This window comes from Pectobacterium jejuense (genome assembly GCF_026800125.1).
Taxonomy (GTDB): domain Bacteria; phylum Pseudomonadota; class Gammaproteobacteria; order Enterobacterales; family Enterobacteriaceae; genus Pectobacterium; species Pectobacterium jejuense.
This window is the reverse complement of the sequence record NZ_JAPQKX010000005.1, coordinates 173,014-230,684: the sequence shown is the minus strand read 5'-3', so window position 1 is coordinate 230,684 and position 57,671 is coordinate 173,014. Positions and strand designations below refer to the sequence as shown.

General features: G+C 50.9%; 55 protein-coding genes, 2 tRNA genes and 1 pseudogene (2 of these 58 only partly in view). 37 read left to right on the top strand and 21 right to left on the bottom strand.

Annotated features, from left to right (window positions below):
- Positions 1-215, bottom strand: partial view of a GNAT family N-acetyltransferase gene (locus NXT09_RS11460; RefSeq protein WP_268579745.1) — the start only. Its footprint begins 262 nt before the window's first position; 215 of the gene's 477 nt are visible here — the first part of the coding sequence; the start codon lies at positions 213-215; its stop codon lies beyond the left edge, outside the window.
- A 435-nt stretch (positions 216-650) separates the two neighbouring features.
- A tRNA-Arg gene (locus NXT09_RS11455) sits at positions 651-727 on the bottom strand.
- 397 nt (positions 728-1,124) lie between these two features.
- On the opposite strand from NXT09_RS11455, the gene NXT09_RS11450 reads away from it, so the two are divergent.
- Positions 1,125-3,578, top strand: coding sequence for a DUF3772 domain-containing protein (locus tag NXT09_RS11450; protein ID WP_268579744.1), 2,454 nt, complete (start codon positions 1,125-1,127; stop codon positions 3,576-3,578).
- A gap of 79 nt (positions 3,579-3,657) precedes the next feature.
- On the opposite strand, the gene NXT09_RS11445 is transcribed toward NXT09_RS11450, so the two are convergent.
- Both NXT09_RS11445 and dgcA read right to left on the bottom strand, forming a co-directional pair.
- Positions 3,658-4,518: a D-amino-acid transaminase gene (locus tag NXT09_RS11445; protein ID WP_240583464.1), complete on the bottom strand. Its 861-nt coding sequence runs from the start codon at positions 4,516-4,518 to the stop codon at positions 3,658-3,660.
- Positions 4,519-4,560: 42 nt separating this feature from the next.
- Positions 4,561-5,541 carry an N-acetyl-D-Glu racemase DgcA gene (gene dgcA, locus NXT09_RS11440; RefSeq protein ID WP_268579743.1) on the bottom strand — a complete coding sequence of 327 codons (981 nt, stop codon included), beginning with the start codon at positions 5,539-5,541 and terminating at the stop codon, positions 4,561-4,563.
- A gap of 365 nt (positions 5,542-5,906) precedes the next feature.
- On the opposite strand from dgcA, the gene alaC reads away from it, so the two are divergent.
- Both alaC and gspS read left to right on the top strand, forming a co-directional pair.
- On the top strand, positions 5,907-7,148 hold the full coding sequence (gene alaC / locus NXT09_RS11435) for an alanine transaminase (protein WP_039497602.1): 1,242 nt from the start codon (positions 5,907-5,909) through the stop codon (positions 7,146-7,148).
- A 121-nt stretch (positions 7,149-7,269) separates the two neighbouring features.
- Entirely contained in the window at positions 7,270-7,683 is a 414-nt protein-coding gene (gspS, locus tag NXT09_RS11430; RefSeq protein ID WP_010681655.1) for a type II secretion system pilot lipoprotein GspS, read from the top strand.
- Here the strand turns inward: gspS and gspB are convergent.
- On the bottom strand, positions 7,680-8,249 hold the full coding sequence (gene gspB, locus NXT09_RS11425; protein WP_268579742.1) for a type II secretion system assembly factor GspB: 570 nt from the start codon (positions 8,247-8,249) through the stop codon (positions 7,680-7,682). The genes gspS and gspB overlap by 4 nt on opposite strands.
- 528 nt (positions 8,250-8,777) lie before the next feature.
- Here gspB and NXT09_RS11420 point away from each other — a divergent pair.
- The 15 genes from NXT09_RS11420 (at position 8,778) to NXT09_RS11350 (ending at position 24,916) form a co-directional block, all read left to right on the top strand.
- Positions 8,778-10,346, top strand: a complete 1,569-nt coding sequence (locus NXT09_RS11420) for a pectate lyase family protein (protein ID WP_268579741.1) — start codon at positions 8,778-8,780, stop codon at positions 10,344-10,346.
- 135 nt (positions 10,347-10,481) lie between these two features.
- Positions 10,482-12,461, top strand: coding sequence for a glycosyl hydrolase family 28 protein (locus NXT09_RS11415; RefSeq protein WP_268579740.1), 1,980 nt, complete (start codon positions 10,482-10,484; stop codon positions 12,459-12,461).
- 50 nt (positions 12,462-12,511) lie between these two features.
- Positions 12,512-13,375 (top strand): type II secretion system protein GspC, encoded by an 864-nt coding sequence (gspC, locus tag NXT09_RS11410; RefSeq protein WP_268579739.1) that lies wholly within the window; start codon positions 12,512-12,514, stop codon positions 13,373-13,375.
- An 88-nt stretch (positions 13,376-13,463) separates the two neighbouring features.
- Complete coding sequence (gspD, locus tag NXT09_RS11405; RefSeq protein ID WP_268579834.1) at positions 13,464-15,416, top strand: type II secretion system secretin GspD; 1,953 nt, start codon at positions 13,464-13,466, stop codon at positions 15,414-15,416.
- Positions 15,413-16,909, top strand: coding sequence for a type II secretion system ATPase GspE (gene gspE / locus NXT09_RS11400; RefSeq protein ID WP_205549992.1), 1,497 nt, complete (start codon positions 15,413-15,415; stop codon positions 16,907-16,909). Before gspD ends, gspE begins: the two co-directional genes overlap by 4 nt.
- Before the next feature lies 1 nt (position 16,910).
- Positions 16,911-18,137 carry a type II secretion system inner membrane protein GspF gene (gene gspF, locus NXT09_RS11395; RefSeq protein ID WP_268579738.1) on the top strand — a complete coding sequence of 409 codons (1,227 nt, stop codon included), beginning with the start codon at positions 16,911-16,913 and terminating at the stop codon, positions 18,135-18,137.
- 32 nt (positions 18,138-18,169) lie between these two features.
- A complete protein-coding gene (gene gspG / locus NXT09_RS11390) occupies positions 18,170-18,640 on the top strand; it encodes a type II secretion system major pseudopilin GspG (RefSeq protein ID WP_048329249.1) in 471 nt (156 codons plus the stop codon).
- 274 nt (positions 18,641-18,914) lie between these two features.
- Positions 18,915-19,481 carry a type II secretion system minor pseudopilin GspH gene (gene gspH, locus NXT09_RS11385; RefSeq protein ID WP_268579737.1) on the top strand — a complete coding sequence of 189 codons (567 nt, stop codon included), beginning with the start codon at positions 18,915-18,917 and terminating at the stop codon, positions 19,479-19,481.
- Positions 19,478-19,843, top strand: coding sequence for a type II secretion system minor pseudopilin GspI (gene gspI, locus NXT09_RS11380; protein ID WP_039284733.1), 366 nt, complete (start codon positions 19,478-19,480; stop codon positions 19,841-19,843). The genes gspH and gspI overlap by 4 nt, the downstream gene beginning before the upstream one ends.
- Complete coding sequence (gene gspJ / locus NXT09_RS11375) at positions 19,843-20,493, top strand: type II secretion system minor pseudopilin GspJ (RefSeq protein ID WP_268579736.1); 651 nt, start codon at positions 19,843-19,845, stop codon at positions 20,491-20,493. The genes gspI and gspJ overlap by 1 nt, the downstream gene beginning before the upstream one ends.
- Complete coding sequence (gspK, locus tag NXT09_RS11370; protein WP_268579735.1) at positions 20,490-21,476, top strand: type II secretion system minor pseudopilin GspK; 987 nt, start codon at positions 20,490-20,492, stop codon at positions 21,474-21,476. Before gspJ ends, gspK begins: the two co-directional genes overlap by 4 nt.
- Positions 21,473-22,750: a type II secretion system protein GspL gene (gene gspL / locus NXT09_RS11365; protein ID WP_268579734.1), complete on the top strand. Its 1,278-nt coding sequence runs from the start codon at positions 21,473-21,475 to the stop codon at positions 22,748-22,750. The genes gspK and gspL overlap by 4 nt, the downstream gene beginning before the upstream one ends.
- Positions 22,747-23,241, top strand: coding sequence for a type II secretion system protein M (locus NXT09_RS11360; RefSeq protein ID WP_268579733.1), 495 nt, complete (start codon positions 22,747-22,749; stop codon positions 23,239-23,241). Before gspL ends, NXT09_RS11360 begins: the two co-directional genes overlap by 4 nt.
- A complete protein-coding gene (locus NXT09_RS11355) occupies positions 23,231-23,977 on the top strand; it encodes a type II secretion system protein N (RefSeq protein ID WP_268579732.1) in 747 nt (248 codons plus the stop codon). Before NXT09_RS11360 ends, NXT09_RS11355 begins: the two co-directional genes overlap by 11 nt.
- Before the next feature lie 93 nt (positions 23,978-24,070).
- Positions 24,071-24,916 carry a prepilin peptidase gene (locus NXT09_RS11350; protein ID WP_268579731.1) on the top strand — a complete coding sequence of 282 codons (846 nt, stop codon included), beginning with the start codon at positions 24,071-24,073 and terminating at the stop codon, positions 24,914-24,916.
- A 161-nt stretch (positions 24,917-25,077) separates the two neighbouring features.
- On the opposite strand, the gene ypdK is transcribed toward NXT09_RS11350, so the two are convergent.
- Together ypdK and NXT09_RS11340 are read right to left on the bottom strand one after the other, a co-directional pair.
- Positions 25,078-25,152, bottom strand: coding sequence for a membrane protein YpdK (ypdK, locus tag NXT09_RS22575; protein WP_099606229.1), 75 nt, complete (start codon positions 25,150-25,152; stop codon positions 25,078-25,080).
- A 357-nt stretch (positions 25,153-25,509) separates the two neighbouring features.
- Complete coding sequence (locus tag NXT09_RS11340) at positions 25,510-26,535, bottom strand: LLM class flavin-dependent oxidoreductase (protein ID WP_268579730.1); 1,026 nt, start codon at positions 26,533-26,535, stop codon at positions 25,510-25,512.
- Positions 26,536-26,844: 309 nt separating this feature from the next.
- On the opposite strand from NXT09_RS11340, the gene NXT09_RS11335 reads away from it, so the two are divergent.
- From NXT09_RS11335 to NXT09_RS11310, 6 genes are all read left to right on the top strand, one after another.
- Positions 26,845-27,909 (top strand): ABC transporter substrate-binding protein, encoded by a 1,065-nt coding sequence (locus NXT09_RS11335; RefSeq protein WP_268579729.1) that lies wholly within the window; start codon positions 26,845-26,847, stop codon positions 27,907-27,909.
- Positions 27,906-28,925, top strand: coding sequence for a FecCD family ABC transporter permease (locus NXT09_RS11330; protein ID WP_268579728.1), 1,020 nt, complete (start codon positions 27,906-27,908; stop codon positions 28,923-28,925). The genes NXT09_RS11335 and NXT09_RS11330 overlap by 4 nt, the downstream gene beginning before the upstream one ends.
- Before the next feature lies 1 nt (position 28,926).
- The gene (locus NXT09_RS11325; protein WP_268579727.1) at positions 28,927-29,697 is read left to right on the top strand and encodes an ABC transporter ATP-binding protein; all 771 of its coding nucleotides are present in this window, start codon (positions 28,927-28,929) and stop codon (positions 29,695-29,697) included.
- Positions 29,694-30,428 (top strand): molybdate ABC transporter substrate-binding protein, encoded by a 735-nt coding sequence (locus tag NXT09_RS11320; RefSeq protein ID WP_268579726.1) that lies wholly within the window; start codon positions 29,694-29,696, stop codon positions 30,426-30,428. Before NXT09_RS11325 ends, NXT09_RS11320 begins: the two co-directional genes overlap by 4 nt.
- Positions 30,429-30,547: 119 nt before the next feature.
- Positions 30,548-31,930: an ATP-dependent RNA helicase DbpA gene (gene dbpA / locus NXT09_RS11315; RefSeq protein ID WP_268579725.1), complete on the top strand. Its 1,383-nt coding sequence runs from the start codon at positions 30,548-30,550 to the stop codon at positions 31,928-31,930.
- A gap of 59 nt (positions 31,931-31,989) precedes the next feature.
- Complete coding sequence (locus NXT09_RS11310; RefSeq protein WP_205549968.1) at positions 31,990-32,562, top strand: alpha/beta hydrolase; 573 nt, start codon at positions 31,990-31,992, stop codon at positions 32,560-32,562.
- A gap of 105 nt (positions 32,563-32,667) precedes the next feature.
- Here NXT09_RS11310 and NXT09_RS11305 read toward each other — a convergent pair whose 3' ends face one another.
- Positions 32,668-33,207 carry a hypothetical protein gene (locus tag NXT09_RS11305; protein ID WP_268579724.1) on the bottom strand — a complete coding sequence of 180 codons (540 nt, stop codon included), beginning with the start codon at positions 33,205-33,207 and terminating at the stop codon, positions 32,668-32,670.
- Positions 33,208-33,732: 525 nt separating this feature from the next.
- On the opposite strand from NXT09_RS11305, the gene NXT09_RS11300 reads away from it, so the two are divergent.
- The 3 genes from NXT09_RS11300 (at position 33,733) to NXT09_RS11290 (ending at position 35,911) form a co-directional block, all read left to right on the top strand.
- Positions 33,733-33,999, top strand: coding sequence for a hypothetical protein (locus NXT09_RS11300; RefSeq protein WP_268579723.1), 267 nt, complete (start codon positions 33,733-33,735; stop codon positions 33,997-33,999).
- 125 nt (positions 34,000-34,124) lie between these two features.
- Positions 34,125-34,886, top strand: coding sequence for a hypothetical protein (locus NXT09_RS11295; RefSeq protein WP_268579722.1), 762 nt, complete (start codon positions 34,125-34,127; stop codon positions 34,884-34,886).
- Between the two features lie 233 nt (positions 34,887-35,119).
- A complete protein-coding gene (locus NXT09_RS11290; RefSeq protein ID WP_039484274.1) occupies positions 35,120-35,911 on the top strand; it encodes an NPP1 family protein in 792 nt (263 codons plus the stop codon).
- Positions 35,912-36,159: 248 nt separating this feature from the next.
- Here NXT09_RS11290 and NXT09_RS11285 read toward each other — a convergent pair whose 3' ends face one another.
- From NXT09_RS11285 to NXT09_RS11275, 3 genes are all read right to left on the bottom strand, one after another.
- The gene (locus NXT09_RS11285; RefSeq protein ID WP_268579721.1) at positions 36,160-36,345 is read right to left on the bottom strand and encodes a hypothetical protein; all 186 of its coding nucleotides are present in this window, start codon (positions 36,343-36,345) and stop codon (positions 36,160-36,162) included.
- Positions 36,346-36,551: 206 nt separating this feature from the next.
- Complete coding sequence (locus NXT09_RS11280; protein WP_268579720.1) at positions 36,552-37,484, bottom strand: hypothetical protein; 933 nt, start codon at positions 37,482-37,484, stop codon at positions 36,552-36,554.
- A 418-nt stretch (positions 37,485-37,902) separates the two neighbouring features.
- Positions 37,903-39,090, bottom strand: a complete 1,188-nt coding sequence (locus NXT09_RS11275) for an MFS transporter (protein ID WP_268579719.1) — start codon at positions 39,088-39,090, stop codon at positions 37,903-37,905.
- 82 nt (positions 39,091-39,172) lie between these two features.
- On the opposite strand from NXT09_RS11275, the gene NXT09_RS11270 reads away from it, so the two are divergent.
- Positions 39,173-39,670 carry an Lrp/AsnC family transcriptional regulator gene (locus NXT09_RS11270; protein WP_205549955.1) on the top strand — a complete coding sequence of 166 codons (498 nt, stop codon included), beginning with the start codon at positions 39,173-39,175 and terminating at the stop codon, positions 39,668-39,670.
- A gap of 107 nt (positions 39,671-39,777) precedes the next feature.
- Here NXT09_RS11270 and NXT09_RS11265 read toward each other — a convergent pair whose 3' ends face one another.
- From NXT09_RS11265 to NXT09_RS11250, 4 genes are all read right to left on the bottom strand, one after another.
- On the bottom strand, positions 39,778-40,581 hold the full coding sequence (locus tag NXT09_RS11265; RefSeq protein ID WP_268579718.1) for a hypothetical protein: 804 nt from the start codon (positions 40,579-40,581) through the stop codon (positions 39,778-39,780).
- Positions 40,578-41,375: a lysozyme inhibitor LprI family protein gene (locus tag NXT09_RS11260; RefSeq protein WP_205549951.1), complete on the bottom strand. Its 798-nt coding sequence runs from the start codon at positions 41,373-41,375 to the stop codon at positions 40,578-40,580. The genes NXT09_RS11265 and NXT09_RS11260 overlap by 4 nt, the downstream gene beginning before the upstream one ends.
- A gap of 22 nt (positions 41,376-41,397) precedes the next feature.
- Positions 41,398-42,018 carry a hypothetical protein gene (locus tag NXT09_RS11255; RefSeq protein ID WP_268579717.1) on the bottom strand — a complete coding sequence of 207 codons (621 nt, stop codon included), beginning with the start codon at positions 42,016-42,018 and terminating at the stop codon, positions 41,398-41,400.
- Between the two features lie 106 nt (positions 42,019-42,124).
- Positions 42,125-42,577, bottom strand: a complete 453-nt coding sequence (locus NXT09_RS11250) for a GNAT family N-acetyltransferase (protein WP_268579716.1) — start codon at positions 42,575-42,577, stop codon at positions 42,125-42,127.
- Positions 42,578-42,691: 114 nt separating this feature from the next.
- Here NXT09_RS11250 and NXT09_RS11245 point away from each other — a divergent pair, with 114 nt between their 5' ends.
- Complete coding sequence (locus tag NXT09_RS11245) at positions 42,692-42,997, top strand: 7(1) septoil knot domain-containing protein (RefSeq protein WP_205549947.1); 306 nt, start codon at positions 42,692-42,694, stop codon at positions 42,995-42,997.
- 461 nt (positions 42,998-43,458) lie between these two features.
- Entirely contained in the window at positions 43,459-44,553 is a 1,095-nt protein-coding gene (locus NXT09_RS11240) for a hypothetical protein (protein ID WP_268579715.1), read from the top strand.
- A gap of 96 nt (positions 44,554-44,649) precedes the next feature.
- On the opposite strand, the pseudogene NXT09_RS22570 reads toward NXT09_RS11240, so the two are convergent.
- From NXT09_RS22570 to NXT09_RS11225, 3 genes and pseudogenes are all read right to left on the bottom strand, one after another.
- Positions 44,650-44,857: pseudogene (locus tag NXT09_RS22570) on the bottom strand (tyrosine-type recombinase/integrase); the annotation flags it as partial.
- A 238-nt stretch (positions 44,858-45,095) separates the two neighbouring features.
- Positions 45,096-45,170 (bottom strand) — tRNA-Arg (locus NXT09_RS11230).
- A gap of 76 nt (positions 45,171-45,246) precedes the next feature.
- Positions 45,247-46,185: a formate/nitrite transporter family protein gene (locus NXT09_RS11225; protein WP_268579714.1), complete on the bottom strand. Its 939-nt coding sequence runs from the start codon at positions 46,183-46,185 to the stop codon at positions 45,247-45,249.
- On the opposite strand from NXT09_RS11225, the gene NXT09_RS11220 reads away from it, so the two are divergent.
- The 3 genes from NXT09_RS11220 (at position 46,180) to mqo (ending at position 49,309) form a co-directional block, all read left to right on the top strand.
- Positions 46,180-46,419: a hypothetical protein gene (locus NXT09_RS11220; RefSeq protein ID WP_268579713.1), complete on the top strand. Its 240-nt coding sequence runs from the start codon at positions 46,180-46,182 to the stop codon at positions 46,417-46,419. The genes NXT09_RS11225 and NXT09_RS11220 overlap by 6 nt on opposite strands.
- Positions 46,420-46,601: 182 nt before the next feature.
- The gene (gene mlaA, locus NXT09_RS11215) at positions 46,602-47,363 is read left to right on the top strand and encodes a phospholipid-binding lipoprotein MlaA (RefSeq protein ID WP_010298591.1); all 762 of its coding nucleotides are present in this window, start codon (positions 46,602-46,604) and stop codon (positions 47,361-47,363) included.
- A gap of 362 nt (positions 47,364-47,725) precedes the next feature.
- Complete coding sequence (mqo, locus tag NXT09_RS11210; protein ID WP_268579712.1) at positions 47,726-49,309, top strand: malate dehydrogenase (quinone); 1,584 nt, start codon at positions 47,726-47,728, stop codon at positions 49,307-49,309.
- A gap of 72 nt (positions 49,310-49,381) precedes the next feature.
- Here mqo and NXT09_RS11205 read toward each other — a convergent pair whose 3' ends face one another.
- On the bottom strand, positions 49,382-50,278 hold the full coding sequence (locus NXT09_RS11205) for a LysR family transcriptional regulator (protein ID WP_268579711.1): 897 nt from the start codon (positions 50,276-50,278) through the stop codon (positions 49,382-49,384).
- Positions 50,279-50,420: 142 nt separating this feature from the next.
- Here NXT09_RS11205 and NXT09_RS11200 point away from each other — a divergent pair, with 142 nt between their 5' ends.
- Positions 50,421-51,173: an SDR family oxidoreductase gene (locus NXT09_RS11200; RefSeq protein ID WP_240583408.1), complete on the top strand. Its 753-nt coding sequence runs from the start codon at positions 50,421-50,423 to the stop codon at positions 51,171-51,173.
- Positions 51,174-51,350: 177 nt separating this feature from the next.
- Here NXT09_RS11200 and fadL read toward each other — a convergent pair whose 3' ends face one another.
- Positions 51,351-52,661 carry a long-chain fatty acid transporter FadL gene (fadL, locus tag NXT09_RS11195; RefSeq protein ID WP_205549935.1) on the bottom strand — a complete coding sequence of 437 codons (1,311 nt, stop codon included), beginning with the start codon at positions 52,659-52,661 and terminating at the stop codon, positions 51,351-51,353.
- Positions 52,662-53,042: 381 nt separating this feature from the next.
- Here fadL and NXT09_RS11190 point away from each other — a divergent pair, with 381 nt between their 5' ends.
- From NXT09_RS11190 to fadJ, 3 genes are all read left to right on the top strand, one after another.
- A complete protein-coding gene (locus NXT09_RS11190; protein WP_182812260.1) occupies positions 53,043-53,339 on the top strand; it encodes a YfcZ/YiiS family protein in 297 nt (98 codons plus the stop codon).
- 407 nt (positions 53,340-53,746) lie between these two features.
- On the top strand, positions 53,747-55,060 hold the full coding sequence (fadI, locus tag NXT09_RS11185; RefSeq protein ID WP_240583407.1) for an acetyl-CoA C-acyltransferase FadI: 1,314 nt from the start codon (positions 53,747-53,749) through the stop codon (positions 55,058-55,060).
- Entirely contained in the window at positions 55,057-57,273 is a 2,217-nt protein-coding gene (fadJ, locus tag NXT09_RS11180) for a fatty acid oxidation complex subunit alpha FadJ (RefSeq protein ID WP_370690940.1), read from the top strand. Before fadI ends, fadJ begins: the two co-directional genes overlap by 4 nt.
- Here fadJ and NXT09_RS11175 read toward each other — a convergent pair.
- Positions 57,266-57,671: the 3' end of a Csu type fimbrial protein gene (locus NXT09_RS11175; RefSeq protein ID WP_240583405.1), read on the bottom strand. The gene runs 605 nt beyond the window's last position; only the last 406 of its 1,011 coding nucleotides appear in the window; its start codon lies beyond the right edge, outside the window; it ends in the stop codon at positions 57,266-57,268. The genes fadJ and NXT09_RS11175 overlap by 8 nt on opposite strands.

The following is a 57,671-nucleotide window of genomic DNA, read 5'->3' as shown; positions in this document are numbered from 1 at the left end:
ATAACCGCTCCGCCTATCAGACGAGTATTTTCCCAAAATCCCAGGACGGTTTTGTTCGACATTGTTATTGCGGACTCAAATGAGAAATCCTCTTCACCATCATCATCTTCTTCTTCCATATCATCAGGGAAAAAGGTGGCATTTGATTCAAAAGATGAGGAATAAATTTCTTCGAGTTCTTTGGCGTCAGCAAGAACCGCTGCTTTGATTAGCATATTTATATTTTCCATTGTGCATATGAAAAGAGGCGGGTTTCAAAATCGGTCTGTTAAGGGCGTATTAAGCCTTACATCCATCTGGTATATGCAGTTAGATTATTAATCAGCACAGCTGACGGACATTCCTCCAGAGTCTTTTCACAGGCTCATGTTAACTGGTTAGTCACCCTCGTGTTAACAACTTTTAGCTAAATAAGCTGCCTGTTTGGTGTCCTGTTGAGCAATAGCTAACCCATCTGATATTGAGTTGTTATCTTCTGATATGTATTTAGATATTCCAGCTCCACTGAATCTCTCTAACGTGGGCCCGATTAAATCAGTGAATGACATACACACTGTGTGAAAGCCGGAACGGCTTCGGTTAATGGTTTTCTGGTTTACTGAATTTTAGGCATAAAAAAAGACGTCGGTTGACGTCTGTTTACTTCGAAATGGTACGCCCTACAGGGCTCGAACCTGTGACCTACGGCTTAGAAGGCCGTTGCTCTATCCAACTGAGCTAAGGGCGCATTTCAAAAAAGAAATGGCTGTTGCTTGTTACAACAGTGGGCTGGATTATACCCACACGTCCCAGTGAGTCAACGGGTTGGCGCTGGATTTACGCTATACGGTGAATCCCTGTACAACTTTGGTGAATGTCGCTTTCTCTGGTGTGACTTTTTTGCACAATTGCGAGCCTCGTCCACATGAACTACACATAGCAATGAAAATTTCAGTTTTATCTGCTAGATACGTTCAGTAATTCTTTTCAAGTTATGAACGGACGTATTCTGCACTCTGTGCTGTTGGTACACTATGCCCGCATTCGTGGGTTTTGGATGAGTGTGGGCTGCTTTCACGTGCCGGGTTTGTCGCTCGGTTATTTGTGGATCCGCTATTTTGTCGAACTTTGGAACCTTTTGATTTATGAACATTCTTTCATCCGCATTCTTGCGCGTTTGTCTGCTGGCGATGTTGATGCTGCCTGTTGGATATGCATCGGCGGCGAGTGCGGATTCTGATCCTGACCCACAGCCCGCGCAGACCGAGGCGCCCGTAAAAATTAATGTTGATGCCGAGTTGGTCAAGCTGCAAAAACAGTTAGATAACATCAAGCAGCAGGTTTCAGGCACCAATAACGACAGCAAATTCGGCGCGTTGAATGACACAACGCAGGAACTGGTGAATAGCGCCAACGAGCTTGCTAATGCAGTGGCACCGCAGCGCGCTCAAATTCAGGCCCAGTTGGATGTCTTAGGGCCAGCGCCAGAGTCCGGCTCCAGCATTAATGAAACCAGTGAAGTGACGCGTAAGCGAAATAGCCTGAATGCGCAAAAAGCAAAAATGGATGCGCAGATCGAGCAGATTCAGGCTTTACGCACCGGAGCGGCCAATCTGTCCGCGCAAATAGTGACTCTGCGCCGTAATGCGCTGAAAACGCAGCTGGCATTGAATTCCGGTAGCATTCTGGGCGGGCGCTTCTGGGCACCGCTTGTGGCTCCGCAAGCTGAGGATGTACGCCGCCTGAGCACCTTTCAGGATCAATTAAGTGACGCCTTTACGGTGGCCTGGGAGCCAGACTGGCGTTACGGTTCCGCACTCCTGATTTTGATCGCCATGGCCATGAGTTCGGCGGGGCGTCGGTATATGGAAAAATGCCTGGCCTGGGCGGGAATTAACTGGCTGCCGGAAGGGCGTCTGCGGCGGAGTTTTTTAGCCACAGCGTCGGTTATTTCAACCGTGGTCACGATCGGCATTGCGGTAAATCTGATCGACTTTACGTTTACGCGCCACGGTGAGGCTTCAGAACGCGTTGTGTCGTTCCTTGATGCGTTGGTGAGACAGGCAATTTTCTGTTCGATGATCGCTGGATTGGGGCGTGCGTTTCTTTCGAATCAGCGCCCTTCATGGCGTTTGCCTGCGATTGCTAACCCTGTCGCAAAAGCCATGAAGCCGTTTCCTGTGGTTGCCGCAGGCATTATTCTGATCTTCGGTTTTATTGAACAAGTGACAGCGACGGTGGGAACATCGGTCGCGGCAACCATTATGGTGAACGGTTTATCTGCCCTGTTCCTGGCCTTTACTGCGGGGACGATCGCGCTGAAAAGCGATCAGATTCGTCGGCAGATGGTGCATTCAGGGGAACAGCCGGAAGCGCGTTCGACATTATCCGGCATTATTCATCTTGCCGTATTGGCGACATCGTTGGCTATTCTGGTGTCGCTGGTCATCGGCTATATCTCACTGGCTCGTTTCCTTGCGTTCGAGCTGGTGTGGATTGGTATGGTGTTCTCCTGCCTGTATTTGTTCTCAACGTTTATTACCGATATCTGCGAAAGCCTCTTTTCTCCCAACAATGCCAGCGGCAAGCGAATGAAAAATTCGCTCAATCTGGACGATCGGCATCTGGCTCAGGCCACCTTGCTCCTGTCGGCTGGCGGTAAAGTCTTTTTAATCTTGATGGCGGCCGTCGCCTTACTGAATGGGACATTTGGCACCACTACGCCGCTGGAGTTGGTGCAAAAAGCCGTTGAAATCTGGGGCGGAAAAGGGCTGGAAACGCTGAGCATCGTGCCTGCTCATCTGGTCAATGCCGTGCTCTTTCTGGTCGTGGGGGTTTATGTTTTACGCTCCTCAAAACGCTGGCTGGAAGATGAATTCCTGCCTAAAACGACGTTAGAACGCGGTATCCGTGCGTCGCTGGTGACGCTGTTCAGCAACATCGGCTACATCCTGATTATCCTGCTGACGTTGGCGACATTGGGGATTGAATGGAACAAGCTGGCATGGATTGTCAGCGCGTTGTCGGTGGGTATCGGTTTTGGCTTACAGGAGATCGTGAAGAACTTTATCTCTGGCCTGATTTTGTTGACGGAACGCCCGGTGAAAGTTGGCGACTCGGTCAGTATCAGCGGCGTTGAAGGGGATATCCGGCGGATTAACGTGCGTGCGACGGAAATTCAACTGGGCGACCGTTCGACGGTGATCGTACCGAACTCCCAATTTATTTCGCAGAATGTGCGCAATATTACGATGGGAAATCCGTTTGGAGTTGCCACGCTGGCGCTGACGTTCCCGCTGGATATCGATCCTGAAGAAGTCCGGGCACTGTTGCTGGATGCTTACATCAACCACGAGGCGATTCTGGAATCACCTGCACCGTCAGTGAAGTTTAGCCAGTTGAACCCAACGGGTATGGTGCTGAGCGTCACGGGTTATGTCAGCAGCCCGAGAATGGTATCGGAAGCGAAGAGTGATCTGCTGTTTGAGATTATCAAGCGGTTACGGGCATCAAACATTCCGCTGGCCGTACCGCAAAAGATGGTGCTGGAAAACTCCGGGCTTGCGCTGCCTGACGGCATGTCGGGTGAGGATAAATAATTTTCTCAGCCATCCGTTATCCGGCAGTGAACGGGTAACGGATGAACATCGAGCTGTGCTTACAGGACGTGAAGCGCGGCTATTTTTCCTGCTGTTTAATCATATCGAGATAGATTTCACGCAACCGCTGAGTAATTTTTCCGGGCTTGCCATCGCCGATCGTTTTTCCATCCAGCATTACGACGGGGAGAACCAGCATGGTGGCTGAACTGACAAAAATCTCCTTGGCGTGATACGCCTCTTCCGGTGTAAAAAAGCGTTCTTCCAGCGCAATGCCATCCTTTTCCGCCAGCTTGAGTAGCGACTGACGTGTAATACCGTGCAGAATAGCGTTGCTGAGTGGACGGGTTACAACCGTGTTGTCATGCAGGACGATGTAGCAGTTGCAGGAACTGCCTTCGGTAATGAAACCGTCTTCGACAAAGAAAGCGTCATCGGCCTGATTGGCATGGGCATACTCTTTTGCCAGGCTGGCGGCGAGCAGGCTGACGGTTTTGATATCCCGACGGTGCCAGCGAATATCCTCGGTGGTGACAACGTGCAGGCCCGTTGTGGCTTTAGGGTTACCGACCAACGAACGTGCCTGAGTGAATAACACCAGCGTGGATTTGACATCAGCAGAAGGGAAATAGAAATCACGATCGCCGGCATTACCGCGGCTAAGCTGTAAATAGATCGCGCCTTCTTTCAGATCGTTTTTATTGATCAGCTCATCGTGAATCTCTTTGAGCGCCTCAGGTGTGACGGGCAACGTGAGCGACAGCTCGCGGCAGGAGCGTTGCAGGCGAGTGATATGATCGGCGAAATCAACCAGCTTGCCATCGATGACCGCTGTTACTTCATAGACGGCATCAGCAAACAGGAAACCACGGTCAAATACAGAAATTTTTGCTTCATTTTCTTCTAAATACTGTCCATCAACATAAACAAGACGTTGCATCACAACACTCCTTAATAGTTGCTCAATGCAGGTTAACGCGCGTTATCCCCACAATAATGCGTCGGGCGGTAATATTTCGCTACCGTTATAGTGCAGCCCGTTAGTGCGATCGCGCTGCAAGAGCAGTGGCCCATCCAAATCGACCACGGCGGCACCTTGTGCCACGACAAAGGCGGGTGCCATTGAGAGCGATGTACTCACCATGCAGCCGACCATAATTTGTAATCCTTGCTCCTGTGCATATTTTCGCAGGCGCAGGGCTTCAGTTAGTCCGCCGGTTTTATCCAGCTTGATGTTGATCATGTCATAGCGGCCGACCAGAGCGGCCAGCGACTGACTGTCATGACAGGATTCATCGGCACAGACGGGAATCGGGCGGGGCAAGTCTGCCAGCACACCATCTTTGCCTGCTGGAAAAGGTTGTTCGATCATCGTTACGCCAAGTGCAGCAAGTTCAGGAACCAGCGTTAGATAACGTTCGGTATCCCATCCTTCGTTGGCATCGACAATCAGGCGAGCTAATGGCGCGCCTTCGCGCACGGCAGCAACTCTGGCCAGATCGTTTGCGTCTGCCAGTTTTAATTTGAGAAGAGGGCGATTGGCATGATGTATTGCGGCGTGGCGCATATGGTCTGGTGTATCCAGCGATAGCGTATAGGCCGTCTCCAGCGCGGTAGGCGAAGGGAGATCCAAACGCTGCCAAATGCGCTGTTGGTGCTGTTTACACTCCAGATCCCAGAATGCGCAATCGAGCGCATTACGTGCCGCGCCTGCGGGCAGGATGGTTTGCAGCGTCTGCCGATCTAAACCGTTACGGATGTCGCTGTGCAGTGAGGCAATCTGTGCCATGACGCTGTCGAGGGACTCGCCGTAGCGTGAATAAGGAACGCATTCGCCGTAGCCTGTCACGTTGCCGGACTGGATTGCCACCACAACGACATCCGCCTGACGCTTGCTGCCGCGTGAAATGGTAAATGCGCCTTCTATTGGCCAACTCTCGGTGAAATATCGCATCTCAGTCATAAGCTTACTCTCGGGTTAACCATCCTGTGCCTCAGGGATAAGCGCCTTATTTACAAGGCCTGAGCGGGTCATCAAGTGTAATGCTTCTTTCGATGCGTATTCTCCATTTTTCGCGATCGTAGCCAGAAATCGATGAGGCTTAATTCCGGGCTGGAAAAATTTATGAGCACAGTATCGACAGGGCGAATTATCTGAGATAGCTTGAATAAGCTCATCACACTTCAGGTCGCCTGTACCCTTGTAGTTAACGAAAGCTGTCGTCAACGAAAACGGGTTTACTGCGATTTGAATGATGCTGAGTAGAGTGTCTTACAGGCACTGCGTCGCTCGGACGGTCCGGGCGCTCACGTTAATCTGAGGATGTTATGGCTGATTCTACTTCTCCGCGCCGTTTTACGCGCATCGATCGTCTTCCCCCGTATGTATTTAATATTACTGCTGAATTAAAAATGGCTGCGCGTCGTCGCGGCGAAGATATTATTGATTTCAGCATGGGTAATCCTGACGGCCCGACCCCTCCTCATATCGTGGAAAAACTCTGTACGGTCGCACAACGCGAAGATACTCACGGATATTCGACATCCCGAGGTATTCCGCGCTTACGCCGTGCGATCTCCCGCTGGTACGCCGATCGTTATGAAGTTGATATCGATCCGGAAAGCGAAGCTATCGTCACGATTGGCTCCAAAGAGGGGCTGGCGCACCTGATGCTGGCAACGCTGGATCATGGCGATACGGTGCTGGTGCCTAACCCCAGCTATCCGATTCACATTTATGGTGCGGTGATTGCCGGGGCGCAGGTGCGTTCTGTGCCGCTGGTGGACGGCGTCGATTTCTTCAACGAATTAGAACGCGCGATCCGCGAGAGTATTCCGAAGCCGAAAATGATGATTCTCGGTTTTCCGTCGAACCCGACAGCGCAGTGTGTCGAGCTGGATTTCTTTGAACGCGTTGTGGCGTTGGCGAAACAGTACGGCGTGTTGGTGATCCACGATCTGGCCTATGCCGATATCGTGTACGACGGCTGGAAAGCGCCGTCAATCATGCAGGTTCCCGGCGCGAAGGACATCGCGGTAGAGTTCTTCACGCTGTCAAAAAGCTACAACATGGCGGGCTGGCGCATCGGCTTTATGGTCGGTAACCCAGAGCTGGTCAGCGCGCTGGCGCGGATTAAGAGCTACCACGATTACGGCACGTTCACGCCGTTGCAGGTGGCGGCGATTGCGGCGTTGGAAGGCGATCAGCAATGTGTGCGGGATATTGCCGAGCAGTATCGCCAGCGCCGTAACGTGTTGGTACGTGGTCTGCACGAGGCTGGCTGGATGGTTGATGAGCCGAAAGCGTCAATGTACGTCTGGGCGAAAATTCCTGAAGCCTATGCGCATCTGGGGTCGCTGGAGTTTGCCAAACGACTGCTGTCGGAAGCGAAGGTTTGTGTCTCCCCCGGCATTGGCTTTGGCGATTATGGCGATACCCATGTTCGGTTCGCCTTAATTGAGAATCAGGATCGAATTCGGCAGGCGGTGCGTGGTATTAAGGCTATGTTCCGTGCTGACGGTCTCCTGCCAACCACCAAATCCTTACCCGGTAAGGGCACGGCTGCTTGATAGTGATTTCCTGATAACTGCGGCTCCCGGTCGGCTGACTGGGAGCATATAAACATGCCGTGACAGCGGCTTATCATTTGCTAGAATGCATACCGTTAATCTCAATCAGGATGAGTTTGTCATGTCATTATCTCTGTCTAAAATTTCTGCGTTAACGCTGCTTTGCGTCACGCTGGCCGGGTGCCAACAAACAGGAACGTCTGCCCAAAAAGGAACGGTGGCAGGCCAGTCTTCTGCGGTAACGGTTTCTCCTAACGATCAACTGAATCAACTGGCGTCGCTGGTTGCGGCCACCCGCTATCTTAAATCGAAGTGTAACCGCAGCGATCTACCTGATGATGCGACGATTGCCAATGTCGCGTTGGCTGTAGCGAAACAACGAGGCTGGAATGTCGCGAGCTATCAGGCTTTACCGCAGCGCAGTGAAAGCCTGTATCAAGGGTTATTGAAAGACAGTACGCCAAAAGAGGCGCAGTGTTCGGAATTTAACCGTACGTTGACGCCGTTTATTGATGCCATTCGCAGTCAAAGCTAAGGCGCAGCGCTTCCACTTTCATTGTCGGCGGAACGTTCATTTTCGTTGAATTTTCCGCCCGGCCAATCTTCCAGTGCCTCCAGAATAAACACCTCACCCTCTACGCTGAAAATGGTCATATCCTGCTGGATTTGCTCGATGGTCAGCCCTTCTATTGGCGAATCCCCTTCACGGAATTGCAGGCCGTTGAGCGTGATGCTGCGCTTGGTTTCATCCGAGGTGTAAACGTGTGCGCTGTAGGCCAGCGGCGGAATCTCACCGTTGCTGATGGCGGGTAGCGGCAGCGTGGTCCTTTTCTCTGAGGAGGCTAGCGTATCGGTATGGGCCTCATCCTGATGAGGTGCAGCGGCGAGTGCTGCTGGCGTTTGCTCCTCTGCCGCAGGCAAGATGGCTGCTTGAGCCGCTAACGTGGTCGTCGGAGAAGCAGGGCTCCCCCAGCGCTGGTGGCTGAACCAGCCGAGTGTGGTAAAAAGCACAGCATAAATCACCATCAGATAACCGGGCATCGGGTATCTGGCAAGCAGCGCTGGCTGTGAGTGTGTTGGTGCTTCCGGTGCGTTATCCACGCGCTCATCCTTAAGTGTTGAGGGGGCATTAGGTCGTGTAGCATCACATCATAAACTAAAGTCGGGTGAGTAGGATGGTGCCGTCTGCCTTATTTTGCAAAAAATAGAAAGAGCCAGAAAACTGAATCTCTCGGTTATGTGACAGTTCCTCCATTTTGATTAAAAACTATTACAGTCATAATAATCACAGATGGAATCTTGATGCGGGTCGCAAAAAAAACGTGTGAATTTGCTTTAATGAAACCATGTTTTACCATTGTAGGTATAACGTTTCTTTTTGGTGTTCGATAATCAATCAGCGTGGGGTGGTGCCATCATCATTTAATTAACAGTCCCGAGTGCTAAATGGGCAGTATTATTATGTGGTTTTTTACTACAGATAGTGCGCTGCTTTTTTATCAATAAGGGACGTGTCAATCTGCCACGACATTAAGAATAAAAGTACTTTTAAAGTATGCGATTAATATCGCAGGGTTTTGTGCGGATTTATTTTCCTATTTTAATAATTAAAAAATACTGAGGGATAACATGTTTAGAACGGTTATTGGGACTGGTCGTTTACGCACCTGTGCGGTAGCTATTGCCCTTTCCGGGCTCGTACTTTCCGGGTGTGATAATAGTCAGCAGCCAGTGGCAGAAGCGGCTCCGCCAGATTTGCAGGTGAAAACGGCACCGTTTGGTTGGGCTGCGCAATATCATAATACGGATGGTAAGTTTTATGCGACGACGGGGGGCGAGGGCGCACATGAAAATAGCATTTATGTCGTCACCAGCCGTCAGGAATTAAAAGACGCATTAAATAATATCCGCAGCCCCCGTTATATCGCCGGTGATGCCGATGCGGAATTGAAGGCGAAGTTAGAACCCAAAATTATCTACTGGCAAGGGACTATCCGTGGTGATGACTTAGGTAATGGGCGCTACGCTAATGCCGAGGATTATAAAACCAAACCGAATAAAACAACGTTTGATTTTGACTTATACGTCAAAGCGTTCGACCAGGATTATATGGCGCAGTTGAAAGCGACGGCGGATGCGGGGGGAAGTGACGCGGCGGCGGCCAGCACACAGCTTAACTTGTTGAAAAAGCAGAATGGTCAACGTTCTCAGTATGCCAACAACCAGAAGGCGCAGATTCAATTTCAGGTACCGCCAAATACCACGATTTTAGGCGTGGGTAGCGAAGCAAAACTGGTGGAAGGCTATTTATCCCTCAATACCCTGAGCCACACGTTCGGCAAAACGGATAATAGCAATATCATTATCCGTAATATTACGTTTCAGGCCCCGCGTGACTTTGCTCCGGCCTGGGATGCGGGCGACGGCGATAAAGGCAACTGGAATGCGCGTTATGATTCCGTGTCGATTAATGCCAGCAAAAATGTCTGGATCGATCACTGCACGTTTACGGACGGTGAATATCCAGACCATTTAGAACCGGTGCTATTTGGTAAGCATATTCAGCGCCACGACGGCTTGCTGGATATAGAAGACGGTGCCGACTACCTGACGATCTCCTACAACATTTTTGCCCAACATGACAAAACGGTATTAATTGGCTCTGGCGATGGTGATAAAGGGGAATACCGAATCACGTTTGAAGGAAATTTATGGGACAACAGCGTGCAGCGTTCACCGCGTGTGCGCTTTGGTCAGGTGCATTTGCTGAATAACTACCATCGTGGGGCAACGGATACGAACTACCCCATTCTGTATGCCATTGGGATGGGCTTCGATTCATCCATTCTTTCCGAAAGTAACGTGTTTAATTTCCAGGGCGGCGGGGCGGATGAAAAGCTGATTATCGGTGCCTACAAGGGAAGCAAATTTAAAGACAATGGCTCCTGGTTCAATGGCAATCCGGCAAGCAATTTGAATCAAATCGCATTAGACAAATGCAGCACATTGCAAGAGGCCGAGAAGGCCGCCGCTACAAATTCTGGCAAAGCTGTACCAGCATGGGCGCTGGAAACCTGTACCAATGAATTGGAATGGAGCCCGCCTTATGCCTATAGCGCAGGGAAATCCATTGCCGCCGTTGAGAAATACGTTCTGGACAATGCCGGTGCGGGGAAACTGGATATTTCTCTGCCGTAGATCGTCTGATTCAGCCCATTACTTATTCGATTTTTATCTGTAAACCCTCTGCCGATAGGTTTCGCTCTATGGCAACTAACCTGCCGTAGGGCGAAATACATCGGGCAAAATAATAGTAAAAATACAGGAAATGCTATGACTGACTTTTTACCTCGTACCCGTCTTACGCTCTGTGCAACATTGGTCCTGAGCGGCCTGATTGCCGGATGCAGCGATAGTGACTCAACGCCGGATGTCGGTGTTGATCGTTCCGCCGCGCCACAAAATCTTAAAGTGCCGACGTTGGCTTATGATGACCGCAGCGTGGTACTTGCCTGGGAAAAACCGACCAAACCTGCCGCTGGTATTAAGGATTACCGTGTCTACATGAATGGAACCTTGCTGGGCGGAATCATTGATAACCAGAACACCCATTCGCCAGCCAAGCCTTATATCGATAACTTCTACAATTCGATTGATACCGATAACTGGCATGTCCGCGTCAGCTTCCATAATTTCAAGGTGGCTAATCTGTCACCGGAAACGGAATACCGCTTCACGGTGCGTGCGCTTTATGACGACGGCAAAGAATCCGTTGATAGTGAAACCGTCGTGCAGAAAACGACGGCGACGCCAGCTTCACTGAATGTGACCAACTATGGTGCGAAAGGGGATGGCTTAACCAACGATACGGTGGCGATTCAGAAGGCGATTGATGACTGTACGCCAGCCGCGTATCCGAAAGGATGTAAGGTCGTCGTCGAAGGGGGAACGTTTAAAACCGGCGCGCTGTTCCTGCACAGCGATATGACGTTTGAAGTCGCGAAAGGCGCCACATTGCTGGGATCGGCAAACGGTGACGATTACCCGCTCGCCCGCGGCTACTATCTCTACCCTTACAGTTCACCTAAATTGCCGAAGCGTCCGCCTTCTCTGATTAACGTACTGGAAGCGGACGATCAGGGCAGCAGTCATGCTGGCACCTTTAAAAATATTCGTATCGTCGGGCAGGGCACCATTGATGGCAACGGCTGGACGCGTGGCATTAAAGCCAGCGATACAAACATTACTGAAATTGATGAATTAAATAATGAATTGCCGCTCTACCGTGCGAGCAAAGCCGCTAATGTTGGCAGTGACGGTATTCTGGCAAAAGACCAAACGGCAAAAGCCGTTGCTGAAGGAATGTTACTGGATGAGGCGTACAAAAACCGACGCTCCAGCCTGATGACGTTGCGTGGCGTGAGCAACATGTACCTGGAAGGGCTGACGATTCTGAACCCGGCTTTCCACGGTGTGATGGTGCTGGAATCCGAAAATGTGGCGATGAATGCGCTGGTACACACGACGTATGACGCGAATAATGCGGATGGTATCGAATTCGGCAACAGCCAGAACGTCATGGTATTCAATAACTTTTTTGACACGGGGGATGACAGCGTAAACTTTGCCGCGGGATACGGTGCCGAAGTGGCAACGTTGGGGCAAAAAGCGCAGAGCGGTGCCTGGATCTTCAATAACTACTTCCGCCGTGGGCATGGTGCGGTGGTTACGGGTAGCCATACCGGTGCCTGGATTGAAAAAATTGTTGCTGAAGATAACGTAATGAATAAGACGGATGTTGGCCTGCGCATGAAGAGCCGACCCTATTATGGTGGTGGCTCGCGTGACGTGGTATTCCGTAATAACGCGATGCGTGATATTGTCAACGAGCCGTTTGTGTTCACGATTAAATATAAAGCGGACGTGAACGATACCCAGCCTGCCGCTGAACCCGCGCAGTTCCGTGATGTGACCGTTTCCAACGTCACGGTTGATGGGACAGCGAAGAAAAACAGTATCATGGTCGATGGTATGACCGTGGCTGAAATGGCTGATGCGTATAAGTTCTCTTTTGGACGTGATGCCTATCACCAAGGCTTGCATTTTGAGAATGTAAAATTCAAAAATGTAAAAGCGACGGACATTACGTTCCTGAAGAACAGTGAATTTAAAAATGTCATTTTTGAGAATGTACCGGGAGCCTGGAATTTCGGTCATATTGAAAATATCAGGCTCGAAGACCGTGTAAATAATGATGCCGCGCTGACGACCAGTGGTGATGAGACCATCACCCGGGAAGCCGCAACGGAATAAGGCATTTTCCCCACGCTAATCGGCGTGGGGAGTATTATGGATGATTACCTATGGCACGATTGCAAGCTTTTAAAGATCCGTCTTTTCATTCGTTGGTTGCCACTTTTCGGTCACTGCCCGCTCCGCTGATCCGGCGTATCGCGTTGGGGCTGATTTTGCTGCTGATTTGCCAGCAGTTGGCCGTATTGACCTGGCGCTTTCTCCTCCCTGAAGACTCACGCATTGCTGGCGTGTCGGTCGCGCCTGCCCAGGCGAAAGAAAAACCCGCAACGCCGGGGGATTTTACCTTATTCGGCCAGGCCCCCGATGCAGATGCGTCTGCGGTTAACGACGCCGCATTATCCGGCGATATTCCGCTAACCTCGTTAAATATCAGCCTGACTGGGGTGTTGGCGAGTGGAGACGCCAAGCGTTCGATTGCCATTATCGCTAAAGATAGTCAGCAATACAGTCGCAACGTCGGCGATGCCATTCCGGGCTATGAAGCCAAAATTGTGACTATCTCTGCCGATCGTGTCGTGCTCCAGTATCAGGGGCGCTACGAGGCGCTGCATTTGTATCAGGAAGAAAAGGCTACTGACGCACCGTCGTCGTCTGGCGCATTTAACCAGGTGAAAGACGAGATACAAAAAGATCCCTTCTCGGCGCAGGACTACCTGACCATTTCTCCCGTCACGGAAGAAGAAGTACTGAAAGGATATCAGTTAAACCCCGGCAAAAATCCCGATCTTTTCTACCGCGCAGGCTTGCAGGATAACGATCTCGCCGTGTCATTAAACGGCATGGATTTACGCGATGCGGATCAGGCACAGCAGGCGATGGCGCAGTTGGCCGGGATGAGCAAATTTAATTTGACCGTCGAACGTGATGGTCAACAGCAGGATATATATCTGGCACTGGATGGAGACCACTAATTTGTTTAGCAAGGGACAGGGATTTTTTAAGCGTCAGGTTTTTTCGAAGAATAAAAACCAGTGGCTTGGTCATTTACGCCGCAAGGGCATGTTGTTGCTCAGCGGGAGTGTTTTGCTGATAGCATCATCATTGGCGTGGAGCGCCGAATTCTCCGCCAGTTTTAAAGGCACCGATATTCAGGAGTTTATTAATACCGTCAGTAAGAATCTGAATAAGACGGTCATTATCGATCCGTCGGTCAGCGGAACGATTACCGTACGCAGCTATGACATGATGAATGAAGAACAGTATTACCAGTTCTTCCTGAGCGTGCTGGATGTCTATGGGTTCACCGTGATTCCGATGGATAACAACGTCCTGAAAATCATTCGCTCGAAGGATGCGAAATCGACGTCTATGCCGCTGGCCACGGATGAACAGCCGGGCATTGGCGATGAAGTGGTGACGCGCGTCGTGCCCGTCAACAACGTCGCCGCGCGTGATTTGGCTCCGCTGCTGCGCCAGTTGAATGACAACGCCGGTGCCGGGAGCGTAGTGCATTACGAACCGTCGAACGTGCTGCTGATGACCGGTCGCGCGGGGGTGATCCAGCGGTTGATGACGATTGTCGAACGCGTTGATCAGACGGGCGATCGGAATGTGACCAGCATACCGCTGTCTTACGCTTCCTCAACGGAAGTGGTGAAGATGGTGAATGAGCTGAACAAGATGGATGAGAAATCCGCTTTGCCCGGCATGTTGACCGCCAACGTGGTGGCTGACGAACGAACCAACTCAGTGCTGGTGCGCGGCGAGCCGAATTCACGCCAGCGCGTGATTGATATGATCAAGCAGCTCGATCGCCAGCAGGCGGTACAGGGCAACACCAAGGTTATCTACCTCAAATACGCCAAGGCTACCGATCTGGTCGAAGTGCTCACCGGTGTCGGCGACAGCATCCAAACCGATCAGCAAAATGCGTTGCCCGCGCTGCGCAAAGACATTTCGATTAAGGCACACGAGCAAACCAACTCCCTGATTGTGAATGCCGCACCGGACATCATGCGCGATCTGGAACAGGTGATTGCACAGCTGGATATCCGCCGTCCGCAGGTCTTGGTTGAAGCGATTATCGCGGAAGTGCAGGATGCTGATGGAATGAATTTGGGCGTGCAGTGGGCGAATAAAAATGCCGGCGTAACGCAATTCACGAATACGGGATTACCGATCACGACAATGATGGCTGGGGCGGACCAGTTTCGACGTGATGGAACGCTTGGCACTGCAGCGACAACGGCACTGGGCGGTTTTAACGGGATTGCCGCCGGTTTCTATCAGGGCAACTGGAGCATGTTGCTGACGGCGCTGTCCAAAAACAGCAAGAACGATATTCTGGCGACGCCCAGTATCGTGACGCTGGACAATATGGAAGCGACGTTTAACGTCGGTCAGGAAGTGCCGGTATTAGCCGGTTCGCAGACGACATCCGGCGACAACGTTTTCCAAACGGTGGAACGTAAAACGGTTGGTATCAAACTGAAAGTGAAGCCCCAAATTAACGAAGGTGACTCCGTTCTGCTGGAAATCGAACAGGAAGTTTCCAGCGTGGCAGATGCGGCCTCCAGCAGCAGCACCGACCTGGGGGCAACATTCAATACGCGTACCGTTAATAACGCGGTACTGGTCAGCAGTGGCGAAACCGTGGTGGTGGGCGGCTTGCTGGATAAAAGCACCAATGAGTCTGCGAGTAAAGTGCCCCTGTTGGGCGATATTCCCGTGCTGGGGTATTTGTTCCGTTCCAACAGCACGGAAACGAAAAAGCGTAACCTGATGCTGTTTATCCGTCCTTCTATTATTCGCGATCGCAGCCAATACCAGAGCGCCTCTGCCAGTAAGTATCACTCGTTCAATGCGGAAGAGGAGAAGCAGCGGGACGTGAACGGCAGTGAAGGGGGGCTTTTGAGTAACGACTTGCTGCGCTTGCCGGAAGGCGGAAACGCCTACACGTTCCGTCAGGTTCAGTCCTCGATTGTGGCGTTTTATCCGGCGGGCGGGAAATGAGTGACGTTGCCTCCCAGATAATAGAATTACGCCCGATACTGCCTTTTGCCTATGCGCGATCGCAGCAAATTCTGCTGTTGCAGAGGGAAAATGATGCGAGCCTACAGACAATTTGCGTCGCGCAAACGCCGCCCTCTGCCTTGCTGGAGGCGCGTCGGATTGCGGGCTGTTCGCTTAGGATTGAACGCGTTACGGAAGACGAATTTGAACGGCAATTAGTCATTAGCTATCAGCGCGACTCGGAAGAGGCACGCCGTCTGATGGAAGACATCGGCAATGAGATGGACTTTTATACGCTGGTGGAGGAATTGCCAGACAGCGACGATTTGCTCGATGCCGACGATGACGCGCCGATTATCCGCCTCATCAACGCCATGTTGACCGAAGCGATTAAGAATAAAGCGTCAGATATTCATATCGAAACCTATGAGCGCTATTTGCTGATCCGCTTCCGTGTTGACGGCGTATTGCGTGAAATTTTGCGTCCACAGCGTAAGCTGGCTTCGCTGCTGGTGTCGCGTATCAAGGTCATGGCAAAGCTGGATATTGCGGAAAAGCGTATTCCGCAGGATGGACGTATGGCGCTGCGAGTGGGGGGACGAGCGATTGACGTTCGTGTCTCTACGCTGCCGTCGAACTACGGTGAGCGCGTTGTGCTGCGCTTGCTGGATAAAAACAGCGTTAAGCTCGATCTTGAACTGCTGGGCATGTCGGAACGCAATCGACAACTGCTGGACAGCCTGATCCATCGTCCTCATGGCATTATTCTGGTCACCGGTCCGACAGGGTCGGGGAAAAGTACCACGCTTTACGCCGCGCTCAGCCGCCTGAATGCCTCGGAACGTAACATCATGACGGTGGAAGATCCCATCGAGTATGAACTGGAAGGCATCGGGCAAACGCAGGTCAATACCAAGGTCGATATGACGTTTGCCCGCGGGCTGCGTGCCATTCTGCGTCAGGACCCGGACGTCGTGTTGGTGGGGGAAATTCGTGATGGTGAAACGGCGCAGATTGCCGTGCAGGCCTCGCTGACCGGTCACCTCGTGTTATCCACACTGCATACCAATAGTGCGCTGGGCGCACTGTCCCGTTTGCAGGATATGGGCGTCGAGCCTTTCCTGCTGTCAACCTCTCTGCTGGGCGTACTCGCGCAGCGTCTGGTCAGGACGCTGTGCTCTGACTGTAGCCAGCCACAGCCGGTCGATCCGGTTCAGGCTGAACAGATGGGGATCGCGCCCGGTACGCTGCTGCATAATCCCGTTGGCTGTCCGCAGTGTAGCTTTACCGGCTACCGGGGACGTATCGGTATTCATGAGCTGGTACTGATTAATGACGACGTCCGTGCCGCGATCCACCGCAGTGACGGTGAAATGGCGATTGCGCAGATTCTGGGGGGAAGTCGAACCACCATCCGTCAGGACGGGTTGGATAAGGTACTGGCGGGGCTCACGACCTGGGAAGAAGTGATCCGCGTAACCAAAGAGGAATGATATGGCACAGTACCACTATCAGGCGCTGGATGCGCAGGGGAAAAAATGCCGTGGCGCTCAGGAGGCCGACTCTGCCAGACAGGCGCGTCAGCTATTGCGGGAGCGCGGGCTGGTGCCGCTGTCGGTTGATGAAAACCGAGGCGACCAGCAGAAATCCGGTTCTACAGGCTTCTCCCTACGTCGAAAAATTCGGATCAGCACCTCAGATTTGGCGCTACTGACTCGCCAGTTAGCCACGCTGGTGGCAGCGTCGTTGCCGCTGGAAGAAGCGCTGGATGCAGTGGCGAAACAGAGCGAAAAGCCACAGCTGAGCCAGTTGATGGCGGCGGTGCGCAGCAAAGTCATGGAAGGTCACTCGCTGGCCGATGCGATGAAATGCTTCCCCAGCAGCTTTGAACGGCTGTATTGCGCGATGGTCGCCGCAGGCGAGACATCCGGTCACCTTGATGCCGTGTTGAACCGATTAGCGGACTACACCGAACAGCGCCAGCAGATGCGCAGCCGCATCCAGCAGGCGATGATCTACCCATGCGTGTTAACCGTGGTCGCGATTGCTGTGGTCAGTATTTTGCTGTCCGTCGTGGTGCCGAAAGTCGTCGAGCAATTTATTCATATGAAGCAGGCGCTGCCGCTTTCAACCCGCGTATTGATGGGGATGAGCGATGTCGTGCGCACGTTTGGGCCGTGGATGCTGTTGGCATTGCTGGCTGGGTTTATGGCGTTCCGCGTGATGCTGCGGCAGGAAAAGCGGCGCGTCAGTTTTCATCGGCGCCTGCTGCATTTACCGCTGATCGGCCGCATCGCGCGTGGCTTAAATACGGCACGCTACGCGCGGACGCTCAGTATTCTTAACGCCAGTGCGGTGCCGCTATTACAGGCGATGCGCATTAGCGGCGATGTCATGAGCAATGACTATGCCCGCCATCGGCTCTCTCTGGCGACGGATGCGGTACGAGAAGGCGTCAGCCTGCACAAAGCGCTGGAACAGACGGCGCTCTTTCCCCCGATGATGCGCCATATGATCGCCAGCGGTGAACGCAGCGGCGAGCTGGACAGCATGCTGGAGCGGGCGGCGGATAATCAGGATCGGGAATTCAGTTCGCAGATGACGCTGGCGTTGGGGCTATTTGAGCCTCTGCTGGTGGTCAGCATGGCGGCGGTGGTGTTGTTTATCGTACTCGCGATTTTACAACCGATTCTGCAACTGAATACGTTAATGAGTTCGTAAGAGAACCAACAATTGAATGAGGAAAAGTAAGGATGCAACAGTCTCAGCGTGGTTGTGGACAAAATAGTTATGGTCAGAGCGGTTATCGTCAGCGTGGTTTTACCCTGTTGGAGATTATGGTGGTTATCGTCATTCTCGGCGTACTGGCGAGTCTGGTGGTGCCCAATCTGATGGGGAATAAGGAAAAGGCGGATCGGCAAAAAGCCGTCAGCGATATTGTCTCTCTGGAAAGCGCACTCGATATGTACAAGCTGGATAACAACCGCTATCCGTCCACAGAGCAGGGGCTGAAGGCGCTGGTAACGAAGCCGACGGTACAGCCGGAACCGCGTAACTACCCAGCCGATGGCTATATTCGCCGCCTGCCGCAGGATCCATGGGGCACGGACTATCAACTGCTGAACCCTGGTCAGCACGGCAAGCTCGATATCTTCTCTCTGGGGCCAGATGGCATGCCGGGAACGGAAGATGACATCGGCAACTGGAATCTTGATAAGAAATAAAGACGTCGGTCTTTGTTGCAGATTGTTGACAAACCTATTTATTGAACGAGAACGGTAGTAACGGAATAGAAGAGTAAAGCGTTTGCGCCATGGATGGCGCAAGCCGAGCGTACAGGGACGTATTTACAGCGTCTTTACGATCTATCCGTTACTACCGCCATACGGACTTTGTCGGCAACCTCAAATAATTATGCCAGTGTTTATTGGTGACTGTTGCAAATGGGTTGTGGGTAGTTGCTATCGATGGCGGCGGGAAAAGGACGACAAAAGCGCAATGAAGCGGTCAACGAGGAAGCAGCAGGGATTCACCCTGCTGGAAATGATGCTGGTTGTATTACTGGCTGGCATTGCGGCTAGCATGGTCGTCATGGCGTTTCCTCCCGAGCGCCAGAATGACAGCGCCTGGCAGCTGGCTCGTTTTCAGGCGCAGTTAGAATTTGCCGCTGAAAGCAGTCAGATTAATGAATACATGCTGGGTGTCCGTATCCATCCCGATCGCTGGCAGTTTTATCAACTCCAGCGACCCACAGCATCGGAAGGGACGCCGATTCCAAGCAGCGATCGCTGGCAGGGCTACAAGTGGCAGCCGTGGCAACCGCATCGGGTGAGCGCATCGGCGTCGTTGCCCGAGGCATTACGGCTTGAGTTACTGCAAGCCGACGGGAAAAAAGTGGATAAAACGCAGAGCGGCGACGATCCCGATATCCTGATTTTGCCCGGTGGCGAAATCACGCCTTTCCGTCTGCTCGTTAAGTCTAAAGACAAAGCGCTCTCGAATTGGCTCCAGGTGGATAACACCGGACTATTTGTGACGTCGATGAGTCAGGGTAAGAAACGATGAGACGACAGAAAGGGATGACGCTGGTAGAGGTGCTGGTCGCGCTGAGCGTTTTTGCGCTGGCAGGCATTGCCGTTTTGCAAACGACAGCCAGACAGGCAAGCAGCCTGAGCCGGCTGGAAGAGAAGACGTTTGCAGGCTGGGTGGCGGAAAACCAGCAGGTTCAACTGCGGCTGGAACAGCGCTGGCCGGAAGCGTCGTGGGTGAGAGGCGAGACGCAGTTTGCGGGGCTGCGCTGGCATTGGCGCTGGCAGGGCGTAGAGACCGGTGATCCTCAGACCAAAGCGTTGGATGTGGAAGTGCGACGTAATAAAGACGCCTTTGCCGCCGATGCTTCCCTGCGCACCTATGTGGTGAAGCAATAATGTTTAGTAAAACAAGGATGTGTAGCCAAACAAGACGGGGGCGAGAGCCCTCGCGACAGAAACGCCAGCAGGGGTTTACGCTCCTAGAGATGATTCTGGCGATCGCTATTTTTGCCGCGCTGAGCCTCAGCGCGTTTCAGGTGCTGAACGGCGTGATGCGTAATGATGAAATTTCGCAGCGTAAAGCCGAGCGTCTGGCCGAAATACAGCGCGCATTTTCACAAATGGACAACGATTTCTCCCAGATGATCGCACGCGGCAGCAGAGGAAGTACCTCGATGTTTTACGCCGGTCGCGATCAGCTAAAAAGTGATGACTGGGGCGTCAGCTTTATGCGTAATGGCTGGCAGAACCCGTTTGGCATTCTGCCGCGCTCTGAACTTCAGCCTGTGGCCTATCGACTGCGGGAACACACGCTGGAACGGTTAACGCATGTGACTCCTGACCCGATTGAAGGGCTCGATCCCGGCGTAAAACCGCTTCTCACCCAGGTCGACGGCTTCCGCCTGCGCTTTTTCAGCAATAAAACCTGGCGCGATCGCTGGGACAACAGTACGCAATTGCCACAAGGGATTGAAGTGGTGCTGACCTTAAGGGATTACGGAGAAATGTCGCGTATGTTCTTGATTACCACTGGGCCGGTTAAATGAGGTCGCGTCAGCGCGGCGCGGCACTGCTAGTAGTGCTCCTGATTCTTGCATTAATGGTGACGATTGCTGCGGTGATTACGGAACGCACAGGTAAAGCATTTTTGCGTACCGAAAGTCATTTGAGCCGTCAGCAGGCGAAATGGTACGCATTAGGTGCGGAAACGCTGAGCGGGCAGATATTGCAGCGTGATGCGCGGAATATGCCAGGGCGCACGTTTGCTGGGCAGAACTGGTCGCAGCCAGGACTGCGTTTCCCCGTGGATGGTGGCGAGATCACGGGCCAGATTAGCGATGCGCGTACCTGCTTTAATGTGAATGCGATCAATCAAGGCGTGGATAATGAAAGCACGCTGGTGAAGACGCCTTATCCGGCACAGGTTTTTCGTTTGCTGTTGAAAAATCTGGGCGAGGAAACGGATCGTGCAGAAAAAATTACCGCCGCGGTGCGTGACTGGATTGATGCGGATAACTATCCATCGGCGAACGGCGCAGAAGACGAGGTCTATGCTGCGTTGCCAGTGCCTTATCGTACCGCGAATCAGAGAATGAGTGAAATCAGTGAATTACGCTCAGTGTATGGCGTTGATAGCGATCTCTATCGTCGGCTGTTGCCCTATGTCTGTGCGCTGCCAGTGGATGCGATGTCCATTAATATCAACACGCTAACCGAATTTGATGCCCCGCTGTTATCTGCCGTGTTCCTGAACGAAATGACGATGTCGCAGGCAAAAGCGCTGGTGCAGCAGCGGCCACGTATGGGGTGGGCAAGCATTGAGGTTCTGCAACAAACCGGATTATTGCCCCCGAATAGTAAAAATACCGCGCAGCGAGTGCTGGTAGTAAAAAGTGAATGGTTCTTTGTAAAACTTCAGGTGCGTGTCGGCGACAGCGATTTTCATCAACGTAGCTTGCTTCATCTGAGTGGACAAAAGGTACAGGTCGTGCAGCGGCAATATGGAGGATATAGGACGGTGAATCCATGAAAATAGCGGGAAAATGGAAGAAAAAAGCCGCAAAAGCCCCATTAAATCGAGGAACGGTCGCTCGACATCCGTGCCTCATTGTTCGTCTTCCGGTAGAAGAGCTGGGAGAGATCGAATGGCAGGTGCGTTCATCTAATGGAGAAAGTTTACTGAGTCAGGGGCGCGGTGGCGTCGAACAGGTTCGTCAGGCGCTGTCGGCCTATCCGTCTGTGGCATTTACCCGCGTTCTGGTTCCGGCCACTGATGTCACGTTTTATACCCTGACGCTGCCCCGACAGGCTCGGCGTCAGCTGACGCAGGTCGTGCCGTTTATGCTGGAAGACCAGCTAGCGACGGAAATTGAAAAGCTGCATTTTGCTGTGCTGGAAATTCATGGCGATGACGGCACGGTTGCCGTGGTGGAAAAAAACCGGATGCAGCGTTGGCTGGCACAGTGCGATGCGCTGAACCTCAGCGTCGATACATTATTGCCTGACGCCCGCGTATTGCCGAAACATCAGGATGGCTGGAGCGCGTTGCAGCATGATGACATGTGGCTGTTTCGCCAGCCGACGGGCCATGCCATGGCGGCGGAGTCCTCCTGGTGCAGCGACCTGCTGAAAGCGTCTATGCCGCTGCCGGCAATATACAGCTACAGCGCGGCATCGGTCTGCGGTGAGCTGTCGCAGTATGAATGGCAGGAAGAAGGCGAGTGGAAGGCGCAGCCGGAAACGGATCTCTTCACACTGGCGGCAACGGCGCACTTACCTGCCTCGGTCGATCTGCGACAAGGCGACTATGCGCCGGAGAAAGCCTGGCAACACACCCTGCTGCCGTGGCGCGGCGTCGGGATCGCGTTTGCCTGTTACCTTATGCTGGTCGTGGCGGATGCTGGCTGGGCGCATTACCAACTTTATCAACAGTCTGAACATTGGCGACAGGAAAGCGTGCGTGTCTATCGGCAGATTTTCCCTTCCGAGACGAATGTCGTTAACCCGCGCGCGCAGATGCAGCAGCACCTGCAACGTACGGCCGCCGGAGGCACAGGGAAAGCGCTGCTGGATCAATTGAACCCCTTACAGCAGCTCATGACACAGAATAGCGCGATCAAAATTCAGTCGCTGTCTTACGATGGTGCTGCGGGTGAATTCCGGCTGGCGTTGCAGGGCACGTCATATCAGGAACTCGAGCAGTTTCAGCAGCAGGCTGCCGCTTATTATCAGGTACAGGCGGGAGATATGCGGCAGGAAAATGATCGGGTTGAAGGCCGCTTAACGTTAAGGAGCCAGCAATGAATGAATTACGGCAACGCTGGCAGGCGATGAGCCCGCGTGAACGTCAGCTTATGGTCGTGTGCGCGGCGGTACTTCTGCTCTGTCTGGTGTATTACGCTATCCTCCTGCCGTGGCAGGAGCGGGAAGATCTGTGGGAGCGTACGATTTCCCGTGAGCAGCAGACCGTCAACTGGATGCAGAAACAGGCCTCACTGATTCCGCAGGGAAATCAGGCGGAGGGAGACAATAGTCAGCGCGACGTCAGTCTGCCGATTTTGATTTCACAAAGCACCAAGCGTTACGGACTAAGCGTCGTACGTTTGCAGCCGCAGGGCAATCAGGCATCGGTGACGCTGGGGCAGAGTGATTTTAATAGTCTGCTGCGTTGGCTTGGCGAACTGGAACAGAAAAATGGCGTAAAAGTGTTATCGCTGGATGTGAATGCCGTCGAGCAAAGCCCCGGAATGGTGGATGTCACCAGACTGATGCTGGAACGGGCGGATGAAGCTTAAATCCGTCATCGGCGCAGGTATTGCTATGGTTCTGGCCTACGGGCTGTTCCTGGCAAGCTATGCGCCTGCCCGCTTGCTCACCGCCGTGCCTTTGCCGGCTGGCATGGTGGTTGCAGAGGCTGCCGGAACGCTGTGGCAGGGGAACCTGCAACGGTTTAGTTGGCGCACGCTAACGTTAGACGATGTGCACTGGAACCTCACCTTCTCGGGTTTTATGCCCGCGCTGGAGATTGCGTTTAAAAACCCGGAAGGCATTGCAGGCCGCGGGATCATTCGCGGCTGGCAGCAGCCGCAGTTTTATCAATGGCAGCTTTCTGTGCCAGCGGGCTATTTATTCAGCCATCTGCGTTTTATCGTGCCCATCGGGGCTGAAGGCAACGTGCAGCTCCATCTGCAAGAGGCGACGGTCGACCGTTCAGGCTGCCAGTCGCTGGATGCCAACGTAACCTGGCCGGGGGCGCGGGTTAAAACGCCGCTGGGCGGACTGGTGCTTGCGACGCCTCAGGCCACGTTACGCTGCCAGCAAGGTGCGCTAGAAGCGAACCTGCGGCAGACCTCCTCACATCTGCAATTGTCTGGCAAAGGCAGCGTCACCCCGAAAGGCGAATATCGTTTTACGGGGCGGCTGAGCAGCGGAAATGACTTACCCGCGACGATGAAAAAGCTGCTGGCAACCACCGGTAAAGCCGATGAACAGGGTGCCAGGACGCTGAATTTTCAGGGGCGCTTGCTGTAATTAATAGAGGTAAGCGTTGTTATTTTTGTGCCGTCGGGCGCAGAAATAAACTGCTCATTCATACCGTTTCTTTATCAACAATCAGGGACTAACGTGGACGATTTAAGGGAATTTGCACAGCTGTTTCCGGCGTGGTGGTTTGGTGCGCTGGGCGTGTTGGGATTGATTGTTGGCAGTTTTCTGAACGTGGTGATTTACCGCTTGCCGATTATGCTGGAGCGTCGCTGGCGGCAGGACATCGAGCTTGAAACGGGCATGGCCGATTCCGATCCTGATACGCGCTACAACCTGTGGTGGCCGCCTTCGTCTTGCCCGCACTGCCAGCAGGCTATTGCGGTGAAGGATAACATCCCGCTATTCAGCTGGCTGTGGTTGCGTGGCCGCTCCCGCTGCTGTCATCAATCGGTGTCTGTGCAATATCCGTTAGTGGAAGTCATCACCATGCTGGCTTTTCTGACGGCAGGTTTACTCTGGCTACCCGGTATGGCGCTGTGGGGCGCGTTGATTCTGCTGTCCTTCCTGTTGGTGCTAACCGTGATTGATATCAAAACGCTGCTGCTGCCGGATGTACTTACGCTGTCGCTTCTGTGGATGGGGCTGTTGTTTAATCTGTCGGAGACCTTTGTGCCATTGAATGATGCCGTTGTCGGCGCGATGGCCGGTTATTTATCCCTGTGGCTACTTTATTGGATCTTCAAATACGCCACGGGCAAAGAGGCGCTGGGGTACGGTGATTTTAAGTTGCTGGCTGCGCTGGGTGCCTGGCTGGGCTGGCAGGCATTGCCGAATCTGGTTCTGGTGGCGGCGTTGAGCGGGTTGGTCGTTACTCTCGTCTGGCGCGGATTGCGTAAAGAGGATACGGCTAAACCGCTGGCTTTTGGCCCCTGGCTGGCAATGGGCGGCGTGTTCGGCGTGATAATGAATGGATTGAATCTGTAGAGAATAACAAAGGCAATGCCGAATCATCGGCTGAACAATCGTCGATTAAACATAGATCGGCAGGCATAAAAATAGGCTGAGGGTATAAATACCATCAGCCTTTTTTATCTTTATCTGTGTGTGCCCTTCAATGAATAAATCTTTGCCGGGCAAATGACAGGTTATTCTACCATCAGCATAAAGGTACTCACCCAAACGACTAAACAGAATGAGATACCCATAAAAAAATACTTCACCGATTTATTCTCCAGCAGAAACCACGCCAGCAACGATCCCGATTGTGCGTTTTATTATGGAAGGAAATAATTACGCTGCCGGTGGTGTCACCGAAGGGTAATCTTTCCCGTTGTCATCACCAGAGTCACACCAGTTATGACGGGATCGGCGCTAAATCTACGCCGAGTGAGGGGGGGAATTCAAGAGGTCCAGAAACTATATTTTCAAAATAGCATTAAAAAGCGTTGAACCGTTTCAGGGACTGGGAAAACCGGGAGGATTCGAGTGAAAATAGCTCCTCAATCTTCCCGATTTTTGATGGTGTTATCGTTGGTTTGACGCCTATTGGATAGGCTTGAATACGTTAGGCTACAGGACTACGCTCGCCACCCCATCGCGGGGGCAACATATTTCAGGATCGATTCGATCACATGCGCATTGTAATCCACGCCTAGCTGGTTCGGCACCGTGAGCAATAGCGTATCCGCTTCGGCAATCGCTTCATCCTGTTTTAACTGTTGGATGAGTGCGTCCGGCTCGGCGGCATAGCTGCGGCCGAAAATCGCGCGTGTGTTTTCATCCAGGAAGCCCACCTTGTCGCTATCGTTACTGCTTCCGCCGAAATAGGCGCGATCGCGGTGATCCATCAATGCAAAAATACTACGGCTGACCGAGACACGTGGCGTGCGCGTATGCCCAGCCTCAGCCCAGGCGGCCCGATAGGCACGAATTTGCTGGGCCTGCTGGATATGAAAAGGTTCGCCCGTTTCATCATCCTTTAACGTGGAGCTTTGCAGATTCATGCCCAGCTTCGCTGCCCATACTGCCGTGGCATTCGATCCGGCACCCCACCAGATTCGTTCGCGTAACCCATCAGAATAAGGCTCCAGACGCAAAAGGCCGGGTGGGTTCGGGAACATAGGCTGTGGATTCGGTTTTGCAAAACCCTCGCCACGCAGCACATCCAACAGCACTTCGGTATGACGCCGTGCCATGTCTGCTTCTGATTCCCCTTCTGCCGGCTGGTAGCCAAAGTAGCGCCAGCCATCGGTCACCTGTTCTGGAGAGCCACGGCTGATGCCGAGCTGCAAGCGCCCGCCAGCGATCAGATCGGCGGCGCTGGCGTTTTCAGCCATGTACAGCGGGTTTTCGTAGCGCATGTCGATGACACCAGTGCCAATCTCAATGTTTTTGGTTTTCGCCCCAATCGCGGACAGCAGTGGGAAAGGCGAACCCAGCTGGCGGGCAAAGTGGTGCACCCGGAAATAGGCGCCGTCAGCACCCAACTCTTCAGCGGCAACGGCAAGATCGATAGATTGCAGTAGTGCATCAGCGGCGGAACGTGTACCAGACTGCGGCGACGGGGCCCAGTGGCCGAATGATAAAAAGCCAATCTTCTTCATAGGGTATTTATCCTTATATTCAGACAAATATTTAGCATATTCGTCCTGCACAGCAAGGTTCTATAGATCAGTAATAGAAGCACTCTACGCGATTAATAGTGAGAATAAATATCATTTTTTTAACGTAATAATTCAGTTTATCTGACTAATACTTTGAAGAATAAATCGCCGCTGGTTATTTAGCAGAAAACCCAGTCCGGGCTGATCTACCCCAAAGTTGGTATCCAAATATTATTATGAGCGAGATCAGTATTTTCTTTGTCGCTATCGCTGTATTATTTTATATATAGCGAAAATCAGGATACCAACATGATAAAGAAATTTGGCTACACGCTGTGGGTTGCCGGGCTGTTTTTGGTGTTTTCCAACGCTTGGGCGGCGCGTCAGGTGACCGACCAACTCGGGCGCAACGTAACGATTCCCGACCACGTTAATCGCGTGGTGGTGTTGCAGCATCAAACCTTAAATCTTCTGGTGCAGTTGGATGCACAAGAGAGCGTCGTGGGTGTGCTGTCCAGTTGGAAGAAACAGATGGGCGAGCATTATGTGCGGCTGGCTCCGCGTCTGGCGGATTTACCAATGCCGGGCGATCTCACGCAGGTCAATATTGAAAGCCTGCTAAAGCTGTCGCCGCAGGTGGTCTTTGTCGCTAACTATGCGCCGCCGGAAATGATTGCGCAGATTGAGCGAACGGGTATTCCCGTTGTGGCGATCTCACTGCGTCAGGATCAGCCGGGAGAAGCCGACAAAATCAATCCTACGATGGGTGATGAAAACACGGCGTATAACGAAGGGCTTAAGGCAGGGATTCGGCTGATTGGTGACGTCGTTGAGCGTCAGAAACAGGCGGAAGCGCTGATCGACTATACGTTTACGCAGCGGCAAAACGTGAGTGCACGCCTGGAGTCGATCCCAGAAGAGAAACGAATCCGCGTGTATATGGCTAACCCAGACCTGACCACCTACGGCTCAGGGAAATATACCGGCCTGATGATGTCGCATGCAGGGGCGCTGAATGTGGCGGCGGCATCGATAAAAGGCTTCAAGCAGGTGTCGATTGAAAATGTGTTGGCCTGGAATCCAGAGGTAATTTTCGTGCAGGATCGCTACCCAGATGTGGTGAAGCAGATCGTTAACGATCCGGCCTGGCAGGCGATTGAAGCGGTGAAACAGCATCGTGTATATCTGATGCCGGAATACGCCAAAGCCTGGGGTTACCCGATGCCGGAAGCGTTAGCGATTGGTGAACTGTGGATGGCGAAAAAGCTGTACCCTGAGCGCTTTGCCGATATCGATATGCAAAAAGCCGCCGATGCGTATTACCAACGCTTCTATCGTATGGATTACCGTGCGGACGCTTCTGCGGCGCAATGAGTTATCGCACCTACCGGATCACGCTGCTCACGGTGGTGGTGTCCACGCTGTTGATTGCCGTGTGCTCACTGGGGATAGGGCGCTTTAGCTTATCCCCGTGGCGCATTGTCCAGATCCTTGTTGAGCCGCTGTCTGGCAACAACTCGCTTCTTGGGGATATCGAACGGCAAGTGGTGTGGAGCGTGCGCTTACCCCGCGTGTTATTAGCCTGGTGTGCGGGCGCGGCGCTGGCGCTGAGTGGGGCAACACTGCAAGGCGTTTTCCGTAACCCGCTGGTCGATCCGCATATCATCGGCGTGTCTGCTGGCGCGGCCTTCGGTGGCACGCTGGCGATTCTATTAAGCTGGACGCCGCTGCTTTTGTTGCTGTCTGCGTTTACGTTCGGCATGCTGGCGCTCTTGCTAATTTTCATGATGGCCGCTGCATTCGGCAGGCAGAACGTGCTAATCCTGATTCTGGCGGGCGTCATCCTCAGCGGATTTTTTGGCGCGCTGGTCAGCCTGATGCAATATCTGGCTGATACCGAAGAGAAGTTGCCGAGCATCGTTTTCTGGCTGTTAGGCAGCTTTGCCACTGCACACTGGAACTCGCTGATGACCATGGCGGTGCCGTTAGCCCTTGCAGGTGGACTGCTGCTGCGGCTGCGTTGGCACATCAACGTGTTGTCGATGGGCGAGCAGGATGCGCGTGCGCTGGGTGTCGCCGTGCAGCCCTTGCGCTGGCTGATTTTGAGCTTATGTGCCGCGATAGTCGCCGCGCAGGTGGCAGTCAGCGGGAGTATTGGTTGGATTGGGCTGGTAATTCCTCATGTTGCACGCATGCTGGTGGGTGCCGATCATCGTCGCCTGCTGCCGGTGTCGCTGTGGCTGGGAGGCGGATTTATAGTGCTGGTGGACGATCTGGCGCGTAATCTCAGTGAAGCGGAAATTCCGTTGGGCATTCTGACGGCGATACTTGGTGCGCCACTTTTTGCCGTGCTGCTGTATAAAACACAGCGGCAGAGTCGAGGACGTTAGCATGCCAGCCATCAGGTTATCGACAGAAGAACTGGTATATGGCTACCAACAGGGGCAGGGCTTTTTTTCACCGCTGAATCTGTGCTGTCAGGAAGGGGAAATTACGGCGATTCTGGGCGCGAATGGCAGAGGGAAAACGACGCTGCTGAATACGCTGATGGGGCATTTATCGCCGCTTTCTGGGACGATCCAGCGCGATGGACACATTGGCTTTGTGCCGCAGATATTCACACCGCCGTTTTCTTATAGCGTTCTGGATATGGTGCTGATGGGGCGTGCGGCACGTGTTCGGCTGTTTGCCATGCCTTCTGCGCATGACATCACCGTAGCTCAGAATGCGCTAACTATGCTGGGAATCGCCTCCCTTGCCGAGTGTGAGTTTAGCGCGTTGTCCGGCGGGCAGCGGCAACTTGTCTTAATCGCGCGTGCGTTAGCCTCGGAGTGTCAGACGCTGATTCTGGACGAGCCGACGGCGGCACTTGATGTGCAAAATCAGGTGCAGGTGCTGCGGTTATTGACGCATCTGGCTAAAACGCAGTGCCTGAGCATCCTGCTAACCACGCACGATCCCTCGCATGCGCTGGCCATTGCCGATCGGGCGCTGCTGCTGATGGGCAATCAACACTATCTTTATGGCCGCTGTGATGAGGTTGTGACGGAGGATAACCTGTCGCAGCTGTATGGTATTCCGATGCGACGGGTGTGCGTGGACATCGCGCCACAGCCGTATTATACGCTGATACCGATATTGACCATGACGGAGTCACCATGATCGATCCCCTTCGCCTGTATGCAGCGGGCAGCCTGCGCCTCGCATTTGCTCCGTTGTTGGCGACGTTCAGCGAACGCTATGCGGTAGACGTGATACCGACTTTTGGCCCGGCTGGGCTACTGAGTGAAAAAGTGGTGCACGGAGACGCGGTGGATATTTTCGCCTCGGCAAACTGTGCGCATCCTTTACGCTTGAAAGCGCTGGGGCTGGCGGAAGAAACCAGCGTGTTTACGCGCAACCACCTTTGTATTGTGATGCGCAACGTACCGGAACTCACCACGCAATCCTGGCTGATGGCGCTCCTTGATCCACGTTTTGTGCTTTCAACCTCAACGCCCGGCAGCGATCCCGGTGGGGATTATGCGTTTGAGCTCTTTGATCGCATCGAACGTCTGCATCGAGGCTGGGGAAATCAGTTGCGCGACAGAGCGAAACCGCTGGTGGGCGGCGGGCTCGATCATGCCATTCCTGCTGGCATGACGGCGGGAAGTTATCTGATTCGGACTGGACAGAGTGATATGCACATTGGCTATGCCAGCTATCTGCCGTTATTGCTCAATCAACCTGATCTGCATGTGGTCCATTTACCCGATCCCTATCGTATTGATGCCGAATACATGCTGGCTGTCATGAAGCCGGCCCGACGTGAGGCGCGGCTGCTAGCAAACTACCTTTTATCACCGGAAGGACAAGGCTTTCTGGTGAACAAAGGATTTGCCTCGCGGTTTTAGTCGCAGAACAGGAGGTAAATCGGTCAACGATGGCGAACTCTGCTATGATTGCGGCATATCTGCGCCGCTTTTAGCACGGCGTCACCTTTCGTTATCTCGTCCTTGGTAGAGTAATCACTGTGAGTACAACCTCTTTTTCTTCCCTCGCGCTGCCCGCAGAGCAGTTATCCAATCTTAATGAACTGGGCTATACCGACATGACACCCGTTCAGGCGGCGACGCTGCCAGCCGTTCTGAGCGGCGCAGACGTGCGGGCCAAGGCGAAAACCGGTAGCGGTAAAACGGCGGCATTCGGCATTGGGCTGCTGGATCGTATCGTCGTGAGCGACTTTACCACGCAGGCGCTGGTGCTGTGCCCGACGCGCGAACTGGCCGATCAGGTCAGCAAAGAGCTGCGCCGCCTGGCTCGTTTTGCACAAAACATTAAGATTCTGACACTGTGCGGTGGTCAGCCGATGGGGCAGCAGCTCGATTCGCTGGTTCACGCACCGCACATTGTTGTCGGGACGCCGGGACGTATTCAGGACCATTTACGCAAGCAGTCGCTGTCTCTGGATAGCCTGAAGGTACTGGTGCTGGATGAAGCGGATCGCATGCTGGATATGGGCTTCACTGACGCCATTGATGATGTGATTTCCTACACGCCGTCCGATCGTCAAACCCTGTTATTTTCCGCTACGTATCCAGAAGAGATCGAACAGATCAGCGCGCGCGTTCAGCGTCAGCCACAGCGTTTTGAGATCGCAGATGATGTAGAAGAGTCGGCTATTGAACAACGTTTCTATGAGACGACAAAAGATCAGCGCCTGCCGCTGTTGATTGCCATTTTGGGCCATTATCAGCCTGCGTCCTGCGTGGTGTTCTGTAACACAAAGCGTGACTGCCAGAGTGTATTTGACGCGCTGGACATGCGCGGGATTAGCGTATCCGCGCTGCATGGCGATCTGGAACAGCGCGATCGCGATCAGGTTCTGGTGCGTTTTGCTAACCGCAGCTGCCGTGTGCTGGTGGCAACCGATGTTGCCGCTCGCGGCCTCGATATCAAAGAGCTGGAGCTGGTGGTGAATTTTGAGCTGGCTTTCGACCCTGAAGTCCACGTTCACCGCATTGGCAGAACGGGCCGCGCGGGGACGAAAGGTCTGGCAGTCAGCCTGTGTACACCCCAGGAAATGAACCGCGCTAATCTGATTGAAGACTATCTCGGTATGCGAATTACATGGACATCAGCGGATGAGGTTGGTCGCAGTGGTGAGGTTGCGCTTGAACCTGAGATGATGACGCTGTGCATTGATGGTGGCAGAAAAGCCAAAATCCGTCCCGGCGATATCCTCGGGGCGTTAACCGGTGATGCAGGATTAACGGCAGAGGAAGTGGGGAAAATTGATATGTTCCCGATGCATGCTTATGTCGCTATCCGTAAAGCTAGCGCTAAGCGCGCGTTGCAGCAGCTTCAGAAAGGCAAAATCAAAGGAAAAAGCTGCAAGGCCAGATTGTTAAAGTAACCGGTGGCTGATATACCAGACAGAAGGGGCCGGGTAACTGACAGGAGTGTTAAGGGCGGATGCAGACAACAGAAATCGAGCGGCGGCTAACGGAAGTGAGCCAGCAGCTAACGATGGTGCTGGTGCCGGGATTGCGGGACAGCGATGACGAACACTGGCAAAGCCATTGGGAACGGCGTTTCCCTCACTGGCACCGTATACGCCAGCGGGAATGGTATCAGGCCGATCTGGATCGTTGGGTGTTGGCGATCCGCCGTGAGCTTAGCGTCTGTACACAGCCCGTGATTCTGATCGGCCACAGCTTTGGCGCACTGGCTTCCTGTCATGTTGTGCAGCAGGGTCAGGAAGGGATCGCCGGCGTGATGCTGGTGGCTCCTGCTGAGCCGATGCGCTTTGAGATTGACGATCGCATCCAGGCTACACCGCTGTCGGTTCCGACGCTGACATTTGCCAGTCATAACGATCCGCTGATGAGCTTCACTCGCGCCCAATATTGGGCGCATGCGTGGGACAGTGAACTGGTTGATGTCGGTGAGGCGGGGCACATTAATGCAGAAGCGGGATTTGGTCCCTGGGAATATGGTCTGACAAGATTAGCTGAGTTTTCAGAAACGCTCATTGAGACTCGTTAATCGGCCAGTTTCCATCAAGTAGTCATATTACATTATTAAGATAACGTTATATTTTTCTTTAATGCCAGGGCAATGAATATAGTTGTCTTGGCATCTATTTTTTTATTAAGCCAGCTCTTCCTGATCGCCTGAACCATGCAGCATTTCCTGAATCTGCTGATAAACTTCGGCAGCAGACAAATTGCTATATGATGTTTTGCTCTCAAAATGTAATACCTGTTCACCACCGGAACTATGAAGTGCGCCCATGAGTGCCAGATCTTCTTGTGTGATGCGCTGTCCGGTAAAGGCATCGAACATTTCAGAATTACCATCTGGGTACTTAACCACGGAAATGAGCTTGCCGTTGTATAAAGGAATACCCGTCATCGCCAGCGAGTATTCGGTAGCGGCTTTCTGCTGTGCCTTAATCTGTTCAGGTGGAGGAGCATCTTTCTCTTCAGCGGCACGCTTCTTTTGAGAAGACAGCGTGACTTTGGTGCTCTCGTTCGAGCCCGGCATATTTTGAGAGTCGGAGTTTGTTGATGTGTCGGTTTTATTCCCCGGGCTGATAGCTGCAACGACAGTCGGGTTAGCCGCCGCGCCAATCGGAGGCATGGTTGCCGGGGTAGTCGTATTCACGAGTTGAATATCTGGAATCACCACAGTATAACTCCTTCTTATATCTATTTAGTGCTGGTAATGGTTTTACCAGTGAGTTACTTCAGTGTGTTAAAACCACATACGTTAATACCGAAATGGTTGAAATTGAGGTCACCAACACAAGCAGAATAATTATCTTCCTTGGAAGACGAATCAGTCTGCTAGAGATAATTTCCTACTATTCAACACTATGACGTTAACGAAATGGGTCAGTGAGAACACGGTTAATGTAAAACAGTATTTATGCCAAACACTATTTATGCAAAATGCAATTGCATTAAAAAACACCCTATCGTAAAAGGTATCGGCTGTTTTTTCTGCTTCATTAATATCCAAAATGCATAAGATTTAACTTTTTGATTACCAATCGTGCGAGCTTATGTGACCAAACCTCTCCATTTTTAAAAAACAGAAAACTATCAGGGTATTAGCGTGATGTAGTGATAGCCCTTACCTCATATGTGCTCTACAAGCGCGGGGGAACGCGATACACTGTTTTCCCTGTCTTTTCCTCTGTTAAGAAGCGCTATGCCTAGCATTAAACTGACGGTTAACTATTTGTATCGGCAATCCGGTGAAACGCGTGAAGCCTCACAGGCAACGGCTCGCGTTTTTGTTGGTGATGAGCTCGTCGCCACCGAGGTGATTACCGGGATGACGGAAAGCCCAGTCGAGAAATATTTGCACCACTCAGGGCGAGAAGCGCAGTCCGTACGTGTCGAATGGGACTGCGAAGACACAACCGCCATGACGGTGTCTGAGGTGGAAATCTGTCCCTGCTGCCACCATGATTAGCCTGATAGGCTAAGCCGTTTTTGAACGATTCGGCTTCATGATTGACACGCTAAAAACACAATGCAAGTGGCAGACAAACCACCGTATAGGCAGCTTGAAGTATGACGGGTAGACAAGGTGAATGTATGAGAGCAGCGGTATCAACCTTAATAGCCTGTGGACTATTGACGGCTGCATGGGGAGCACAAGCCGGCTGGTATGTCGTGAGCAATTACGAAGGCCACATTGGGCCTTATCCGGTGCATTTTTCATTGCAGAAATACAGTATTGACCAGGATAAGAATCTGCTTGGGAGCTATTTTTACGATAAATACAGAGCGCCGATCCCTCTGTATGGACGGCTCTCGGAAACGTCGCTTGAAATCTGCGAAATCCATACCCCGCAGGACTATGATAAATATATCGTTCAGGGCGTTAAGTCCGGCATCGATATGACCCGCTGCCCGTTTAAATTGACCGAGGTGGGGGAAGAGCTCCGCGGCGAGTGGTCAAACGGAAAGGCGCGTTATGATGTTAGCCTACGGCGTGTGGCATCCTTTGATGATAGCGAGCAGCCCGCCAAAGTCGAAGGGCAGGTCGATATTCCATTCTGGGGGCAAACGGCGACTCACAGTTTTGTCGGCGTGTATCAAAACAGTGATACAGGGATGGTTGTTGAGGGAATCAAGGCGATTAACAAGAAAAGCGGCAATGTCGACCAGCTTCTCCAGCCTGATTTTCAACAATGCCAGTTTGGCTTTTTCATGACTCCGGTTTATATGAATATTGAAAATGGCGGAGATAATCGCAGCATCCTGCTGAACTGCTATTCCCACGGCGGAGGCGATATTCTGCTGGAATACCGTTTTGATGCCGCAAGCCAGCGTTATGGTGTGGTCGGTGAGTAAAAATGCTAACGGATCAGGAGCGTTAGCGATTTTTTTTATATAAATTTTCTGCATTATTTTGCAGGCTAAATATATTGGTGTTCATTGTTGGAAATAAATGATTTTTATTTCCACTCCTTTCTTGTTAAAAATAATCCCGCCTTCATTTTTTTTATCAATATTACGTTTTATCTTCATTGTAACTGCAAGGGTACAAGTCCATAAAAGGGCTATTTTCTGCTAAAGGAGTGAAAATGCTTTCAGGAAAGAAAACGATCATGGCGATATCCATATTATGTGTCGCTTTTTCTGCGCATGCGGATAATTTCTCTAAGTTGGATCAAGCGCTACCGTCAGGTATTAATGCGCTTGCGATTGCGCCGGTATTTGATTTCGACAGTGATGGTTGTTTGCCCAGTGCCGGGTTTAGCCGAGGCGGGGTACAAAACGGGGGCTTGAAACCAACAGGAAGTCTGACGGGTGGGTGCCGATGGGGTAATTTTCTCGAATCGTCAAATACATTGCACCGATATGCCTGTGTTGATTCCGGTGGTGCTCGCTATTGTGGTAGCTTCTATGCGCTCTATTTCTTAAAAGATCAGGTGTTGGGCGGTTTGAACACGGGTCATCGACATGACTGGGAGCATGTTGCCATCTGGACTAAAAACGGCGCGGTAACACACGGCAGCTTCAGCGCGCACGGCAAATTGACGACGGAGGCTGCAGCGAATATTGATAAGCAAGGCGGTCGCCTGAAATTCGTCTACCACAAAGACGGTGTGTTAACGCACGCTTTCCGATTTGCCAAAGCGAATGAACAAGCAGAAAACCCTTACGGCAACTTTGTGACGCCGGATATTGTCAGCTGGTATGCGATGTCGGGTGACGGTATCAGTAACGAAGAGCTGCGTAACCGATTAAATGCGTTTGACTACGGTTCCGCTTCGATTCCGCTTAAAGACAGTAACTTCCTGACTAACCTGAATAATGGTCGACCGGCCGGTTATCCAGAATTTACGGCTGCCAGTCTAACCGCGTCGAAATAATTATCATAAGAGAGGTATAGTTAGATATACCTCTCTCTACTTTCGTATTTCCTGTCGAACGCTTTCCGATATATGAAGATTTTTATATTGATTTTGATAATAATCAGGGGCGAACTGTCCTTGGAATGATGTCCACCTAATCACACTACCCGTTATATTACGGCATTCAGCGTGCATCGTCCGTTCAGGAAAATATAAGTTTCACCTTTTTATTCCGGTGATATGGGCATTTTTATACTGTGATGCGCTTAGCTTTTTGTTCGCTTCTCGTCGAACTTTTCACGGCAATATTCATCATTGATGTCGTCCACGATCACAAGTGCCGTTAGTGCAACATTGCGGAGGGTTTCAAGTTCGGTTGAATCATCGCAACTGGTCATTAGATCAATAATTCCACGGAGCATGGTCAGTTTTACTTCGATCCCTTTCTTCACTTACCTGCCTCCTGTTCCAGCGATTTGCAGGCTTGCGCATGGATATCGCTGACGACACCGATAGGCGCAGTGAGTTGAGAGGAAAGAACTATAGAGGGGTGAGTCATTTACTATCTCCTGTAGGGGGTTGCGGTCTACAGGAGAATTGTGTCAATGCTAAGTCGCTGGTGGGGTAATCTTACAAAGAGAAAATGCAATATTACGATTTATTCTATTTCGGACAGCCAGTTTTCGATGGTGACTCCGCTAGGGCAGTAAAGGCTTTTTGCCTCCAGATCGATTCTAATTTGTGCCATCTTTCCATCGATATGCTTTCTTGGATTTTCAGCGACATCCGCGCCATACATCACCGTGAGGAGATTTTTAATAAACTTGGCTTGAGCATTTTCAGTTTTCTTTGACTGTTTTGGTGTTTTTGTCACTGGAGTCGCATTGAGCACTTCAACTAACTTATCCAGGTTGGCCGTTCGGGCAACAAAATAGATATCATCTGGCACGGATGGCGCGGGGATATATCTCATGTGGGCATCTGCATCCCACATGCTAATCGTGCTGAGGTTTTTGAATATGTCGATAATGCTATTGAAGGCTGGATGATTGGCATCCCCGGCGGCTTCCGCGGCTCGGTAAAGCTCCTCAATCTCATCGTCAATATCGATAAAATGCTGGAGCTGGTAAAGACCCGATGGGCCAGCAGAGATGGTTACACCTCGAATGAGGTCTTGCTTTCTTGATGGCTTGGGAAGTCCAAGGCTCTTACAGTATTGTTCTTCAGCAAATAAGCGCTCAATACCTAATAGCGGCGTGTCTTGGACCCCACTCAGGCTTGTTATCTCATTGCTTGTTGCGATAGCAAAGTCTATTTCACGGTCTGGGGAGAATGATTCACCGATATACACCCCCCAGTTTTCACGCACATAGACTTCCACATTCGTCGCGGTTTCAGCCATTTTTACTCTTTTTACTTCAACCTTTTTGGCGATCTTCGGTGACTGTAGATTTACTGATAAAATCAGATGCCCATCCAGAGCAAATCGTAAAATATCTGTTATAGCCACTTGCTCATTAATTTTTCTTTCGAGGTATTTCGCTGACTCGTCGAGACTGAGCCATTTCCGTAAATTGTTCAACTTTGACAAAGGTGTTCCCCGTTACCTTCCCCCCTATTTTTCAACTGGCGCCAACCGACGAGGTATCGGCTTTTGGAACGACCCTAGATGCCAGTTTAGCTATTCTATCATGCAGTTACTGCTTGGCATTACTTGATGTTTGTTTCCCCAAATAAACTAGGAGTGTATTTTCGCCGTTCTTTTGGGCGCTTATCGAGTTGGCATACTATTAAGATATTTCCCAGTATCCATGCGGATATTAGGCGTGGTTGCTGGTGCAGCGAATAGAGCGTTTATCAAGGTGGGCAAGCTGGGTGTCAATCTATGCGATATAGGCATCGCGGAAGTCGTGCCGGGAGTAGCAATGACCTTATCTGGCGGCACACACTCAGTGTGCCGCTACAAAAAATATCCTGCTGGATAAGAGATGGGGATGTGTTAATGCCATTCAGCGTTTGCTGGTTGTTCGAATTTGTACTGTGAACAGGATGGAAATCACCACGAAACCGACTGCCGCGTATAACACGGTGGTATAACCCCAATGTAGGTAGAGTGCACCAAAAAGCGTATTCCCGATAAAGACGGCTAAATAGGTAACCGCACTGTTAAGCCCCATGATTGCACCGCGTTTCGACGTATCGGTTGTGTTTAATCCGGTGATCAGTAAATTGACGCACAGGTGGTTAGCGGTGCCAAGAAAAAGCATCAGAACGCAGATAACGGGCAGGTTATTTCCTGACAGGGCGAAAGCGAGGTACACTGCGGCTACCGTAAGGAATGAGGCTGGCATAGCCACTTTGGGATTCACTTTGCTTATCGTCAAATCCAGAAAAGCCGCTGAGCCAAAACCGATACCGTAGCAAAGCGCAATCAGGCCGTTGGCACTGAGCGGCTGATGCAGTTCATGATAGATATAGTCCCCCAGGTAGCCGTAAACCCCATAAAAGGCGGTCATGAACCCGCCACATGCGGCCAATAGCGGTTTCACGCCGGGCACACTCAGTGCTGCAAGCGGCGATGATGAGATTCGCGTGACGTTTTCATCTTGGTTACTCAGACGAGAAAGGATGACGATAGCCAAAACGGCAAGTACACCGATCCCCAGATAAACGACACGCCAGTGAAACTGTTCTGCCAGAATCGACGCGAGTGAAACGCCAGCGACAAGGCTCAGCGTCCAGCCGGTAAGAACGACGCCCGTTGTTTTACTTTCCAACCCTTTGGGAGCGATAGCCGCGGCGGTGGTATAAATCGCCGGAATCGCCACGCCGGATGCAATGCCGGCAATGAGCTGGCTGGCTACCAGCCATTCGACGGAAGAGGCACAAGCGCTGGAAAGTAAGGCGACGACCAGTAGGATCATCGCGTTCTTCAACATCTTAAAGGCACCGAATCGATCGATGTATCGTGCCAGAAACAGGGCGCTTAGCGCCGTTCCCAGGCCAAATGCGGCTGAGGCCAGCATGACTGACTGCGCGATACTCTTAAATGATGTGGCGATCTCGGGAGCGATGGGGCCCAAGAGTAACGAATTTGATCCAATCACGCCGATACAGAACGTCAGGACATAGGTCGCGCCAGGAACACGAAGCGTGCGCGAATTGGCATGACATTCGGCATGTTGATGTTGTGACATTGAAATTTCACTTTTTGCTTAATATGATTCGGAGAAAATACTATTAACCAAACAGTATTAGTTTTAAATAAGGAATAAGAGAATGAAAATAAATAAAGATGACATTAAGCCAAAAGTCATTCCAACACGGGATATTGATGCCACTGACCGAAGATTATTAAGGGAACTGGTTGAAGATGCCACGCTGAGCTATGCCGAACTGGGGGAAAAAGTTGCACTTTCGGCTCCTGCCGTGCATGAACGGGTGAAACGGCTTCGGCGCGACGGCGTGATACGGAAAACGGCTGCGCTGCTCGATCCTGTGGCGATAAAAAAGAATCTTCTGGCATTTGTGCACGTTGACACCAGTGGCTGGGGCGTTTCATCCGAACTGATGGAGATCACGCAAAATTCTGATGTTGAAGAAGTGCATTCGGTTGCTGGCGATACTGCTATGATCCTCAAGATTCGCACCGAAGATGCGCAGTCGCTGGAAAAACTTCTGTTTCAGCTTTATGCGGTGCCTGGCGTCAGCTCAACACGCTCTTATGTTGTGCTGTCTACCTATCTTGAGCGCTCCGTTCAGCCGAGCGATAGCTGATTAGCCGAAGGTTGGCTCGTCCTGGTTGGGTAAACTGGGCGAGGGATTTATATTCAGGCCATTGCTAAGATAGTAGGCAATAGCCTGAAGTAATATCGGTGTGACTATCACCCTTCGTCTGGATTTAAACTTGATACTTGTTCACTCATCGTTGCATTATGGCAGCGATAAGCATGAATCTGTTCTTTAAGTGAAAGAGTATTCGTCTCTAAGGATTCGGCATTGCCGCATTTTTTATTTCTTTCCTTAACCCATGTTGCTTGAGAGGCGTGGAATTTACTCTTTATGTCTTCAGGTGCGTCTTCCAATATTCCATAGACGTCGGTGAAAAAGAAAAGATATTGTTCCTTTTCACTTTCAAGCGTTTTCTCTTGTGCGGTCTTTGTGATTTTTTCGGCGTTTTCACTGAGCCAGGCTACGGCATAAATTGCTCTGGATAGGGCATCATAGGATTTTTTTTCTACTTTTATTTCCTTTTCATGTTCAAGAATACTGAGGTCGTAGGCAAAGGACGGAATGACGATGTTGTTATCGCTGAGTCTATTATTTTTGCTTTCGCCTGTTTTGGTAAAAATGTTATTGCTAATTTTACCCATTTCATCTTTTGTATACAAAATTTCATCTTTATTAAGAATGATGTCGATGATCTCTTGTCTAACGGGGATTTCAACCCGAAGGCTACATGAGAATGCTTTTCCCCAGCGTGGCTGAGTTGAGATTTTAGAATAAATCACGTTTACTGTATCAACAGACTGAGAAGGGGACTTATAGAACATTTCTTTTGCACGGTCGGCAAACGTTTTTTTCACGGCTTCAACCGCGTTGGGATCGCTGCATTGAAAGTCGTCCTTGGCATACGCTGACGTACAAGTAAGGATAATTCCAATCATAACATAGAGGAGCTGTTTCATTTTTTGTCCTTGTTTTCAGTCAATCCAAGCTGCACCAGCCTTTCCCTCGTCATCTGCTCTTGGCAGGTATAAATTTTTGCCCGATCTTCCATTGAGCGGTTGTTATTCGCGATAGTTTCTATTGCACCGCATTTTTTATTTTTGTTTTTTATCCACTGCCGTGCATCCTCTTTCAGTTGCCCTTTAATATAATCGGGCAGGTTACTCCAGTAAATATTTAGCGCACTATCAGCCTCTCTGAATTCGACAATAGCTTTAATATATTTAAAACGTGGTGATTGTGCTTCCAGCCTTGCTGCATTTTCTTGTAACCAAGCCAAGCCATAAAGTGTGCGTGAGACTGACTCATCGTGTGGATACATAATATTGGTTTCTTGCTGATTATCAGCAATATGAACATTATAATAAACACGGTCTAATGCGATGTATTCATCGCCTTTTTTGTGTAGGTAAAGATTGGAACGGTAAATGCTTTTTGCTTTAGGATCTCCATTCTCCAGAATAGGATAGTACTTTAAAAAATTTGCCACATCGGATGGGATTTTTATCTTGGCCTTGCCAAAGCAGCTTAGATTATTTTTTGTTTTAAGTTTTGTGATAATGATGTCATATTCAAATTCAATTTTTCTAATTGTCTCTAAAGATACACGGTCGCTGATGGGCTGTGCTTTCTCTTGATCTTCTTTGATTAACGACTGAATAACAAGTGGACTACGACACACAAGATTATTTGCGTTAACATAGTGTGATGAAAGTATTATCAACAATAGCGATTTTATTATGATTTTTATCATTTTCAATTCCATTGAAATCATGTCAGCAGGACGCGCAGATTCGTTTATCTGAAGATGAGTAGGCGTTGGCACTGACCATCTTATAGCCGCCATTTATATTTGAGAATTGATAGATATAGGTTAGCTCACCTGCTTCTTGTTCAAGGTCTGGTGTCTCTTGGTTAATGAGTTTTGTGACTAGCCCTTTGAGGCCAGGAGGAGACACGATGTCCATCTGGATATTAATGATGGCTGATGACAGCGTATAGTAATTCATGACGAAGACCGATCCTGCATCCGTGTAGGATTTTTCAAAATATTTTTCTGACGGCGGGAGATTTTTTATTTCTTGCAGAAATGAAATAAAGGCCGATTTTCCATTTGAACCATTGAAGATAAAGCTGGCGTCAGATTCCAGTTTTGGCATTATTTCGTTGTTTTTATAACTTATTTTATCTTTTTTAGCTATATTTACACCATAGCTAGCGGGAATAAAATAGGAATTAGTGAGTTCAATAAATTGATTGTAATCCTTCTGTGACAATTTACTCTTTTGCAACACCTTGGTGAAATCTGTCACAAAAGTGGGGAAGTCTTGCGCATGTGCCGCGCTGGAGAGAAAAATAAAAGGTAAAATGACGCTTTTTATATAACTCCGTTTCATAATAAACACGCATTCCTTACAAATAGTGAATAAATCCTTTTGATATTATAAGGTTATTCATGGTGGTGCGTATATATTCTTTGTCATTCACATTGTTGTTGATGTTCTACAGACGATCTTTTCTGCTGCGTTTCATCTTTACTGCACCATCAGCACTATCAACGACCTTAAAACCTACGCGTTGGTAGAGGGTTATTGCTCTATTGCCGTTCAAAACACTCAGCGTCACGGGGACGTTGGCTTCGTCCGCCTGCTGCAAAAATGTGTTTAATAGCCACGCCGCGATACCTTGTCCCTGATAGGCTGGCAAAATCTGGATTTGTATAATGGTCCACTCATTGGCGCCTTTGTGCCGTTTGAATAACCCAATACGTTCAGATCCTATCAGCACAATATACGCGTCGTTATAATGATATTTGATTCGCTGCCAATGCGCCGAATCATCAGCAATAACGCCGGCTCTGTAAAGGTGCTCGTCCATCGTTGCACGGCGAAGTTTGAACAGGAACTGTTCATCTTCCGGCGTAGCTGGACGAAGCGTGGTATTGCGCCACTCCATATAGCCTCCGTATCGTGAGATGAACGTTGTGTGAGTATTCCCCTCTATATTGACAAAATCAGGTAAGTACCATGAAATGATTTTCAGGAATACATATAAATCAAGGAAATAAGTATGAGGTATTTAGGTTTAACGCTGGTTTGTTGCGCGGTTCTTTTCTCGCCATTTTCCCTTGCCGTCGATGTGTCTAAGGTTTATGGCAGAATTCAAATTGTTGATTCGTTTCCAGACTATAGAGTGCAGATTGTCAGCGCGCACGAACACCTAAGAGTACAAGAAGTTACTGCGTTCGCTAACCGAGCAGGGGAATGGGAAATTGTTGATAATTTTCCTGATTTCAAGATTCAGATTGTCGACGTTCACCCTGACTTCAAAGTTAGACTCGTCGATCATTTTCCCGGCCCAAGCCGACGACGATAAGTGCCTTTCTTATGCAGGTAACCCTCAAACGCCTGCATATTGCCCATCGCTTCACTTCCTGCCGCTGGCGCTCACATCACTATTTCTTGTTGCCTTGTGCCTGTACCAACAAAGACACGCAGATGTTGGTACGACATCGTCGTTTGTAGCACGAAAAATTACATCATTTTTTAAGTCAAAGAAATAGCGTAGTTTTTGCTGGTTTCAGCAGCAAAAAAATGCGGAAAAGCTGAAATTCTTTTTAATGATTTCAGTTGGTATCGGAATGCACAAGCCCAGTAACGGCGCGGGCTGGCAGGTTGGTTTGTAGAAAAATAAAACTGAAAAAATTTTATGATCCGAGAACCGCAGGCGCGTGCGGTGTAGTGCTGATTTCGTCGTTTACATCTTTATATGTAAATGGTAGAACTAACGATAGGCTGCATTGAAATATAAAAATCCGTTTTGGCAAGGAGCTATAGATGATCTCTTTTGGTGTAGGGTCGTATTCTTTTTATTTAAATGATAAAGCCAAAGATAAGGTAATAACTGTTGGCGATTTTATCGATGAACTTAGGAGCGTTTTAGAGAATATTCAAACTTTAGATGGATTAGATATTTATTTCGATAATTCCCTTGAAAGAGAGTTGTTAACTTATCATTCTATTGATGATGGAAGCCGAAAAACTAATCCTTTAATGCCATCATTTGATGTTAGCTTCGAACTGTCAATTTCGAAAAGATTACAAGAGTCGATAATTAAAAGTAGGGTCGGTTATTATATAGAGGAACACCTCCCTGATAGTTTTAGAATTCATATTAAATATGTATATCATAGCAGCGTTACTTTCATTGAACTGATTAATAGTGAAAAAGAATACAAACCTTCAGACGCTATTATGATGATAAGAGAGTATTTAAAATCCGAGTTCAATAAAATAAATACTTATATCTCATTTGAATGCATCGGGCCATCGCCTTTCCATGCTAATTTCTACCTGAGTGCAGGTGAAATAGATACGCCTGTTGACGTGATAAAAAATCATGTTCTGGGATATGATGAAATTGAAATAAAATATAATCCTAATGAATTTTCAAGTGATGCAGAAGCATTTCATTATGTGATGTTTGGTATGTCGCATGAGCTTGATTACTTTTATATGTTGGTTGATAATAACAACTATCATGGTTTCCAATGGGATTGTCTACAAACGAATTTAGATGAGTTGAACGGTTTATTTAAAAATAAAAAAGGACTGTTAGGTTATTTTGATAAAAAAACATTAATCTCAAATCTTTTGCTATCAATCTGGGCTTTTAATGGAGGTAAAGTAGAAAAAGATAGATCTATGAAATACTATTATGTTGAATTGTATAATGGAAGTTATTCTTACCTAAAAGAATATATTGATAAGGAAATAAGTCAATCTTCTGAATTCCCGATAAAGGATACAAGGGAATTGGTACAGTTTTATGAAGCTAAAAACTCTAAATTATTTGAAATGACAATCACTTTTTTGACAGGTATAGTTGGTGGGGTCGTGGGCTCATTAGTTACATTACTATCCACAAAATGATCGGGATATATTTGATTTCAGGTATTGATGCTTAATCTTTTTCTATAAAGTATCAGTATTTTTTCTTCTATTATAAATATATTTATAGTGGTCCTAATTTCCAGGGATGGAATTATTATCAACATGCAGCAATCTGGGTTTCAATCGATGCACTGTTAAATCCGTGCTCATGCAAAATTGTACTCATTGTGTGCCGGAATCCGTGGCCAGTAAGCCTGCCATGATAATTCAGCATAGTTATTATTTTATTAATAGCGGAGTCGCTTATTAACTTTCTGGTGTCATTTAGGCCAAGGAAAACTAGTTAATTTTATCCCGTAAGCACTTTCAGTTCTTTCTCAATTAGTATCTCTCTTTGTTCCGTACCCGCAAACCGATAGCGGAAGAGCCACTTTTTTATCAGTAAAGAAGCGCCGTTGCCGCCATTGAGTGTGTATAGCTTCTACAAGATTTTATGGTATTAGCTAAGACAATGAATTGATGTTTTTTTGTTGTTTTTAAAGGATTTTTTAGACTTTCGGAGAGCATATAAGAGGGCGTTATGGTGTCCCCAGCAGGAATCGAACCTGCAACTAGCCCTTAGGAGGGGCTCGTTATATCCATTTAACTATGGAGACGTGAAGCCCGGCTATTATACGCATTTTTGCTCTGAGAATAAGCACTTAACGGCGCGTTTGCTCAAAGTGTCGTCAATCAGCGTTTCTGCTGATGTTCTTTTTCCTCATTCTCATACGCCTTTTGACGTTTACCGTGCGATGAACGACTCATGTCGTTGCGGATTTGCGCATGGCTGATGAGTGCGAAAATAAAGGTACCGCCGATGATATTCCCCGCCAGCGTGGGCAGTGCAAATGGCCAAATGAAATCCTGCCAGGGGATGTGGCCAATGAACACCAGATAGAAAATCTCTGAGGCACCGGCCACGATGTGGGTGAGGTTACTGAAAGCAATCATCCAGGTCATGATGATGATAATCCACAGCTTGGCGGAGTAAGCGCGAGGCAGCATCCAAACCATAGTGGCAATAATCCAGCCAGAGACGACGGCATTGGCGAACATCTCCGTTGGTGAGTGCTTCATGACCTTCATGGCGATGTCGACCAAAGCCACCCGCGTTTCGCCATCAAAAACGGGCATGTAGGTAAAGGCGAGGGCGGCCAAGGCTGTGCCGATCAGGTTGCCAGCCAGCACGACGAACCATAGTCGACCGAGCAGGTAGAAATTGCTGCGCGTGGGCTTATGCATGATGGGAAGTACGGCCGTGACCGTGTTTTCGGTGAACAGCTGCTGGCGTGCCATGATGACAATCACAAAGCCGATGGTGTAACCAAAACACTCCAGCAGAAAGCCGCCGGGCACGCCAACCAGATGGTTGTGGAGCATACCGACCGCCATGAATGAGGTTCCCATGGAGATCCCTGCCGCAATCGCCGACCACAGTAAGGCCATTGCATCGCGTTCCAGCTCCTTTTGCCCTTCCTGACGAATCTCTTCATGGATCGCAGCGGCGGGGGAAGGCAAGTGATCCTCGTCTATATCGATCGTTTTTCCCTGCGTGCTTTCCTCACTCTCTACCGCTACATCCTTTTCTTTCTCTTGCCGGATTTGTCTGGATTCTGAAGGTGGATGCATAGTGATTCTCTCGACGAGTGGGCCGGTTGTTGTCTGGCTAACGGTACTGACGTTGAGGGGCAATCACCGATAGCCCCGATGATAAGCGTAGTCAGTTTTTACAACATGGGATGGCACGGCGTGACTCACTGGTTTAGGCTGGCGGTGCTATGCTGTGAGGAGAAACTAGCGAATACCGTACTGTCGCCCACGCTGGAGCGCGTGTCGCAACGATGTGGCGTGTTATCCCCATAAGAAAAATGGCAAACCTCTGAAAATGCAGTAATGCGTAAGCCAACGTAGCGATGGAGCGATAAAATGTTACACTGTTGGCCGATATCCCGTCCTTGTCGCTCAGCCTGATAGGCTGGGGCTGATACTGAGAATACCCATTTTCGGTCGCGGGTATAGCACACTATAAATCAGGGAGAACAGATATGAATTACCGCCTGAGTGGGGTGGTGTTTGCCAGCGTGTTATTGATCGGCTGCGCCAGTTCCGGGGATCGAGCTCAAGAAGGACGTTCTGATCCGCTTGAAGGCTTTAACCGTACTATGTTCAGCTTTAACTATGACGTTCTGGATCCTTATCTGGTGCGTCCTGCGGCTGTGGCCTGGCGCGATTATGTGCCGACGCCGGCGCGTAACGGACTTGGGAACTTCTTCAGCAACCTGGAAGAACCTGCAACGATGGTGAACTACTTCGTTGAAGGCAAGCCGTATAAAGCGATGATTCACTTTAACCGCTTTTTCCTGAATACCTTGCTCGGGATGGGCGGCCTGATTGACGTGGCCTCGATGGCGAATCCGAAACTGGCGAAAGAAGAGTCTCGCCGCTTTGGTAGCACATTGGGTCATTATGACGTGGGCTACGGGCCTTATCTTGTGGTACCCGGCTACGGCAGCGTGACACCTCGTGAAGACGGCGGTGGCGTAGTGGATACGCTGTATCCGATGCTGAGCTATCTGACGTTCTGGATGTCCGCGGGTAAATGGGCTATCGAAGGGATAGAAACGCGCGCACAGCTGTTGGATTCCGACGGGCTACTGCGTAACTCTTCCGATCCATACCTGATGGTGCGTGAAGCCTACTTCCAGCGGCATGATTTCCTTGCCAGTGATGGGCAACTTACCCCGCAGAAGAACCCGAATGCGGCAGCGATTGAAGACTCGCTCGACGAAATTGACTCAGCGAAATAGTGTTGCGAAGTCTCGTTCATTTCACAGGCACCTGCGGGTGCCTTTTGCTTTTATAAAACACTGCTAAACTTACTTTTACCATGATGATTCTGTGGTTTGTTTCTTAAAAGTTATTGCTTTGTTGTCCATTTATTTACTTACTAAAATTTATTTCCTACCGTCAGATAACAATAATGTTACGTCGTTAACCGCTACCGATGCCCATCATGGTTGAAATGTGTCTGCACGCTGATTTTTTTGTTAGCAAGGTGATTAACAAAAAGGTCATAAGAATGATGCCTTTTACGGATGATGGCGTGGTCGTCTGTTAATGAATGCCCGGAGTTCTATTTACCTGCACTTATAAAAATAGAGATATAAGCATGAAAAAACTACTTGCCATGTTCTTCTGCCTCAGCGTGGTGGTTAACGCCCCACTGGTGATGGCTGAAGATGCTAAAACGACAGAGAAGACAACGGATGTGGTACTGATCGGCGGGGGCATTATGAGCTCTACGCTGGGCGTGTATTTACAGGAGCTGCAACCAGACTGGTCTATCGACATGGTTGAGCGGATGGATAACGTAGCGGAAGAGAGCTCGAACGGCTGGAATAATGCTGGTACGGGTCACTCTGCTTTCATGGAGCTCAACTACACGCCGGATAATCCTAACGGCCCAATCAACATCAGCAAAGCGTTGGAAATTACCGAAGCGTTTGAAGTCTCCCGCCAGTTTTGGTCCTATCAGGTGAAAAACGGCGTGCTGAACAATCCGCACTCCTTCATTAACAGCGTGCCGCACATCAGCTTTGTCTGGGGTGACGAGAACACCGCCTTCCTGAAACATCGTTATGACGCGATGCAGCACAGCACGCTGTACCGTGGCATGGAGTTCTCTGACGATCCTAATACGATCAAAGAGTGGGCACCGTTGGTGATGGAAGGTCGCGATCCGGCGCAGAAGATTGCGGCGACTCGTATGCCTATCGGTACCGACGTGAACTACGGTGAAATTACGCGTCAGCTGGTTGGCGCGATGAAAACCAAGTCCAACTTCGCGCTGCACCTGAATTCAGAAGTGCGTGATATCAAGCGTAATGCGGATAACACCTGGAGCGTGACTTACGCCGATCTGAAGAACGGCGAGAAAGAAAGCGTGATTAAGGCGAAGTTTGTCTTTATCGGTGCGGGTGGGGCGGCACTGCCGCTGCTGCAGAAATCCGGTATTCCTGAGGCCGATCTGTACGGTGGCTTCCCGGTTGGTGGCGAATTCCTGGTGACAGAAAACCCGGAAATCGTGAAGCGCCACATGGCTAAAGTTTACGGTAAAGCCTCCGTTGGTGCGCCACCGATGTCCGTTCCTCATCTGGATACCCGTATTTTTGACGGTAAGCCTGTCTTGCTGTTTGGGCCGTTTGCTACGTTCTCCAGCAAATTCCTGAAAAACGGTTCGCTGTGGGATCTGATCGGTTCCGTGACGTTCTCCAACGTGATGCCGATGACGCACGTCGGTCTGGATAACTTCGATCTGGTGAAGTATCTGGTGGGTCAGGTCATGATGGATGATGACGATCGTTTCGCCGCGCTGCAGGAATACTTCCCGAACGCGAAGAAAGAAGACTGGAGACTGGCGATTGCTGGTCAGCGCGTTCAGGTTATCAAGAAAGATGATGACAAAGGCGGCGTGCTGAAGCTGGGTACGGAGATTGTCAGTTCGCAGGATGGTTCGATTGCCGCGCTGCTGGGTGCCTCTCCGGGTGCGTCTACTGCCGCGCCGATTATGCTGAGCCTGCTGGAAAAAGTGTTTAAAGATAAAGTCGCTACGCCAGAATGGCAGGGCAAGCTGAAAGAGATCGTTCCATCTTATGGTCAGAAGCTGGACGGTAATATTGAAATGACCAATAAAATCCGCAGCTACACCAGCAGCACGCTGGGCCTGGACTATATTGAGGTTAAGCCTGAGTAATCGGGGTTAGCTGGAAGTTACGATGTCAGGCCGCGAAAGCGGCCTTTTTTGTGTCTTCAAGTCCAATGTGAACTAGCGATCGTCGGTGTTGAGTCCAGGGATCCTGGAAAACGCTTCTGCAATGAAGTCCATGAATACAATGGCTCGCTTCGGTAGCAGACGATTGGCGACATAAAGAAACTGAATTGGCACTGGCGGTGCTTCGTAGTCGCAAAGTACCTGACACAGCCTGCCGCTCTGTAATCCATCCTCGTATAACCACTTGGGGCCGCTGGCGATACCAAGGCCGGCGATGACTGCTTCCTGTACGGCCTGGGGGGAGTTGACTCGGAATCGCCCCGAAACGTTGATCTCGGTATTTCGAAAATGCCATGTATTACCCGTGTTTAACAGCGAGTACAGAATGCAGTCATGATCGCGCAGATCTTCTGGTGTTTGCGGTATGCCACGACGACTCAGATAGTCGATCGAGGCTACATACACGCGTGTGAAAAGGCCAATCCGGCGCGCACGTAGTGCACTGTCGGAAGGATGGCCGATTCGGATAGCTAACTCGGCACCTTCTTCCACCAGATCGACGAAACGATCGCTCAGTTGCAAATCCAGCGATAACCCTGGGTAGCGGGCTAGAAAAGCGGGTATTTGTGGCATAAGAAAGGCATGAGCCATTGCGGTTGGGCAGGCCACTCGCAGGAGTCCAGTGGGCTCCGTCTCATCGCTCAAGGATGACTCCGATTCTGCAACCGCATCGAGAATTCGGCTGGCATCTGCGTAGTACCGCTCGCCCTCGGGCGTCAGCACAAGTTGGCGTGTTGTCCGCTGAAGTAGTCTGACGCCCAGATGTTCTTCTAAGGCGGCAACGTATCGACTTACGTTAGGTTGCCCCATATTCAGGTCGCGTGCTGCCGCAGAAAAACTGCCTGTTTCGACAGTCCGTTTAAAACAGGTCATGAGCAGAAAACGATCCACGTGAAGATGCCTCAATTAATGCAGTAATGGAATAAATCATATGCGAAATTGGGATCTTATCATCATTTATGCATACACATATGATTAGCGATGTCCCCGGCAGCACATTGCTGCATCCCGCTATGATTATCAGGAGTTTCCTATGTCTCGCTTACACAACAAACGTACCCTTATCACCGGAGGCACCTCCGGCATTGGGCTGGAAACCGCAAAGCAGTTTCTCGCTGAAGGGGCTCGCGTCATCGTTACCGGGGTCAACCCCGATTCTATTGCCGCAGCAAAAGCCGAGCTTGGCAGCGAGGTGCTGGTGTTGCGTGCCGATTCGGCTAGCGTGAGTGCACAGAAGGAACTGGCGCAAGCCGTGGAAGCCCATTACGGAAAAGTTGATGCTGTCTTTCTCAACGCGGGTGTTTCCGTTTGGCAACCGATTGAGGAATGGACGGAGGAGATGTTTGATCGCTCCTTTGACATCAACGTCAAGGGGCCGTACTTCCTGATCCAGTCGTTGCTGCCCGTGTTCGCCAGCCCTGCTTCGGTCGTGCTCAACACGTCGATTAGTGCGCATGTAGGATCGGCTCGTTCCTCGGTTTATTCTGCGACCAAAGCGGCCTTCCTTAGCCTGTCAAAGACGCTGTCGAGCGAACTGATGGCGCGTGGTATTCGCATCAACGCGGTTAGCCCAGGGCCAATCGATACCCCGCTGTATGACAAACTTGGTATCCCCGATACCTATCGCAAACAGGTCAACGAGGAGATCGTCAAAAGCATTCCTTCAGGCCGATTCGGCACGGCGGAGGAGATTGCCAAGGCGGTGTTGTACCTGGCTTCAGATGAGTCCCGATGGACCATCGGTAGTGAGATTGTCGTGGATGGCGGGCGTCTCTTGAACGACTGATCCGACATTATGATGTTCGTGAATTGTCCATCATTAGCTAATCACTACGCCAGTAAGAAAGAGACAAATGCCTTGTGATGAGCAATAAAAAAAGCAGGTAAGTTACCTTACCTGCTTTATCACGTTCTGACTGGTAGCAATGAGAACGTGTGCTTTATTTATAAACTCGTACGTTACTTAGAACGCATAGTTAAAGTTCACGCCGTACAGCCAGGCTTTACCTTTGGAGCTGAAAGTGTAACTTGGCGAACCCGCTCTATCAGAGATAGGTTCGCTGATATCAACTTGCTTGCCATGCATGTAGGACACGCCAACATCCACAGACGCGTCTTTATTAAAGGCGTAGGTGGTACCTGCGCTCAACCAGAAACGATCCTGATCCGGGATGGAGATCGAACGTTTGTCGGCCGGTACTGGGCTGTCGTCAAACGCGATACCGCCGCGGAACGTCCAGTTATCGTCATGATAGTAGGTGGTGCCGAGTGCGATACGGTACGCGTCACGGAAGCTTTCATCTTTATGGAACAGAGTCTGACCGTTGTTGCCCGTTGCTTTCAGCTCCTGGAACTGGCTCCAACTGGTATAGGTCAGGCTGTAGTGTACCGCCCACTTCGGCGCCACGCGATGGTAGGCCGACGCTTCCCACATTTCCGGCAGATTCAGCGTCAGCTTGCCAGGGATCGTTGCGCCACCAGTACCGTTCAATGCTGTTACTGCTGTTGGGAGGTTGTTGCTGTAATCGCCGTTAAAATCGATATCGACTTTTGAACGATAAGTCAGGCCGAAGCGATTATTTTCATCGACTTCATAAAGGATACCCGCATTCCAACCGTAACCCCATTCCTTACCTTCCAGACGAGCTATTTCTGAGGAGGGACCAGCGACTACCCCTTGTAATCCACCAGCAGCGGTAGGTACGTTTGCCAATTCACCTGCTCGACGAACAATCTTGGCATCAGCATAGACGGCGTTGACCCCTAAACCAAAGCTAAAATGCTGGTTCAAGCGATAGGCGGCGCTCAGATTCAGGTTTGATGTCAGCAGGTCGGTCTGTCCACCAATGGAACCTGCGGCATAGTTATCATTGAATTCCGTTGCTAAGCCATAGTTGGTGGTAGCGGAAGCACCAACCGCCCACTGTTCATTCAGCGGCATGATGAAGTGTAGGTTCGGCACCCAGGCGTGCGGCGCAATATTTTTGGCGCTGGTATTCTGCCCAGTCAGGGAGTTTTTCCCCTGAACATCGATATCCGGGTTGATATAAGTGACACCACCGGAGAACGACGGACGGTCAAACATGGTCATGGTCGCCGGGTTACGACTACCTGAGGTCGCATTATCGGCTACGGCACCTTCACCAGAAAACGCGCGTCCCAGACCAGATGATGAGTATTCATTTAGCTGGAAACCAGCTGCGGACACATTTGCTGAAAACAGGGCCACCGCAACAGCAATTGTGGATTGTTTGAACAGGTTTTTCTGGTTCATGACCAAAACCTCTTTATATGCTTGTTATTTAACTTTGTTACACGAGGTAACAAGGGACGCGCATTGTAGGGGGCGCACTCAGCCTGACAAAGCAGACCAGTTGCCAAAGTATAAGTTGGGAATACGACAATGTTGCGCTCGTGTATTAAAAATATTTCTAAAATGATGCAAAATTTAGACCTGCTTAACGTTTTGGTTAATTTGTGTGAAGAGATATTACTCGGTCTTTACTGCCTTATAACACCGTAATGTGATTGATATCACTAAAATTACTGGTCAGCATGAAGTGCTGGCACTGCTTCGGGATGAGGGAGTAAAATATAAGGAAGATAAAAATATTTGAACTGGATCATATCTCCCGCGTTTTAAGAGGAAAGTAGCATGACGAACGTAATCAACAAATGCAGTGCTGAAGAAACCGCAGCCTGCTGCTGTGTCGATGTTGGCACAATTATGGATAACACGGATTGCACGGCGTCTTACAGCAACGTTTTCGGCGATCGTGCTGAGGCGGAAGCGGCACTGGCCGCCTTGACGGAAAAAGCGCGTGCGGTAGAGTCTGAACCTTGCGAAATCGCCAGCACGCTGGAAGACGTAGACGGCGGCGTTAAATTGGACATCGATTTTACATTCAGCTGCCAGGCTGAAACGATGATTTTCCAGCTCGGCCTGCGTTAAGCCTTCCTTCTGGCAGGCATTGCGTTATCGCATCGCCTGCCTGATTCGCTTTATTTCCTTTCGTTGTTTCTATCCACCACTGTCGGTGGTGTCGTCACTTATCCATTCTCCCAATGCGCATGTTAATCGGCCATAGAATCTGTCTGGGTGTTGTCGGCGTTTCCCAGATCGTCGCGATGTCTTCATAAAAACGGTGCAGCATTTCGTCTCGTCCTGCTTTCTTCGGTTGTGTTAGTCCTCTTTATCACCTGAGTCTTGTCATAAGGTTGATGGTATCAGGGCTGACAACAGCATGCTCTTCACACTTTTGTGTTGCGCAGCTTTGCGTAATGTAACTATCTGGTTAACAATGAAATCAGGTCTGACCTGTTGTGCGCGTACTTTATTTTCGGTTAACAGGAGCGTTTATGAGCGAGGTATTACCTCTGATAACCCGCCGTGGCGATCGCATTGCGTTCGTGAGCGGATTACGCACCCCATTTGCCCGGCAGGCAACGGCCTATCATGGCGTACCTGCCATCGAATTAGGGAAGCTCGTCACCAGCGAATTACTGGTTCGCACGGGGATCGACCCTGAACTGATCGAGCTATTGGTGTTCGGACAGGTGGTTCAAATGCCCGAAGCGCCGAATATCGCCAGAGAGATCGTGCTCGGCACGGGCATGAGTGTGCATACCGATGCCTACAGCGTGTCGCGCGCCTGCGCTACCAGCTTTCAGGCGGTCGCCAACGTGGCGGAAAGCATTATGGCGGGGACGGTGGAAGTCGGCATTGCCGGCGGGGCGGATTCCTCTTCCGTGCTGCCGATTGGCGTCAGCAAAGCGTTGGCCAGAACGCTGGTGGATATGAACAAGGCCCGGACGCTGAGCCAGAAGCTGAAACTGTTAAGCGGTCTGCGCCCGAAAGACCTGCTTCCGGTTGCGCCTGCCGTGGCGGAGTATTCCACCGGGCTGCGCATGGGCGATACCGCCGAACAGATGGCAAAAACCTACGGCATCACGCGTGAAGAGCAGGATGAACTGGCGCACCGCTCGCACAAGCTGGCGGCTCAGGCTTGGGAATCCGGCGTGTTGCGCGATGAAGTCATGACGGCTTACGTCCCACCTTATGACAAGGCTCTGAGTGAAGATAACAACGTGCGCCATGATTCCGCGCTGGAGCAGTACTCCCGTTTACGCCCGGCGTTCGATCGCCGACACGGTACGGTCACGGCGGCGAACAGTACGCCGCTAACGGATGGCGCGGCAGCGGTGTTGATGATGAGTGAATCCAAGGCCAAAAGTCTGGGGATCACGCCGCTAGGCTACCTGCGCAGCTATGCATTCAGCGCCATCGGCGTACAGCGTGATATGTTGTTGGGGCCGGCTTATGCCTCCCCGCTGGCGTTGGCAAGGGCTGGCGTGACGCTGGCCGATCTGACGCTCATCGATATGCACGAAGCCTTTGCCGCCCAGACGTTGGCAAATCTCAAACTGTTTGCCAGCGATGAGTTTGCTCGGAATCAGCTGGGTAGAAACGCCGCGCTGGGCGAGGTAGATCGCACCAAGTTCAATGTGTTGGGGGGATCCATTGCCTATGGACACCCCTTTGCCGCTACTGGCGCGAGGATGATTACCCAAACGCTGAATGAACTGCGTCGTCGCGGTGGTGGGCTGGGATTAACCACCGCCTGCGCGGCGGGCGGGCTGGGTGCGGCAATGGTACTGGAGGTGACGCCATGAACGATCAACAGCCTTTCTCCGTGACAACATCATCTGCAACGGAAAAAACAGCGCCCGCAATGGAAAGCTCGACTGCTTTTTCCCTAACGATTCGGCCAGACAATATCGGTGTTATTTGCATTGATGTTCCCGGCGAGAAGGTGAACACGCTAAAGAGCGAATTTGCAGAACAGATTCTTTCGGTCTTCGAACAGGCGCGGCAGCATGCGACGCTCAGAGGGCTGATTTTTATTTCCGCCAAGCCCGATTCGTTTATCGCCGGTGCAGATATCACCATGTTGAACCAGTGCAGCAGTGCCGAACAGGCAGAGAATCTGGCGAAGCAAGGGCAGGAAACGTTCGAGCAGGTGGCCGCACTGCCGTTCCCGGTGGTGGCCGCGATCCACGGTGCCTGTCTGGGCGGTGGGCTGGAGCTGGCATTGGCTTGCGACTATCGCGTCTGCTCGCTGGATGAAAAAACGGTGCTGGGGCTACCGGAAGTGCAGCTTGGCCTTCTTCCCGGTTCGGGCGGAACGCAGCGGTTGCCACGGCTGATTGGTCTGGATAGCGCGCTGGATCTCATTTTGACCGGTCGCCACCTCCGAGCGAGTCAGGCGTTACGACAAGGGCTGATTGATGAGGCCGTCCCGCACGATATTCTGCTGGAGACGGCGGTCGATATTCTCAAAAAAGGAAAACGCAAAGCAGTGCCGCTGGGCTGGCGTTCGCGTTTGTTGAGCAGTCCGGGCATTCGCGATGTGCTGTTCAAACTAGTGAAGCGCAAAACACGTGCGAAAACACACGGCAACTATCCGGCCACGGAAAAAATCATCCAGGTGGTGCGTCGGGGCATAGAAAAAGGACGTGAAGAAGGGTATCGGCACGAGGCGAAAGCGTTCGGCAAACTGGTGATGACGCCGGAGTCGGCTGCGCTACGCCACCTGTTCTTTGCCTCCAATGCATTAAAGAAAACCACCGGGGCGGCCTCTGATGCCAAGCCGATCCACCGTGTGGGCATTCTCGGCGGTGGGCTGATGGGCGGCGGGATTGCCAGCGTGACGGCGACGCGCGGGAAGTTGCCAGTGCGCATTAAAGATATAAATGAACAGGGCATTAACCATGCGCTGAAGTACAACTGGCAACTGCTGACCAAACGCGTGCAGAGTAAGCGGATGAAGCCGACGGAGCGCCAGCGGTTGATGACGTTGATTTCCGGTAGTACGGACTATCGCGGTTTTGAACATGCGGATATCGTCATTGAGGCCGTTTTTGAAGATCTGGCGCTGAAGCGACAAATGGTGGCGGAGATTGAAGAGCACGCTGCGGCGCACACGATTTTCGCATCAAACACGTCCTCGCTGCCGATCCATCAGATTGCAGAGGGCGCGCGCCGTCCGCAACAGGTTGTGGGTCTGCACTACTTTAGTCCGGTGGACAAAATGCCGCTGGTTGAAGTGATCCCTCACGCTCATACCAGCGCAGAGACGGTCGCGACGACGGTGGCTCTGGCGAGAAAGCAGGGGAAAACCGCGATCGTCGTAGGCGACAGTGCTGGTTTTTATGTGAACCGCATATTAGCGCCTTATATTAACGAAGCCGCTTATTGCCTGCTGGAAGGGGAGCCGATCGAATCGATTGACTATGCGCTGGTACGCTTTGGCTTCCCCGTCGGCCCGCTCGCGCTGCTTGATGAAGTCGGTATTGATGTCGCGACCAAAATTGTGCCAGTGCTGAGTGAAGAACTGGGCAAGCGGTTCACCTCTCCACCTGCGTTTGATGCGATCCTGAAAGATGGGCGAAAAGGGCGCAAAAATGGGAAAGGATTCTACCGGTACAATAAAACGCGCCGTTTCTGGCACGCGGGCAGGGAGGTAGACAGCTCGGTTTATCCGCTGCTGGATGTCACGGCGAAGGCCCATATCGACCCTGCGCTCATCAGCCAGCGTGCCGTAATGATGATGCTCAATGAGGCGGCGCGCTGCTTGGACGAAGGCGTAATCCAGTGCGCCCGCGATGGTGATATCGGCGCGGTATTTGGCATTGGATTCCCCCCTTTCCTCGGCGGGCCGTTCCACTATATGGACCGTTTGGGCGTGGAAACGGTCGTGAAAACGCTACTGGTGCTGCAACAACAGTATGGCGATCGGTTCGCCCCCTGTGAACGTCTGCTCGCGATGCGGGAAGGTCGACGGACGTTTTATCCGCCAACCGATGAAGACCAGAGTGCTAGTTGATTGTGACGTTGATCGTCACCGTGTCTTTATATGCGCCTTCTGGCTTGCTGGCCTGACTGGCGTTAATTCGGGCGGTGTACGGGATATTTTGCGTAATTCCCGTACCCGTTCCGCTGTAATCGTTGGTTTCGGTCCAGGCGATGTTCCCGGTGCGATAGAGCTGATATTGCAAATAGTAAGGCGTGCCACCGACGGTGGCCGTCATTCTGCGCCAGTTGGCATCGTCAGGGTGGGTACTGACGAGTTTGACGGTATACGCGCCCAGCAGCGTACAGCGAACCCCGAGGTTATTGTTGACCGCTGCGAAATCAGCGGGGAACGCCGCCATGCCAAAACTGATATTCGGCGCGCTGGTGATCTGGCAATCATTGGTGATGTTCATGGTGATATTGAGGGTT

Excerpts from the sequence above, each read along its gene's own strand:
- NXT09_RS11335 (WP_268579729.1), top strand. The coding sequence starts at position 26,845 with ATGATAAAGAAATTTGGCTACACGCTGTGGGTTGCCGGGCTGTTTTTG.
- NXT09_RS11240 (WP_268579715.1), top strand. The coding sequence starts at position 43,459 with ATGATCTCTTTTGGTGTAGGGTCGTATTCTTTTTATTTAAATGATAAA.
- NXT09_RS11200 (WP_240583408.1), top strand. The coding sequence starts at position 50,421 with ATGTCTCGCTTACACAACAAACGTACCCTTATCACCGGAGGCACCTCC.
- NXT09_RS11415 (WP_268579740.1), top strand. The coding sequence starts at position 10,482 with ATGACTGACTTTTTACCTCGTACCCGTCTTACGCTCTGTGCAACATTG.
- NXT09_RS11250 (WP_268579716.1), bottom strand. The coding sequence starts at position 42,577 with ATGGAGTGGCGCAATACCACGCTTCGTCCAGCTACGCCGGAAGATGAA.
- NXT09_RS11340 (WP_268579730.1), bottom strand. The coding sequence starts at position 26,535 with ATGAAGAAGATTGGCTTTTTATCATTCGGCCACTGGGCCCCGTCGCCG.
- NXT09_RS11295 (WP_268579722.1), top strand. The coding sequence starts at position 34,125 with ATGAGAGCAGCGGTATCAACCTTAATAGCCTGTGGACTATTGACGGCT.
- NXT09_RS11260 (WP_205549951.1), bottom strand. The coding sequence starts at position 41,375 with ATGATAAAAATCATAATAAAATCGCTATTGTTGATAATACTTTCATCA.
- gspI (WP_039284733.1), top strand. The coding sequence starts at position 19,478 with ATGAGACGACAGAAAGGGATGACGCTGGTAGAGGTGCTGGTCGCGCTG.
- NXT09_RS11325 (WP_268579727.1), top strand. The coding sequence starts at position 28,927 with ATGCCAGCCATCAGGTTATCGACAGAAGAACTGGTATATGGCTACCAA.
- NXT09_RS11355 (WP_268579732.1), top strand. The coding sequence starts at position 23,231 with ATGAAGCTTAAATCCGTCATCGGCGCAGGTATTGCTATGGTTCTGGCC.
- NXT09_RS11270 (WP_205549955.1), top strand. The coding sequence starts at position 39,173 with ATGAAAATAAATAAAGATGACATTAAGCCAAAAGTCATTCCAACACGG.
- NXT09_RS11360 (WP_268579733.1), top strand. The coding sequence starts at position 22,747 with ATGAATGAATTACGGCAACGCTGGCAGGCGATGAGCCCGCGTGAACGT.
- fadL (WP_205549935.1), bottom strand. The coding sequence starts at position 52,661 with ATGAACCAGAAAAACCTGTTCAAACAATCCACAATTGCTGTTGCGGTG.
- mlaA (WP_010298591.1), top strand. The coding sequence starts at position 46,602 with ATGAATTACCGCCTGAGTGGGGTGGTGTTTGCCAGCGTGTTATTGATC.
- fadJ (WP_370690940.1), top strand. The coding sequence starts at position 55,057 with ATGAACGATCAACAGCCTTTCTCCGTGACAACATCATCTGCAACGGAA.
- alaC (WP_039497602.1), top strand. The coding sequence starts at position 5,907 with ATGGCTGATTCTACTTCTCCGCGCCGTTTTACGCGCATCGATCGTCTT.
- gspE (WP_205549992.1), top strand. The coding sequence starts at position 15,413 with ATGAGTGACGTTGCCTCCCAGATAATAGAATTACGCCCGATACTGCCT.
- NXT09_RS11265 (WP_268579718.1), bottom strand. The coding sequence starts at position 40,581 with ATGAAACAGCTCCTCTATGTTATGATTGGAATTATCCTTACTTGTACG.
- NXT09_RS11245 (WP_205549947.1), top strand. The coding sequence starts at position 42,692 with ATGAGGTATTTAGGTTTAACGCTGGTTTGTTGCGCGGTTCTTTTCTCG.
- NXT09_RS11445 (WP_240583464.1), bottom strand. The coding sequence starts at position 4,518 with ATGCAACGTCTTGTTTATGTTGATGGACAGTATTTAGAAGAAAATGAA.
- NXT09_RS11300 (WP_268579723.1), top strand. The coding sequence starts at position 33,733 with ATGCCTAGCATTAAACTGACGGTTAACTATTTGTATCGGCAATCCGGT.
- mqo (WP_268579712.1), top strand. The coding sequence starts at position 47,726 with ATGAAAAAACTACTTGCCATGTTCTTCTGCCTCAGCGTGGTGGTTAAC.
- gspJ (WP_268579736.1), top strand. The coding sequence starts at position 19,843 with ATGTTTAGTAAAACAAGGATGTGTAGCCAAACAAGACGGGGGCGAGAG.
- gspS (WP_010681655.1), top strand. The coding sequence starts at position 7,270 with ATGTCATTATCTCTGTCTAAAATTTCTGCGTTAACGCTGCTTTGCGTC.
- NXT09_RS11450 (WP_268579744.1), top strand. The coding sequence starts at position 1,125 with ATGAACATTCTTTCATCCGCATTCTTGCGCGTTTGTCTGCTGGCGATG.
- dgcA (WP_268579743.1), bottom strand. The coding sequence starts at position 5,541 with ATGACTGAGATGCGATATTTCACCGAGAGTTGGCCAATAGAAGGCGCA.
- NXT09_RS11290 (WP_039484274.1), top strand. The coding sequence starts at position 35,120 with ATGCTTTCAGGAAAGAAAACGATCATGGCGATATCCATATTATGTGTC.
- NXT09_RS11190 (WP_182812260.1), top strand. The coding sequence starts at position 53,043 with ATGACGAACGTAATCAACAAATGCAGTGCTGAAGAAACCGCAGCCTGC.
- NXT09_RS11420 (WP_268579741.1), top strand. The coding sequence starts at position 8,778 with ATGTTTAGAACGGTTATTGGGACTGGTCGTTTACGCACCTGTGCGGTA.
- gspK (WP_268579735.1), top strand. The coding sequence starts at position 20,490 with ATGAGGTCGCGTCAGCGCGGCGCGGCACTGCTAGTAGTGCTCCTGATT.
- NXT09_RS11220 (WP_268579713.1), top strand. The coding sequence starts at position 46,180 with ATGCATAGTGATTCTCTCGACGAGTGGGCCGGTTGTTGTCTGGCTAAC.
- NXT09_RS11275 (WP_268579719.1), bottom strand. The coding sequence starts at position 39,090 with ATGTCACAACATCAACATGCCGAATGTCATGCCAATTCGCGCACGCTT.
- gspC (WP_268579739.1), top strand. The coding sequence starts at position 12,512 with ATGGCACGATTGCAAGCTTTTAAAGATCCGTCTTTTCATTCGTTGGTT.
- gspD (WP_268579834.1), top strand. The coding sequence starts at position 13,464 with ATGTTGTTGCTCAGCGGGAGTGTTTTGCTGATAGCATCATCATTGGCG.
- gspL (WP_268579734.1), top strand. The coding sequence starts at position 21,473 with ATGAAAATAGCGGGAAAATGGAAGAAAAAAGCCGCAAAAGCCCCATTA.
- NXT09_RS11330 (WP_268579728.1), top strand. The coding sequence starts at position 27,906 with ATGAGTTATCGCACCTACCGGATCACGCTGCTCACGGTGGTGGTGTCC.
- NXT09_RS11320 (WP_268579726.1), top strand. The coding sequence starts at position 29,694 with ATGATCGATCCCCTTCGCCTGTATGCAGCGGGCAGCCTGCGCCTCGCA.
- gspG (WP_048329249.1), top strand. The coding sequence starts at position 18,170 with ATGCAACAGTCTCAGCGTGGTTGTGGACAAAATAGTTATGGTCAGAGC.
- NXT09_RS11255 (WP_268579717.1), bottom strand. The coding sequence starts at position 42,018 with ATGAAACGGAGTTATATAAAAAGCGTCATTTTACCTTTTATTTTTCTC.
- gspH (WP_268579737.1), top strand. The coding sequence starts at position 18,915 with ATGAAGCGGTCAACGAGGAAGCAGCAGGGATTCACCCTGCTGGAAATG.
- gspF (WP_268579738.1), top strand. The coding sequence starts at position 16,911 with ATGGCACAGTACCACTATCAGGCGCTGGATGCGCAGGGGAAAAAATGC.
- fadI (WP_240583407.1), top strand. The coding sequence starts at position 53,747 with ATGAGCGAGGTATTACCTCTGATAACCCGCCGTGGCGATCGCATTGCG.
- NXT09_RS11225 (WP_268579714.1), bottom strand. The coding sequence starts at position 46,185 with ATGCATCCACCTTCAGAATCCAGACAAATCCGGCAAGAGAAAGAAAAG.
- NXT09_RS11310 (WP_205549968.1), top strand. The coding sequence starts at position 31,990 with ATGCAGACAACAGAAATCGAGCGGCGGCTAACGGAAGTGAGCCAGCAG.